Annotated in this window: 52 protein-coding genes and 1 pseudogene; 32 read left to right on the forward strand and 21 right to left on the reverse strand. The window is 69.8% G+C overall.

All coding sequences use genetic code 11. The features are described 5' to 3' along the window. Positions 1-1,346 precede the first annotated feature (1,346 nt). Both V3W47_RS16665 and ahbA read right to left on the reverse strand, forming a co-directional pair. On the reverse strand, positions 1,347-1,595 hold the full coding sequence (locus V3W47_RS16665; RefSeq protein WP_331826354.1) for a hypothetical protein: 249 nt from the start codon (positions 1,593-1,595) through the stop codon (positions 1,347-1,349). A 366-nt stretch (positions 1,596-1,961) separates the two neighbouring features. After that, positions 1,962-3,011 carry a siroheme decarboxylase subunit alpha gene (ahbA, locus tag V3W47_RS16670; RefSeq protein WP_331826355.1) on the reverse strand — a complete coding sequence of 350 codons (1,050 nt, stop codon included), beginning with the start codon at positions 3,009-3,011 and terminating at the stop codon, positions 1,962-1,964. Between the two features lie 142 nt (positions 3,012-3,153). On the opposite strand from ahbA, the gene V3W47_RS16675 reads away from it, so the two are divergent. Together V3W47_RS16675 and V3W47_RS16680 are read left to right on the forward strand one after the other, a co-directional pair. Further along, positions 3,154-3,447, forward strand: coding sequence for an Lrp/AsnC family transcriptional regulator (locus V3W47_RS16675; protein WP_331826356.1), 294 nt, complete (start codon positions 3,154-3,156; stop codon positions 3,445-3,447). A 445-nt stretch (positions 3,448-3,892) separates the two neighbouring features. Then, the gene (locus V3W47_RS16680; protein ID WP_331826357.1) at positions 3,893-4,174 is read left to right on the forward strand and encodes a hypothetical protein; all 282 of its coding nucleotides are present in this window, start codon (positions 3,893-3,895) and stop codon (positions 4,172-4,174) included. Between the two features lie 9 nt (positions 4,175-4,183). Here V3W47_RS16680 and V3W47_RS16685 read toward each other — a convergent pair whose 3' ends face one another. The 3 genes from V3W47_RS16685 to ddrC form a co-directional block, all read right to left on the reverse strand. Beyond that, entirely contained in the window at positions 4,184-5,275 is a 1,092-nt protein-coding gene (locus V3W47_RS16685; protein WP_331826400.1) for an LptF/LptG family permease, read from the reverse strand. Positions 5,276-5,286: 11 nt separating this feature from the next. Next, the gene (locus tag V3W47_RS16690; protein ID WP_331826358.1) at positions 5,287-6,342 is read right to left on the reverse strand and encodes an LptF/LptG family permease; all 1,056 of its coding nucleotides are present in this window, start codon (positions 6,340-6,342) and stop codon (positions 5,287-5,289) included. 134 nt (positions 6,343-6,476) lie between these two features. After that, complete coding sequence (ddrC, locus tag V3W47_RS16695; protein WP_331826359.1) at positions 6,477-7,175, reverse strand: DNA damage response protein DdrC; 699 nt, start codon at positions 7,173-7,175, stop codon at positions 6,477-6,479. Positions 7,176-7,394: 219 nt separating this feature from the next. Between ddrC and V3W47_RS16700 the strand changes: the two genes are divergently transcribed. Beyond that, positions 7,395-7,601, forward strand: coding sequence for a DUF8622 domain-containing protein (locus tag V3W47_RS16700; RefSeq protein WP_331826360.1), 207 nt, complete (start codon positions 7,395-7,397; stop codon positions 7,599-7,601). Between the two features lie 7 nt (positions 7,602-7,608). Further along, entirely contained in the window at positions 7,609-8,250 is a 642-nt protein-coding gene (locus V3W47_RS16705; protein ID WP_331826361.1) for a uracil-DNA glycosylase, read from the forward strand. A 17-nt stretch (positions 8,251-8,267) separates the two neighbouring features. Here V3W47_RS16705 and tkt read toward each other — a convergent pair whose 3' ends face one another. After that, positions 8,268-10,253 (reverse strand): transketolase, encoded by a 1,986-nt coding sequence (tkt, locus tag V3W47_RS16710; protein ID WP_331826362.1) that lies wholly within the window; start codon positions 10,251-10,253, stop codon positions 8,268-8,270. A gap of 385 nt (positions 10,254-10,638) precedes the next feature. Here tkt and V3W47_RS16715 point away from each other — a divergent pair, with 385 nt between their 5' ends. Both V3W47_RS16715 and V3W47_RS16720 read left to right on the forward strand, forming a co-directional pair. Beyond that, a complete protein-coding gene (locus V3W47_RS16715; RefSeq protein ID WP_331826363.1) occupies positions 10,639-11,565 on the forward strand; it encodes a GNAT family N-acetyltransferase in 927 nt (308 codons plus the stop codon). Between the two features lie 93 nt (positions 11,566-11,658). Continuing rightward, positions 11,659-11,859 carry a hypothetical protein gene (locus V3W47_RS16720; RefSeq protein ID WP_331826364.1) on the forward strand — a complete coding sequence of 67 codons (201 nt, stop codon included), beginning with the start codon at positions 11,659-11,661 and terminating at the stop codon, positions 11,857-11,859. A gap of 52 nt (positions 11,860-11,911) precedes the next feature. Here the strand turns inward: V3W47_RS16720 and V3W47_RS16725 are convergent, their stop codons facing one another. The 6 genes from V3W47_RS16725 to V3W47_RS16750 are packed head-to-tail and all read right to left on the reverse strand — an operon-like array spanning position 11,912 to position 16,502. Next, the gene (locus V3W47_RS16725) at positions 11,912-12,364 is read right to left on the reverse strand and encodes a hypothetical protein (protein ID WP_331826365.1); all 453 of its coding nucleotides are present in this window, start codon (positions 12,362-12,364) and stop codon (positions 11,912-11,914) included. Then, on the reverse strand, positions 12,352-13,542 hold the full coding sequence (locus V3W47_RS16730; protein ID WP_331826366.1) for a DUF1501 domain-containing protein: 1,191 nt from the start codon (positions 13,540-13,542) through the stop codon (positions 12,352-12,354). Before V3W47_RS16730 ends, V3W47_RS16725 begins: the two co-directional genes overlap by 13 nt. 25 nt (positions 13,543-13,567) lie before the next feature. Further along, the gene (locus V3W47_RS16735) at positions 13,568-14,833 is read right to left on the reverse strand and encodes a DUF1800 domain-containing protein (protein ID WP_331826367.1); all 1,266 of its coding nucleotides are present in this window, start codon (positions 14,831-14,833) and stop codon (positions 13,568-13,570) included. A 34-nt stretch (positions 14,834-14,867) separates the two neighbouring features. Beyond that, positions 14,868-15,647: a transcriptional regulator gene (locus V3W47_RS16740; RefSeq protein ID WP_331826368.1), complete on the reverse strand. Its 780-nt coding sequence runs from the start codon at positions 15,645-15,647 to the stop codon at positions 14,868-14,870. Then, the gene (locus V3W47_RS16745; protein WP_331826369.1) at positions 15,644-15,913 is read right to left on the reverse strand and encodes a hypothetical protein; all 270 of its coding nucleotides are present in this window, start codon (positions 15,911-15,913) and stop codon (positions 15,644-15,646) included. Before V3W47_RS16745 ends, V3W47_RS16740 begins: the two co-directional genes overlap by 4 nt. Before the next feature lie 16 nt (positions 15,914-15,929). Then, positions 15,930-16,502, reverse strand: a complete 573-nt coding sequence (locus tag V3W47_RS16750; protein WP_331826370.1) for an RNA polymerase sigma factor — start codon at positions 16,500-16,502, stop codon at positions 15,930-15,932. 353 nt (positions 16,503-16,855) lie between these two features. Here V3W47_RS16750 and V3W47_RS16755 point away from each other — a divergent pair, with 353 nt between their 5' ends. The 11 genes from V3W47_RS16755 to cobT all read left to right on the forward strand — a co-directional run bounded on the left by V3W47_RS16755 (position 16,856) and on the right by cobT (position 26,626). Next, positions 16,856-17,527 carry a metal-dependent transcriptional regulator gene (locus V3W47_RS16755; protein WP_331826371.1) on the forward strand — a complete coding sequence of 224 codons (672 nt, stop codon included), beginning with the start codon at positions 16,856-16,858 and terminating at the stop codon, positions 17,525-17,527. 99 nt (positions 17,528-17,626) lie between these two features. Next, positions 17,627-18,367 (forward strand): adenosylcobinamide-GDP ribazoletransferase, encoded by a 741-nt coding sequence (locus tag V3W47_RS16760; RefSeq protein WP_331826372.1) that lies wholly within the window; start codon positions 17,627-17,629, stop codon positions 18,365-18,367. Then, entirely contained in the window at positions 18,367-18,951 is a 585-nt protein-coding gene (locus V3W47_RS16765; protein WP_331826373.1) for a histidine phosphatase family protein, read from the forward strand. Before V3W47_RS16760 ends, V3W47_RS16765 begins: the two co-directional genes overlap by 1 nt. Positions 18,952-19,308: 357 nt before the next feature. Next, positions 19,309-20,184 (forward strand): ABC transporter substrate-binding protein, encoded by an 876-nt coding sequence (locus tag V3W47_RS16770; RefSeq protein ID WP_331826374.1) that lies wholly within the window; start codon positions 19,309-19,311, stop codon positions 20,182-20,184. Beyond that, positions 20,181-20,810 carry a cob(I)yrinic acid a,c-diamide adenosyltransferase gene (gene cobO / locus V3W47_RS16775; RefSeq protein WP_331826375.1) on the forward strand — a complete coding sequence of 210 codons (630 nt, stop codon included), beginning with the start codon at positions 20,181-20,183 and terminating at the stop codon, positions 20,808-20,810. The genes V3W47_RS16770 and cobO overlap by 4 nt, the downstream gene beginning before the upstream one ends. A gap of 55 nt (positions 20,811-20,865) precedes the next feature. Continuing rightward, positions 20,866-21,771, forward strand: coding sequence for an adenosylcobinamide-phosphate synthase CbiB (gene cbiB / locus V3W47_RS16780; protein ID WP_331826376.1), 906 nt, complete (start codon positions 20,866-20,868; stop codon positions 21,769-21,771). Next, on the forward strand, positions 21,768-22,793 hold the full coding sequence (locus tag V3W47_RS16785) for a pyridoxal phosphate-dependent aminotransferase (RefSeq protein ID WP_331826377.1): 1,026 nt from the start codon (positions 21,768-21,770) through the stop codon (positions 22,791-22,793). Before cbiB ends, V3W47_RS16785 begins: the two co-directional genes overlap by 4 nt. After that, complete coding sequence (locus V3W47_RS16790; protein ID WP_331826378.1) at positions 22,786-23,568, forward strand: SDR family oxidoreductase; 783 nt, start codon at positions 22,786-22,788, stop codon at positions 23,566-23,568. The genes V3W47_RS16785 and V3W47_RS16790 overlap by 8 nt, the downstream gene beginning before the upstream one ends. A 7-nt stretch (positions 23,569-23,575) precedes the next feature. Further along, the gene (locus tag V3W47_RS16795) at positions 23,576-24,985 is read left to right on the forward strand and encodes a cobyric acid synthase (protein WP_331826401.1); all 1,410 of its coding nucleotides are present in this window, start codon (positions 23,576-23,578) and stop codon (positions 24,983-24,985) included. Further along, positions 24,982-25,509, forward strand: a complete 528-nt coding sequence (gene cobU / locus V3W47_RS16800) for a bifunctional adenosylcobinamide kinase/adenosylcobinamide-phosphate guanylyltransferase (protein ID WP_331826379.1) — start codon at positions 24,982-24,984, stop codon at positions 25,507-25,509. The genes V3W47_RS16795 and cobU overlap by 4 nt, the downstream gene beginning before the upstream one ends. Before the next feature lie 34 nt (positions 25,510-25,543). Continuing rightward, positions 25,544-26,626 carry a nicotinate-nucleotide--dimethylbenzimidazole phosphoribosyltransferase gene (gene cobT / locus V3W47_RS16805; RefSeq protein ID WP_331826380.1) on the forward strand — a complete coding sequence of 361 codons (1,083 nt, stop codon included), beginning with the start codon at positions 25,544-25,546 and terminating at the stop codon, positions 26,624-26,626. A 49-nt stretch (positions 26,627-26,675) separates the two neighbouring features. On the opposite strand, the gene V3W47_RS16810 is transcribed toward cobT, so the two are convergent. Continuing rightward, complete coding sequence (locus V3W47_RS16810; protein WP_331826381.1) at positions 26,676-28,982, reverse strand: EAL domain-containing protein; 2,307 nt, start codon at positions 28,980-28,982, stop codon at positions 26,676-26,678. Between the two features lie 123 nt (positions 28,983-29,105). On the opposite strand from V3W47_RS16810, the gene V3W47_RS16815 reads away from it, so the two are divergent. Both V3W47_RS16815 and V3W47_RS16820 read left to right on the forward strand, forming a co-directional pair. Next, positions 29,106-29,345 carry a hypothetical protein gene (locus V3W47_RS16815; protein WP_331826382.1) on the forward strand — a complete coding sequence of 80 codons (240 nt, stop codon included), beginning with the start codon at positions 29,106-29,108 and terminating at the stop codon, positions 29,343-29,345. Then, positions 29,338-29,982, forward strand: coding sequence for a phosphoribosylanthranilate isomerase (locus tag V3W47_RS16820; RefSeq protein ID WP_331826383.1), 645 nt, complete (start codon positions 29,338-29,340; stop codon positions 29,980-29,982). The genes V3W47_RS16815 and V3W47_RS16820 overlap by 8 nt, the downstream gene beginning before the upstream one ends. 200 nt (positions 29,983-30,182) lie before the next feature. Here the strand turns inward: V3W47_RS16820 and V3W47_RS16825 are convergent, their stop codons facing one another. Next, positions 30,183-31,070 (reverse strand): metalloenzyme domain protein, encoded by an 888-nt coding sequence (locus tag V3W47_RS16825; RefSeq protein ID WP_442877239.1) that lies wholly within the window; start codon positions 31,068-31,070, stop codon positions 30,183-30,185. Further along, entirely contained in the window at positions 31,046-31,336 is a 291-nt protein-coding gene (locus V3W47_RS16830) for a hypothetical protein (RefSeq protein ID WP_331826384.1), read from the reverse strand. The genes V3W47_RS16825 and V3W47_RS16830 overlap by 25 nt, the downstream gene beginning before the upstream one ends. Positions 31,337-31,395: 59 nt before the next feature. Here V3W47_RS16830 and V3W47_RS16835 point away from each other — a divergent pair, with 59 nt between their 5' ends. The 8 genes and pseudogenes from V3W47_RS16835 to V3W47_RS16870 all read left to right on the forward strand — a co-directional run bounded on the left by V3W47_RS16835 (position 31,396) and on the right by V3W47_RS16870 (position 38,718). Then, positions 31,396-32,316 carry a carbon-nitrogen hydrolase family protein gene (locus V3W47_RS16835; RefSeq protein WP_331826385.1) on the forward strand — a complete coding sequence of 307 codons (921 nt, stop codon included), beginning with the start codon at positions 31,396-31,398 and terminating at the stop codon, positions 32,314-32,316. Further along, positions 32,309-32,887 (forward strand): GNAT family N-acetyltransferase, encoded by a 579-nt coding sequence (locus V3W47_RS16840; RefSeq protein WP_331826386.1) that lies wholly within the window; start codon positions 32,309-32,311, stop codon positions 32,885-32,887. Before V3W47_RS16835 ends, V3W47_RS16840 begins: the two co-directional genes overlap by 8 nt. A gap of 70 nt (positions 32,888-32,957) precedes the next feature. Next, positions 32,958-33,995: a S66 family peptidase gene (locus V3W47_RS16845; RefSeq protein WP_331826387.1), complete on the forward strand. Its 1,038-nt coding sequence runs from the start codon at positions 32,958-32,960 to the stop codon at positions 33,993-33,995. 76 nt (positions 33,996-34,071) lie between these two features. After that, complete coding sequence (locus tag V3W47_RS16850) at positions 34,072-34,824, forward strand: metallophosphoesterase family protein (protein WP_331826388.1); 753 nt, start codon at positions 34,072-34,074, stop codon at positions 34,822-34,824. 82 nt (positions 34,825-34,906) lie between these two features. Then, entirely contained in the window at positions 34,907-35,842 is a 936-nt protein-coding gene (locus V3W47_RS16855; RefSeq protein WP_331826389.1) for a DNA polymerase III delta subunit-related protein, read from the forward strand. 76 nt (positions 35,843-35,918) lie between these two features. Further along, a complete protein-coding gene (locus V3W47_RS16860; RefSeq protein ID WP_331826390.1) occupies positions 35,919-36,563 on the forward strand; it encodes an MBL fold metallo-hydrolase in 645 nt (214 codons plus the stop codon). Positions 36,564-36,635: 72 nt separating this feature from the next. Continuing rightward, positions 36,636-37,823: pseudogene (locus V3W47_RS16865) on the forward strand (low temperature requirement protein A). A 220-nt stretch (positions 37,824-38,043) separates the two neighbouring features. Then, positions 38,044-38,718 (forward strand): DUF2270 domain-containing protein, encoded by a 675-nt coding sequence (locus tag V3W47_RS16870; RefSeq protein WP_331826403.1) that lies wholly within the window; start codon positions 38,044-38,046, stop codon positions 38,716-38,718. Positions 38,719-38,767: 49 nt separating this feature from the next. On the opposite strand, the gene V3W47_RS16875 is transcribed toward V3W47_RS16870, so the two are convergent. Genes V3W47_RS16875 through V3W47_RS16885 form a run of 3 tightly spaced genes read right to left on the reverse strand, consistent with a single transcriptional unit; the run spans position 38,768 to position 40,822 of the window. Beyond that, entirely contained in the window at positions 38,768-39,544 is a 777-nt protein-coding gene (locus V3W47_RS16875; protein ID WP_331826391.1) for a CDP-alcohol phosphatidyltransferase family protein, read from the reverse strand. Between the two features lie 16 nt (positions 39,545-39,560). Beyond that, positions 39,561-39,932, reverse strand: coding sequence for a hypothetical protein (locus V3W47_RS16880; protein ID WP_331826392.1), 372 nt, complete (start codon positions 39,930-39,932; stop codon positions 39,561-39,563). Next, positions 39,929-40,822 carry a hypothetical protein gene (locus V3W47_RS16885; protein WP_331826393.1) on the reverse strand — a complete coding sequence of 298 codons (894 nt, stop codon included), beginning with the start codon at positions 40,820-40,822 and terminating at the stop codon, positions 39,929-39,931. The genes V3W47_RS16880 and V3W47_RS16885 overlap by 4 nt, the downstream gene beginning before the upstream one ends. A gap of 82 nt (positions 40,823-40,904) precedes the next feature. On the opposite strand from V3W47_RS16885, the gene V3W47_RS16890 reads away from it, so the two are divergent. Together V3W47_RS16890 and V3W47_RS16895 are read left to right on the forward strand one after the other, a co-directional pair. Continuing rightward, the gene (locus tag V3W47_RS16890; RefSeq protein WP_331826394.1) at positions 40,905-41,675 is read left to right on the forward strand and encodes an APH(3') family aminoglycoside O-phosphotransferase; all 771 of its coding nucleotides are present in this window, start codon (positions 40,905-40,907) and stop codon (positions 41,673-41,675) included. A gap of 71 nt (positions 41,676-41,746) precedes the next feature. Further along, entirely contained in the window at positions 41,747-43,984 is a 2,238-nt protein-coding gene (locus tag V3W47_RS16895; RefSeq protein ID WP_331826395.1) for an MMPL family transporter, read from the forward strand. 27 nt (positions 43,985-44,011) lie between these two features. Here the strand turns inward: V3W47_RS16895 and thrB are convergent, their stop codons facing one another. Both thrB and thrC read right to left on the reverse strand, forming a co-directional pair. Continuing rightward, the gene (thrB, locus tag V3W47_RS16900) at positions 44,012-44,923 is read right to left on the reverse strand and encodes a homoserine kinase (RefSeq protein ID WP_331826404.1); all 912 of its coding nucleotides are present in this window, start codon (positions 44,921-44,923) and stop codon (positions 44,012-44,014) included. 142 nt (positions 44,924-45,065) lie between these two features. After that, positions 45,066-46,103, reverse strand: coding sequence for a threonine synthase (gene thrC, locus V3W47_RS16905; protein ID WP_331826396.1), 1,038 nt, complete (start codon positions 46,101-46,103; stop codon positions 45,066-45,068). A gap of 291 nt (positions 46,104-46,394) precedes the next feature. Between thrC and V3W47_RS16910 the strand changes: the two genes are divergently transcribed. After that, a complete protein-coding gene (locus V3W47_RS16910; RefSeq protein ID WP_331826397.1) occupies positions 46,395-46,664 on the forward strand; it encodes a GlsB/YeaQ/YmgE family stress response membrane protein in 270 nt (89 codons plus the stop codon). Positions 46,665-46,875: 211 nt separating this feature from the next. Further along, entirely contained in the window at positions 46,876-47,091 is a 216-nt protein-coding gene (rpmB, locus tag V3W47_RS16915; protein ID WP_331826398.1) for a 50S ribosomal protein L28, read from the forward strand. Positions 47,092-47,213: 122 nt separating this feature from the next. Here the strand turns inward: rpmB and lspA are convergent, their stop codons facing one another. Then, on the reverse strand, positions 47,214-47,735 hold the full coding sequence (gene lspA / locus V3W47_RS16920) for a signal peptidase II (protein ID WP_442877240.1): 522 nt from the start codon (positions 47,733-47,735) through the stop codon (positions 47,214-47,216). Positions 47,736-47,833: 98 nt separating this feature from the next. Here lspA and V3W47_RS16925 point away from each other — a divergent pair, with 98 nt between their 5' ends. Continuing rightward, positions 47,834-48,301 carry an S-ribosylhomocysteine lyase gene (locus V3W47_RS16925; protein ID WP_331826399.1) on the forward strand — a complete coding sequence of 156 codons (468 nt, stop codon included), beginning with the start codon at positions 47,834-47,836 and terminating at the stop codon, positions 48,299-48,301. Positions 48,302-48,525 lie beyond the last annotated feature (224 nt).

The following is a 48,525-nucleotide window of genomic DNA, read 5'->3' on the forward strand; positions in this document are numbered from 1 at the left end:
GTCTGGAGCTGAGCCAGGACAGCCTGGTAGAGTCGAGGAGCGTCCCCGGCGGCATTTTCAGTTGTCACAAACAGAAAGTGTCCCCTACCGGGGACGCTTTCTCATACTTTCTGTCAGGCGGTCAGGGCGGCACCCTGACCCGCTGGACCTGTACACGGTCGATCCCAGCACGAAAGACACTCGGACCCTCTTTGGCTTCTTTCTGTACGTCGCCAAGCCTGTTCTTGCTGGGGCGACACGGCTAGAGCGGTCCAAGATTCGCCCGCCCTACCTGTCCTCGCTGTCGCCGGAAGTGCGTATCCGTCAGCATCTGGGAGCGCAGCAACACACAGACCTGATGAGCCGGATGCAACGTCTTGTCACTGGGAAACAGAACCTTCCTCGGTGCGTCGGGTGGATGACAGACACGCAGGGCAGAGTGAAAGGGAAGGCTGCCAAACCCTCCGGGCGGAGGTCTCGTCGGCGGTCCTCAACTAACTACGTGTCAGTGCATCATCCTGAAGCGGTACTTAGTTCACAGTCTGACCCGTCCTCCTACCCTACGGCTAAGGAGTTGGCTCGGGATCATTGGTTAGATCAGATGGATCAAGCCGATATGTCTAGCGACTAGGTGAATTCCTCCCAACGGTGCCCGGAGCGAAGCGACGGGCCGCGCCGAAGGCGCGTGGACGGTCAACAGATACTGTAGCTGATCGATCAATTGCGTCTATTATCGATACGGCAAGCTCATCTATAATCTTACACCTTGCTTTGTAACTAAACGTATTTTAGTATTGCACTTCTACTATGCTTGCCAGAGTTAAACTCATTTCACGTAGCTTTTACCCTTGTATACGTAAGGTACATTGGGACGCCATAACATGGTGAATGTCATAACCGCCCCAGGCTTCCTCTCATATAAATAGGCAAATGTTACTATTATAAATTCACTCGCCGTGTTGAAACGCCATATGTACACGTCATTATACATATGGTGACTGGTTAATTTACCTTTAGTCCACTCTGGACCCAACGCTTCTGCGGTTAGTTGGTATGCCTCGTTTACCTCTACATCTGTAAGACCACAACTTATGGCCTCATTTCTGTAATAGGGCGTTAAGTTGCTTGGACAAACACGCAATTCCCTCAAGCTAGAATTCCATAAGCGTGTGAACCAATCAGGATGAGGGCCAATCTTCGCCCCTGGCGTTTTGATATCGCTACACAGAGATATTTGAGCTTCGATGGCCTTGCTATAATGATTAAAACAGAAATTGCCGTATTGATTGACTGGTTTATCAAATAGCCTGGGAGAGCTAGGATCACCAACGAGAATTGTCTCCGTAGGTTTAGGCGCAACAAATTTCCTACCTCTTCTCTCTCTCCCTCAAAGGAACATAATAGTGTTGGTATACATAAGCTTGTGCACAATCATAGAAGGCAAGCGGGCGGTTGTAAGGCTCCTTCCAAGGCCCGTTTGCTTGTGCAGCGTAATCCATACACGCTCCATATGCTTTTGGAAAGCGTTGCTTCAAAATGTTTTCAAAAGTATAGTCAATGGACTGAGCTGTAGAGAACAACAAAATACCAGCCAGTGAAGCAACAGCATGTCGCATAGAGCCTCCTTGTGTGTCTGAACATCCAGAACTTAGCAGATGTGCGATTGGCTCGGCACCACTGGTGAATACAGGTTCACCCAGGTAGGCGTCAGGTCAGATTCGACCCGTTGCCCGTCCATTTTTCTCCAGAGAAAAACGAGGGAGAGTTTGCTCATAATCAGTCTACCCGGCGATTCCGCTACAACAAAAACCCTCTGTAAGCCACGAGAAGGGGCAGATAAGGTAGTGGTGCCTCCCCTCAGGGGCCACCCTACCCCTCCTCGGCCTTCTATGGGCCAATCAGAGCAAAACAGAGAGCATTCCTGCCCGCATCTTCGACGTACAGCCGCCTATGCTGATAGTAAAAGCGCCGTGACATAGCGATCAAGTGAGGTTGTGCCGTTCGGCCCAACTGTAGAACTCCGGCTTATAGAACTCCAGCCGAATCTTCTTGTATTCCTTCGTCGAGTACAGGATGGCGTGATCGATGCCGGGCGCGACCTCCCGCTCAATCGCCTCAATCTTGCCGAACGCCTCCTCCTTGCTGCGCCCGTGGACCATCGTGAAGATGGTGTAGGGCCACTCGGGGTAGGTGGGGCGCAGGTAGCAGTGGCTGACCGCCTTGAACTCGGCCATGCGGCGGCCCGTCTCGGCCACCTCGTCCCCTGGCACGGCCCACACGCCCATCGCGTTGAAGGTGAAGCCCGCCTTCTGGTGCCGGAAGACGGCGGAGACGCGGCGCAAGGCACCCGCCGCCTTCATCCTCGCGGCGTGCGCGGCGACCTCCTCGATGCTCAGGCTGAGGGCGGCGCAGGCGTCGGCATAGGGTTCCTCGGTCACGGGCAGGTCCTTCTGGAACTCCACGACGAAGGCGCGGTCGAGGTCCGTCACCTCGTACCCGATGTTGCGGTCGGCGTTCGTGTACTGCGGCGCGGCCTTCGCGTTCCAGTCCTCCTTGCCGCTCATGTCGAACTCCACCCCGATCTTGAACAGGTGCAGGGTCGGCATCAGCCGGGTCACACGGGCACCGCTGAGGTCGTGGAGCCGCTGGACATGCGCCTCAATGTCGCTTTCAGGCGGCACGGCGATGGTGTACCAGAGGTTGAAGCTGTGGTTGCGCTTGTAGTTGTGGCTCACGCCGGGATGCCCGTTCACGATCTCGGCCCCCGCGTCGAGCTGGTCCTCGTCGTACACGGCGGCGACGAGGCTGGACTTGTACCCCAGCGTCCGCGTGTCGAAGATGGCGCTCACCTGCCGCAGCACGCCCTCCGCCTTCACCTCACGCAAGATGTCCAGCGCCTCGGCTTCGGTCATGCCGACCTCTTCCGCGATCACGCGGTAGGGGCGCTGGACGATGGGAATGTCGCGTTGGATGCGGTTGAGGAGTTGCTCACGCGGCGAAACCTGCGTGGCGGCGGGAGCGGGAGCGGTCATGAGGGAAGGATACCGCCCGCTACGACGGCAGAACGTCCCCGAACGAGCGGTCAGGCGCGCGAAATCCGGTCCTCCGGCACACTCTGAAGGTTTGCCCAGGCGGGTTCCCTGGGGTGGAGGGAGCAGCACGCCACAATGAGGCATGGTCACTGCAATCGTGATGGTGCAGGCGGAGCGGCAGCGAATTCAGGAGACCGCCGAGGCGCTGGCGGGCGTGCCGAATGTGCGCGAGGTGTACTCGGTGACGGGCGAGTGGGACATCGTGGCGATCCTGCGCCTCGCCCGCTACGAGGACCTCGATGACGTGGTGACGGGGCACCTGCGGAAGGTGGCGGGCATCACCCGCACCCAGACGATGCTCGCCTTCCGCACCTACAGCGAGGCCTTGCTCGATCAGGGTTTCGGGGTGGGGCTGGACGAGGGGACGGGGGGGTAGGGTGTCCACCAACCAGTCTTCCTCGGTACCCCATCGAGGGCGGTAGAGTGAACCCAACGTGTTGGCCTGCATCTTCCGCGAAGGGAGCAAGAAGTGGCGAACAGATTGACGAACCGACCCGGAGACGTGTCCCCTGAACTGACAAGCGTGCTTCCCCAACTCCAGAATTTAGGGCTACGGGGTGTAGACGTGACGGTGGGTCCCGATGGTGGCTGGCTTCTGGAATGTCGGATTGATCCAAAAATTGAGGACGAGTACGAACCTAAGCGGGATATTGGAACGGTCCTGATGCGTGCCGCCCGCGCCGCCGGGAGTTGGGTGGACGACATCACCTTCCGCACGGCAGATGCCCGGTAAGGCCCAGCACGAGGCATAGGCCCAGCACAACAGGCGCATCCTCGACAGCCTCCCCGAGGATGCGCTCGACTGGCGAATCACCTTGATGATGTACACCACCCTCCACGGCATCCGGGCACACATCAGCGACGTTCGCCCCGGCTACCGGGGCACGGACTTCAACTACGAGAGCCTCCCCCGCATCCTCCAGCGCGATATTCCGAACCCGTTGGACGAAATGGCGGCTGCCTTCGTCCTCCTCAAGCGGATTTGCCACGCCGCGCGTTACGAGTGCAAGGATCAGCGGTGGTTGGAGCGGAAGTTCCCGGAGGCACAGGCGGCTTACGAGGACATTCTGAGGGAACTCCGGGCCGTGAACGTTCTCCTTTGACCCGCTCTCCTACCGCCGCGCCGCCCGCCACAGCAGCAGCCCGCCCGCCAGCACCGCGATCAGGTCGGGCGCGTAGGCGGCGACCGTGGGCGGCAGCGCCCCGTTCTCACCCATCACCCGGAAGACGCTCCATGTGGCGTAGTACGCGAAAGAGAGAAGCAGCGCCCACACCAGTCCCAGATTCAGCCCGCTGCGGAAGGTGTAGACGGCGAGGCTGACCGCGAAAAAGGCCAGCGCCAGCGCGGCGAGCGGTTCGGCGAAGCGGCGGTGCAGGGCGGTGAAGTCGGCGGGCGAGCGGACGCTTTGCTGGCGGTAGGTGTTCGTGCGCTCGATGAGTTGTGAGAGGGGAAGGTAGATCGGCCTCAGCGCCCCGTTCCCTCCCTCGAAGCTCGCCTGAACGTCCTGCACGGGGAGGGTGCCGCTGACGAAGGTGAGCACCGTGACGGGCCGGGCGTCCTGAAAGGTGACGCGCCGCCCGTCCTGAAGCTCCAGTACGTTGCTGCCGGGGCGCAGCCGCCCACGCCGCGCCGTGATGACCTCACGCGGGGGCGCTCCCGCCTGCATCGTCACGATCCGCAGGTCGCGCAGCTCGCCGCCCGGCAGCGCCCGCCCCACGCTGATCGCCCGCCCCAGCGCGTCGCGGAGGACGAGGCCGTTCTCCCCCAGCCCCAGGACGCGCGGGTTGTCGAGGACGATCTCGCGCTGGACGGCCTGCACACGCACCTTCGCGCGGGTGACGAGGAGTTCGCTGAGGGCAAAGGACAGCACCGTGACCCCCACTGCGAGGAGCAGCACGGGCCGGAACAGCCGCGACGCGGGCACCCCGCTCGCCAGCGCCGCCTTGATCTCCGAGTCGGCGGCGAGGCGCGACAGCCCGAGCAGGATGGCGAACATCAGGGCGATGGGGAGCGCGGTGGCGACCGCCTCCGGCACGTTGAGGGCCACGAGCCGCGCGACGAGCAGGGGGTTGGCCCCCTTGGCGAGCAGCGGCGCGATGGCCTCCTCCAGCAGCGTCAGCAGCACGAGCACGATCACGCTGGCGAGCGCCCCCACGAGCGGCGGCAGAATCTCGGCGAGGACGTACCGCTCGAAGCGTTTCAGGGACGGGGGCCTCACCGCAACCTCCACGCGAGCAGCCCCGCGAAGAGCAGGAAGACGAGGTTGGGCAGCCACGCCGCGAGCACGGGCTGGACGGCCCCCGCCCGCGCGAGTTGCGGCACGGTCGTCCACAGCACGTAGAACGCCACGAGGAAGACGAGCACCGCCGCGAAGGCCGCCGCCCTGTTCCGCAGGAACAGCCCCAGCGCCCCCGCCGCGAGCGCGAACACGACCGGCGTCACGGGATCGGCGAGGCGGGCGGCGAGCTGGAAGGTGTAGTCCCGCCGCTGCTCGGGCGTCAGCCGACCCGAGGCCAGCCGCTTATGGAGTTCCGGCGTGCTGACCTTGTTCGCGGGCGGTGGGGGTGGGGCCAGCGTGTCCCCCTGCGGGAAGCTCAGCGGTCCCTTCGCCTGCCGGGGATCCTCGCCGGGTCGGGTGATCCAGGCGTTCTGGAGGGTCCAGGTGCCCTTCCCGGTGTCCCAGGTGCCCGTCTGCGCCGTGACCGTCTCCGCGCCGCGCTGAACGAGCACGCCGTCGAGCTGGGCGACCGTCCCGCCCTCCGGGTTGCGGACCCGGCCCGCGTAGAAGAGCGCCCCCGGCGGCGCGTAAGTGTAGTTGTCCTGAGTGGGGGGCGGCGGCACGGTCCCGTAGATGCCGTACCACGCGCGGTCCCAGCGTTCCAGCCCGGCGGGCACCACGTACCCGGCGTTCACGTAGGCGACCGCGCCCACGAGGACGAACGGCAGCGCGAGCGGCCACACCAGCGCCAGGGGCCGCACGCCCGCCGCGAACATCGCCTTGAGTTCACTGTCGCTCTGAAGCCGCCCGAAGGCGAGCAGCACCGCCAGAGGCACCGCCAGCACGAGCGCCCGGTTGAGGATGGTGGGCGCATAGGCTCCTACTGCGGTCAGGACCTCCCCGAGGGTCGCGTCGTGTACCAGCAGCAGCCCCGCGACCGTACTCAGGATGTCCGCGAGTTGCAGGATTAAAAAGAGCGCCAGCCCCGCCGCGTACCACCGCAGGACCTCGCGCAGCACCGAGCGGATCAGGAGGGCGGGCACGCGCGGCATTGTAGAGCAGGGGTCGGCACGGATTCGTCACTTGTGGAAGCCTCCAACTCCCAGCTTTCAGCCGTCAGCAGAATAAAAGGGAGAGGCCCCACCGACCACGCGGCGGAGCCTCTCGAACTCGGGAAGGGGAAGCCTCAGCCCGTCTGCGAAGGAAGCGGGTTGTCCCACAGGTGGCGCTCGCGGCGGGCGACGTGTTCGTGGAGCCGGAGGATGGCCTCGTTGCCCTGCGCGCCGCGCTCGGCGATGGCGCGGGCGGTGGCGGTGTCGAGGTAGGCGAGGCGCAGGAGTTCTTCACTCCGCAGGCCGTCGCGGGTCTGCTTGACGCCGCGCTCCCGGCGGATGGTGGCCGAGTCGGTGCCGAGTACGGAGCGGTTGCTGATGGAACCGAGCTGGCCGTACACGCGCCCCTCGCCGCCGTGCCGGGCGACGGTGCTCATCAGGGTGCGGCGGGCGTCGGTGCTCTCCAGCCGGGCGGCCAGCCAGCGCCGCGCCTCGGGGTCGGCGTTGCGCTCGGCGATCTGGGCGGCGAGGCGCACGTCTCCCGTCAGCGCGCGGGCGAGCAGGGTCTGCGCCCGCTTGCGCCAGCGCCGCGCCTCGGGCGTGCCCAGCGTGAAGGAAAGCTGCGCGAACTCGGTGGCGCTGAGGGTCGCCTCCGGCCCCACCCCGAAGTCACGCTCGGGGCTGCTCAGATCATGGTCGTCGGCAAAAGCCGTCCAGTTGTCGGGCATGGGAACGCCCAGGGTGGTGAGGGCGGTCGCGGCGTGCAGCAGTCCGTCCGCGCTGGCGGGCAGGCGCTGCGTGCCGAATTCCAGGGTCACGGGGGCCGTCTTCATGCGTACATCTTAACATAAATTATGCTAATAGCATAATAATTTGCGGCTACGCGGCACTGCTGGACGCCTTATAAACCCCGACTCAGACGTAGGTTCTCGGCAACCCGGTCCCACAAGGTACGGTTAAGTCCGGCGTCCTCCACCGCCCGCGCCGGAAGGCTATGAAGACCGAAAGCCGAGGCTCACGGCCCCAGGGAGCGTGCCGCCTACACTCCCCCCATGCCCACCCCGCCCCACCGCCAGCGAGAGAAGGCGTGCGCCCGCTGCGGCCAGCCCTCGCCCGTCATGTACCGCGTGGTCCGCCGCGAGGACGAGGGCTGGGTCTTCCTGTGCCCGCCCTGCCGCCGCACCGAGGCCGAGGACAACCCCGAGTACCGCTACGGCGGCACCTGGAAGGCCGTCAAGGGTCGCGGCGGGTCGGCGTAGGTCGGGCGTGCAGACCCGGAGCCTAGGTCTTCCCGACGTGCGGGGGGCACGCGCGGCCCAGCGCCTCGCCCCCCACGTCGCGCCGCTCAATCTGTGGGTGGAGGCGCAGGCCGCCGCCTCGGGCCGCTGGTTTCCCGCCCTCGACCCGCATGACGGCGGCGTGGGGGCGCGGGTTCTCCTGCTGCTCGAATCACCCGGCCCGGTGGTGAGCCGCACGGGCTTCGTCTCGATGGACAACCCGGACGGGACGGCGGAGAACCTGCGCTGCCTGTTGCATCTCTCCGGCCTGCGGCGGGGGGACGTGGCCGTGTGGAACGCGGTGCCGTGGCAGATGAGCGAGAACGGCGTCGTGACGCCCCGGCCTGCCCAATACGCCGAGGCCGCGCCGCTGACCCGGCACCTGCTCTCGCTCATGCCGGAGCTGCGTGCTGTGGTCCTCGTCGGTCGGCACGCACAGGCGGCCTGGCCGGAGGTGGGGTCGGGTCTGCCCACCCTCGCCTGCCCGCACCCCAGCCCGCAGAACTTCAACGCGCGGTGGCGGTCGGCGGGAGTGGCTTTAGGTGCCCTCGTGAGCGCCCGTGAGCTGTTGCGGGATGAGAAAAGCGCCCACCCTCACACGGGGTTGGACGCTCCTCCTGCTGACGGCTGAGGGCTGATCGCTGACCGCTACAGCACTTCCTTCACCACCCGTACCACGTTCTCCACGGAGAACCCGAACTTCTCGAACAGCACCGCAGCGGGGGCGGAGGCCCCGAACGTCTCCATCCCGACCACCGCGCCGTCATGGCCCACCCACTCGTACCACGGCTGCTTGCTCGCGGCCTCGATGGCGACGCGCCGCACGCCGGGTGTGAGCACGGAGTCGCGGTAGCTCCTGTCCTGCTCGCGGAAGAGTTCCATGCACGGCATCGACACCACGCGGGCGGCGATGCCCTCCCCGCTCAGCGCCTCGGCGGTATCCATTGCGAGGCTGACCTCCGAGCCGGAGGCGACGAGGATGACCTGTGCCCCCTCCACATCACGGACGACGTAAGCGCCCTTCCTCACGCCCTCGACGTTGCGGGGCATAACGGGCAAATCCTGGCGGGAGAGCGCGAGCGCGGTGGGGCCGGTGCCGTGCTCCAGCGCGAGGAGCCACGCGGCGGCGGTCTCGTTCGCGTCGGCGGGGCGGATGACGCGGGCGTTCGGCACGGCGCGCAGCATGGCGAGCTGCTCGATGGGCTGGTGGGTGGGGCCGTCCTCGCCGAGGCCGATGGAGTCGTGGGTCAGCACGTAGGTCACGGGCTGCATCTGGATCGCCGAGAGCCGGAAGGCGGGCTTGAGGTAGTCCGCGAAGACGAGGAAGGTGCCCACCAGCGGGCGCGGACCGCCGTACAGCGCGAGACCGTTTCCGGCGGCGGCCATGCCGAACTCGCGCACCCCGAAGTAAACGTTGCGGCCCGCATAGTTCTCGGCACCGAAGGTCCCGCCGTCCTTGATCGTCGTCTTCGTGCTGCCGCTCAGGTCCGCGCTGCCGCCCATCAGACCGGGCACCACCCGCGCCAGCGCGTTGATGACCTCCCCGCTCGCGTTGCGCGTGGCGACGCCCTTCCCGCCCGGCTCGAAGGTGGGGAGGGCACTCTCCAGATTCCCCGGCAGCTCCCGCTTGAGGAGGGCCATCACCTCGGCGGCGAGGTCGGGATACTGGGTGGCGTAGGCGTCGAACATCGCCTGCCACTCGGCCTCCAGCTTCGCTCCCCGTTCGGTCGCGTCCATGTGGGCGCGCACCTCGTCCGGCACGGTGAAGGGCGGGTAGTCCCAGCCCAGCGCGGCCTTCGTCGAGGCCACACCGTCGGCCCCCAGCGGCTCGCCGTGCGCCTTGCTCGTGCCCGCGCGGGGGCTGCCGAAGCCGATGGTCGTCCGCACTTGAATCAGGGAGGGTCGCCCCGTATCGGCCTTCGCCTCGCGGATGGCCGCCTCGATCTCGTCCAGATTGTTGCCGTCGGCCACGCGCAGCACCTGCCAGCCGTAGGCACGGTAGCGGGCCGCCACGTCGTCGGACTCGGCCTGGGAAGTCGCCGTGTCGAGCTGAACCTCGTTGTCGTCGTGCAGCCAGATCAGCCTGCCGAGCCGCAGGTGCCCGGCGAGCGCCGCCGACTCGTGGTTGATGCCCTCCTGAAGGTCGCCGTCGCCGAGGATGGAGTAAACGTCGTTGTCGAAGACGGCGAAGCCCTCGCGGTTGTAGCGGGCGGCGAGGTGCGCCTCCGCCATCGCCATGCCGACCGACATCGCCGCGCCCTGCCCGAGCGGCCCCGTCGTCGCGTCCAGCCCCTTCGTGTGGAAGAACTCCGGGTGGCCGGGCGTCTTGCTGCCCCACTGCCGGAAGCGCTTGAGGTCGTCCAGCGGCATGTCATAGCCCGTGAGGTGCAGCAGCGAGTAGATCAGCATGGAGGCGTGACCCGCCGACAGCACGAAGCGGTCGCGGCCCGCCCAATCCGGGTTCTTCGGGTTGAAGCGCAGGAAGCGCTGCCACACCACGTAGCCCATCGGGGCCGCCCCCAGCGGTGCGCCGGGGTGCCCGCTGTTCGCCTGCTGCACGGCGTCGATGGCGAGCGTGCGGATGGTGTTCACGCTGAGCTGCTCCACACTCTGCTGTTGTTGGGTAGCCGTCATGGGGCCAGTGTAAGGGGCCATACCATAGGGCCAACCCGGTCTGTCTTCACCCTGTGGTCAGACAGGACAGGCCAGAAAAGGCAGGTGCCCCCACCAACACAGGCAAGGGCACGGTCTGAAGCGGGATTGGGGGCGCTCGGCTCCCTCCGGTCCGGGGAACAGGCACACCACGGCACCTCCATTCCGGTGAGGACAGAATACGGTTGGGGCGTAATCCTGTCAAGTCAATACGTGAATGTGACCTGAGTATGAGTCGGGATGTATGGAGGGCGGGGGTGACGGGTACGGGGTTGGGCTTGCGAAGGAGGGACGCATATGCACTCGCAAGCCATTTGGCGTAGATCGGGGATTCGCCCCCGGCTCCTGCGACGAGCACCATAACCGCGTGAGCCTTCCTGACCCGACGCCGACAGAGGCGACGCTTTCGGTACGCCCCTTCCAGAATGCCGACGCGCCCGCCGTCGCGCGGCTTGTCACCGCCGGAATGCGGGGGCATTGGACGTATACGGTGGAGCAGTTCAGGGAGAGTGCCGACCCTGGCCGTGTGCGGCTCGTCGCTGTAAATGGGGATGAGGTGGTCGCCACCCTCCACCTTTCCCCGTTCGGTTCCGCCGCCTCCGACGCGCTGAGGCCCGATCTGGCGGGAGACCCGACCACCTTCACGGCCCTGTACCTCGCCGCCCTGGCCCGGCTCCCGAACGGCTTCTCCCGGCTCCTCGGCGTGACGCGCGAGGACTGGCCGGAGACGATGGGCTTCTTCCACGCGGCAGGCTCTCGCAACGCCTGGCAGTCGTGGGGCGCGCACCTCGACCTCACGCGCTTTGACCCGGCCCCCTTCGCCGCGCTGGAAGAACGCCTCTTCCTCGCCGGGTACGAGGTGGAGCGGCTGGGGGAGAACGCGCCGGAAGGGGATTGGGCCGCCCTGCACGCCCTCCACACGCTCGGCATCGAGAACGCGCCGCGCCACCCGACGACCACACCCGACCCGCTCACCCTGGCTGAGCTGCGGGAGATGGTCGTGCGTGAGGAGGTCGCCTTCGTGGTCCGCCTCCGGGGCGAGATCGTCGCCAGCACCCGCCTGACGCCACAGGGCCGGGAGGTGGAGATCGAACATACTGTCACCGCCCGCGACCACCGGGGCCGGGGTCTCGCCACCGTTCTGGGGGCGCACGCGCTGGGATGGGCGAGCGAGGAGGGGTATGCACGCGCAAGCACGGGCGGTGCCGTCCTCAACCTCCCCATGCTGCGGGTCAACTCCCGGCTGGGCTACGTCCCCGAGGCGATGTGGGTGACGTGGGAGCGGCGGCTGTGAGCGGCACGGCCCCTCCCGTATCCGGCCTCACACTTTCTTCGATATGCGACTTTTTTTAAGGAAATCTTCATCGGGGAGGAGCAGGCTTGGGGCATGTCACCGCTGACCTTCGAGGAACTCGTTGCCTACTTCGCGCACTCCCAACCTGCCGGGCAGCCCTACCGTGAGATCGATTTCGTCCGGCTGATCGAGGACCTGGGGCTGGAGAACGCGAACGAGCTGCGCCAGGAAATTGTCGCCCAACTCGCGGACGGGCACCGCCTGCAAGTCATCCAGGCCGTCCTCGCGGCCTGAGCCAGCCTCCCCTGAAATGACAGGCCCCGCTTCGGCGGGGTCTTTTGTGTCCTCAGCGTGTCCTCGGCGCGTACTGTTCCAATCCTCCCGCCGCCTCGAACTCGGCCTGAAGCACGTCCAATCCCTGCTCCGGCCTGCTCGCGGCATCTCCCGGATTCGTCCGCGCGTGGAACTCCAGCGCGTCGGGGTAGGCGTCGCCGTCGGCGTCGGCTCTCGCTTCCAGCACCCGGTACAACACCTCCCCGAACCTCGCGCCCGGCTCGGCCCGGAAGCCCGCGCGCAGGCTCTCCCCGAAGGGGTTCCAGCCGGGGCCGCCCTGCGCGCTGAGATGGCACGTCACGCATGGCACGACCCGGCCCGAGAGCTGCCACAGCGGGTCGCCTTTGTCATGCCCGACCTGCTGCGCGGTGAGGAGGCGGTACTTCGGCAGGGCCAGGACAGCGGGAGCGGAGAGCAGCACCAGCCCGGTGAGCGCCGCGCCCAGCCAGAGGCTCAGGCGATCCATCCCGGCCCCGCGAAGTCTCCACCCAGGATGTCCCGCGCGTTCAGCCCCAGCCAGGTCGTCAGCGCCCCCGCGTAGACCCCCCGGAAGTCCTGCTTGTAACGGATGTCGCCGTCCTCCAGGTCCTCCAGGTCCGGACTGTCGCCGTGGACCCCGCCCCTCACTCCCTGGCCGAGGGCGAACATCACGCTGCCCTGGCCGTGGTCGGTGCCCGCGCTGGCGTTCTCGGCCACCCGGCGTCCGAACTCCGAAAAGCCCATCACGATCACCCGGTCAGCCAGGCCCTGCGTTTCCAGGTCGGTCTGGAAGGCGGCGAGGCCCGAGGCGAGGGTTCCAAGCAACTCGTCCTGATCGGCCCGTTGCCCGGCGTGGGTGTCGAAGCCGTTCAGGGAGACGTACAGCACCCGCTGTCCGGTTCCGGCGGCGATCAATCGGGCGGCGTCCTGAAGATTGGTTCCGAAACGGCCCTCCGGGTACTTCGCGCCGGGGCGGTACTTCGCCGCGTTCGCCTGCACCTTCTGTGTGTTCGCCACCATCTGCCGGGTCGCGCGGCCCAGGTAGTCGGCCTCGCCCTGACGGGGGAGGTTGAGCAGCCGCTCGAAGGCCCCGTCCAGCCCCGCCGGGAGCTTGACCTGAAAGCTGTCCACGCTGCCGATGGAGGGCAGGCTGAACTCGGAGGCCCGCAGCGCCTGCGGGGTGGTGCCCCCGATGTTCGACGCGCAGAAGGGGTCGCCGATCTTCTCGGCCACCCGCCCGATCCAGCCCTCGGCCCGCGCCTGCGTGGGGTCGGCGGTGTGCCAGATCGCCATGCTGGCGAAGTGGGAGCGGTGGGGGTTGGGGTAGCCCACGTTCTCCATCCAGGCGAGGTGCCCGCTGTCCCAGAGCGGCATCAGGGGCTTGAGGGCCGGGTGCATCCCCAGGTCGGGGGTGAGGGTCAGCACGTCCTTTTTAGGGATGGCGATGTTGGGGCGGGCCGCATAATACGCGCCGTTGGAGGACGGCACCAGGGTATTCAGGCCGTCGTTGCCCCCGGTGAGCTGGATCACCACCAGGGTCTTGCCCCCAGAGGCGGGCTGGGCCGCCGCCTGTGCCGCCGCACGGGCGAGAAAGCCGGGCATCCCGCTCGTGGCGGCGATGGCCAGGGTGGAGTACTTGAGAAAGTCGCGTCGGTCCACGGTCATGGTCACCTCTCGGGTCACTTGGGACTCAGGCCAGCCCGAATTCGGGGCTGATCAGGGTCAGGTACAGGCGCTGCCTGGGGTTCAGGCCGTCCGTCACTCCGGCCAGCGGCGAGCGCTCGGTGCCCAGCAACGCGAGGTCGGAGGGGTGCGTCTCCAGCCCCGGCGCGCCCTGACCCAGCGTCAGCGAGGCGGCCACCTGCATCCGCAGCAGCAGGGCCGTGTCGCCCACCCACTCGCGGCCCCCGTCCCAGCCCTTCACGCTGTCGGGCTGAAGCAGAAACTGACCCATCCGCCCGGCGGTCTGCGCGAGGTTCAGGACCTGTTTGACCTCCAGCCGGGGCTGCCCCAGCGTACGCAGCGCCCCCACGATGAAGGCGACCGGACTGCGGATGATCGCCCCGCGCCGGGCATAGAAGTGGTCGCTGGCGAGAAGTTCCTCCAGCACGGCCTGGATATTCCCCTTCGTGCGGCGGAAGGTCTCGGCGCTGGTCGCCACCGCCGCCTCGTCGGGCGTATCGGCCACGAAGGCGCGGTGCAACTTGCGGGCGACGAACGTGGCCGTGGCGGGATGGGTGGCTGCGATCCGCACGACGTCCTCGCCGCTGAGGTTCCCGCTCTGGCCCAGGTAGGTCTTGCGGCCCCCATCGTGCTGGCCCGAGACGAAGAAGAACTCGGAGTCCTCCAGAAACCTCCGGTTGCCGCGCCCACCCCGGAAGGTCCAGCCGGTCAGGGCGCGGGCACCCTCCTGCACGTCCTTCTCGGTGTAGGAGCCGACGCCGGTGGTGAACAGTTCCAGCAGCTCGCGGCTGAAGTTCTCGTTGGGCTTCCCCTTGCGGTTCCGGTCGGCGTCGAGGTAGCGCAGCATCGCGGGCGACTGCGCCACCTCCAACGCGAAGCGGGCAAAGTCCGTCGTGGCCGCGTGGCGGCGCAGCAGGTTCAGGTAGTCCGCGAGCACGGGCACGTTCCGCACCTTGTCGGTGCCGACCACGAAATGGTTGCTCCAGGTGAGGGCGAGCACCTCACGCAGGGGGTGAGGACTGTACAGCAGTTCATACAGCCACGCCGCCCGCGTGAGCTGGACGCCCGCGAAGGGGGTGGCCGCCTCGGCGGGGTCGAAGGGGTTGCCAGGTGCGAGCTGTTGATCGAGGGCCAGCCGCTCGCGGGCCACCTCGCGGGCGTCACGGCCTGCCAGGGCGCGAATCTGGGCGTCCGTCGCGCCGAACGCGGTTCGTCTCAGCAGGTGTGCGGCGTCCTCCAGGGTGAGGCGTCGGGAGAGGGGGTTCAGGGACATGGAACCTCCGGGAAGGGGGAGGGGCAGATCATGGTCACTTCTTGGAGTCCTTCCCGGCCAGGAAAGTTCCCAGCTCCCCCGCCTTCACCTCCTGGATGCCTGCCAGGGCCTGGCGGAGGGGCGTGTCGGGGAGGTTTCCCACCAGCCACACGAAGTCCGGCCCCACCCGGCGCGAGGCCACACCGGGCGCGGTGCGGACGTTCCGGGGGGCGATGACCAGCGCCAGGACGTTGATTCCGTCACTGAGCGTGACTTCCGCGCCACCCGCCTCCCGCGCTGCCACCGCCGTGGGTGTGAATCCGGGCGGGAAGCGCAGGCCGGGCAGCGCCGCGAGGACAGCCTGACGCAGGCCGGCGGGCATCGTCGGCACCGGTCTCGGACGGCGGGCCGGTTGCGCATTCACCCGCGTGAAGGCGGCGCGGCGGGCGAGGGTCCCATCCGGCATCCGTTCCTCGAAGGCGAGCGGCACGTTCCACGCCCGGTCCACCCAAATGCTCCAGTGGGCCGCCTGCCCGACGTTGGGCGTCAGGTCGAAGCGGGTCACGTCGCGGCCTGCCAGCGGGGGAGCGTCCGCCCGCGTGACCGTGAAGTGACGGCGGATGAGCGCCGGGCGGAAGGGCACCACCGGGAGGCGGTCAGCGCGTCGGGCCGACTCGGCGGCCACCGCACGCGGCGGGAAGAGCACGCTCACCTCGGCCTCCCCCTTCGCCGCCAGCGTCCGCGCCCGCCACAGGGCGGAGGAGAGGTCGTCGATGGCGTCGGCGTGGGCACCGCTCAGACTCAACAAGGCCAGCAGGGCGAGGAACCGTCTCACCAGCCCTCCCCGAGCGTACCCGCATAAGCGTCGTAGGCGGCGCTGGACGGCAGCGGCGGCACGGGCCGCAGCACGAACGCGCCCGTCAGCACGGCGGCGGCGGCGAGGAGAGCGGGCCAGCGGAGCGTCCGGGCACGGCGGGGAGGTAGAGGCTCTGCCGCCAGCGTCCCCCGGTGCCACGCCAGGAACCGCTCCGCCGCCCCCGCGTCCTCCGCCGTCTCCTTCCGTGCCCGTGCGAACAGCGCGTCAAGCTCCCTGTCGTTCATCCCCTCAACCTCCCCTTCACGGCGTTACTCCTATTCCCGCCAACAACCCGCGCAACGCCGCCCGTCCCCGGTGGATACGGCTCTTGACCGTGCCCACCTCCACGCCCATCACCTCGGCAATCTCGGCGTAGTCCAGCCCCGACAGTTCCCGCAGGCTCACGGCCTCGCGCTGGTCGGGCGGAAGCTGGCCCATCGCCCACGCGAGGCGGTCCCGTAGGTCGGCCTGCTCCCCGGCACGGACCGGGCTGTGGGGGGCGGCGGGTTCCGGCGTGTCCTCCAGCGCCACCGCCTGACGTGCTGCCAGCGCCCGGTGGCAGGCGTTGAGGGTAATGCGGTGCAGCCACGTGGAGAACTGCGCCTCGCCGCGAAAGCCGCCCAGATTCCGGTACATGCTGATCAGGACCTCCTGCACCACGTCGTCGGCGGCCCCCGGCCCCACCATTCCGGACGCGAGGCGGTGGACGCGCGGGGCGTGCCGCCGCACCAGCGCCTCGAACGCCGCTTCCCGCTGCGGACCGGGGTGCGCGGCCAGCCGGGCGAGGTGCGCGTCGCTCGGCTCGTGGGAGGAGTGGGGGGGAGCGTGGGTCAAAGCCGCCTCAAGCGTAGGAGTCGGGGGAGGGCGGAAAAGTTCCACGGGCGGGCGAGAGCGGGTGATGTCCATGAGCCGCTTCGAGAGGTCGGCGTCGGCAGGTCGGCAGGGCTTTTCTCCCTCTCCCCCCGTGGGTGACTCGGAGAGCTGCGAAGCAGAGGGCCGGGGTGAGGGGGCGTGTGACCCGCTCCATCGTCAGGGAGGGGCCTTGACCTTCCTCCCGTTCTTGGAGGCCGGGCCAGTCCACCCCCACCCGGCCTCCCCCCTCAAGGGGGAGGGGCAAACACACGGGGTCGTTTCTCCGTCCCCCCATCCTCACGCCCACAACGGAGGCTCCCCTCTACACTGGACCCATGCCCGCCCACCCTCTCTCCCCCTCCGCCGAGGATTACCTCAAGCACCTGTATCTCCTCGGACAGCGGGGGCGGGTGAATACGCAGGCGCTCGCGGACGCGTTGGGCGTGGTGCCCGCGAGCGCCACGGGAATGCTCCGCAAGCTCAGCGAGCAGGGCCTCGTGTCGCACGCGCCGTACCAGGGGGCGGAGCTGACGGGCGAGGGGCAGCGGGTGGCGCTGGAGGTGTTGCGCCATCACCGCCTGCTGGAGCTGTTCCTCCACCGGGCGCTGGGCGTGCCGCTGGACGAGGTTCACGAGGAGGCCGAGCGGCTGGAACACGCCCTGTCCGAGCGGCTGGAGGCCCGCATCGCCGCGTGGCTCGGCGACCCCACCCACGACCCGCACGGTGACCCCATCCCCACGGTCACGGGCGAGTTGCCCGAGCGGGCCGAACGCCGCCTGACGCAGCTCGCGCCCGGTGAGACAGCGAGGATCGCCCGCGTGCCCGACGGCGACCCGGCGGGGCTGCGTGCCCTCGTGACGGCGGGCCTGACCCCCGGCGCTCCCGTCCGGGTGGAGCGGGTGGACGCCGCGCTGGGGACGCTGACCGTCCTGTTGCCGAACGCCGCACACCTCACCCTCGCGCTCGGGGTGGCCGGGCAGGTGCAGGTTCACGCGGGGGAGGGGTAGGGAAGAGAGTCGCCAGTCGCCAGCTTCCAGTCGCCAGGAAAAGACCCGGAGCGTCGGCTGGTCGCTCCCGTCCTTCCACTCGCCAGCCTTGAGCCATCCATGACCGACTCCCGCCCCCTCTGGCTCCGTCACCTGCACGCCGCCCACCTCGCGCTGACCTTCCTGACGACGCTGCCGCTGCCGCACGTGCGGGAGGTGCGGGAGGGGGACTTCGCGCGGGCGAGCGCTTACTACCCGCTGGCGGGGTACGCGGTGGGTGGGGTGGTGGCCCTCGTGCTGTGGCTGCCGCTGCCCCTGCCGGAGGGGGTGCGGGCGGCGCTCGCGGTAGGGGCGTGGCTGGCGGTGACGGGGATGCTCCACTTCGACGGGCTGGTGGATAGCGCGGACGCCCTCTTCGCCATGAAAAGCCCGGAGCGGCGGCTGGAGATTCTGCGGGACGTGCATGTGGGTGCCTTCGGGCTGGCGACCGGAGTTCTCGCGCTGCTGACGCTGTGGAGCCTGCTGTCCGCTCCCCTTCCCGTGTTCGCCCCCGTCGTCGCGGCGGTGGTGGCGCGGACGGTGCTGCTCGCGCCCATGAACCTGTACCCGGCGGCGCGGCAGGAGTCGCTGGGGGCGCGGTCGCGGGAGGGGCGGTGGGGAGTGGCGCTGCTCCTCACCGTGCCCGCGCTGTTGCTTCCCGGTGCGTGGGTCGCCGTCCTCGCCGCGTTCGCCGCCGCGCTCCTCGTCGCCCGCTTCGCCGCCTCGCGGCTGGGTGGGGGGCTGAGCGGGGACGTGTACGGATTGATCGTGGTGACGGCGGAACTCGTGGCGCTGGGGGCGTTCGCGTGGGGCCGTGCCTGATGAATGGGGCTGAGGCCGTGCTGACCCTCCACCTCGTTCGGCACGCCCCGACCCTCCCCAACGCCGAGCGCCGTTACCCGAGGGGGGACGAGGACGCGCCGCTGTCCGTGGAGGGACAGACCCTCGCCCGCCGCCTGCGCTTGCCCACCGATGCTCAACCTTTCACTTCCCCCAGCCGCCGCGCCCGCGAGACCGCCGCGCTCGCCGGATTCAGGCACGCCGTTCCCACCCCGGCCCTCACGGAGGCCCGCTTCGGCGTGATGGCGGGCCACACCTGGGCGGAACTGGAGGCGGAGTTTGGAGACGCCCCACGCGGCTGGATCGACGCCCTCGCCGACCCCACCTCCGACCACGGGCCGCCGGGAGGGGAGACAGGCCGCGCCTTCCACGCCCGTCTTCAGGGCTGGTTGGAGGTCCTACCCGCCCAGGGTGAGATCGTCGCCTTCACGCACGCCGGGCCGCTCCACGCCGCGCTGCGCCTCGCGGTCGGCCTGCGCGCCGTCGCCACGCCGCCGGGCACGGTCGCCACGTTGCGGCGGGCGGGCGGGAACTGGTGGCTGGTGGGGCTGACCACTGACCGCTGACCGCTGACCGCTGACCGCTGACCGCTGACCGCAGAAATGTTCCCCTCCCGCCTCGCCCGCCCTGCCCGCCTCTGCTACCCTGCCCGCACCTGGGGATGGGGAAGTCCGGTGTGAGTCCGGCGCTGTCGCGCAACGGTATGCAGGCCCTGGCCCTGTAAGCCCGAATGCCACCCAGGGACGCCGCCACCGCCCGAGCAGGGCTGTGGGGCACCTCTCGCCGTCAGAGGGCCAGTTCGTGAGTTCGTGCATTCCCGGCTCAATACCGCGCCGTGATGCCCACTCCGGCCCCGGCTGGAGCGGGCTTCTGTCGTGCGCCCCTTCAGCTCGCCCCCCGCCACGCACGCCGGAGCCTCGCCTATGCGCCACCTCATCCCCCTCGTCGCCCTCGGTGCCCTGCTGCCGGGCGGTGCCCTCGCCGCAACCTATCCCCTCACCGTCACCGACGACCTGGGCCGAGCCGTCACCCTGGGCCGCGAGCCGAGGCGCATCGTCTCCATGCTGCCGAGCCACACCGAAACGCTCGCCGCCATCGGCGCGGGAACTCGCCTCGTGGCCGTGGATACCTTCAGCAATTATCCGGGGGCGGTGGTGGACCGCGTGCCGAAGGTGGGCAGCGCCTTTCAGCCCGACATCGAGGCCATCGTGGCGCTGAAGCCCGACCTCGTGCTGGCCGATGAATCGAGTGGATCGCGGCTGACGGAGCGGCTGGTGGCGGCGGGCCTCACCGTGTACGGCGGCAGCGCGCAGACGTACAACGAGGTCTTCGAGAAGATCGGCGTCCTCGGGCGGCTGACGAACCGGGAGACGGCGGCGCTCAACCTCATCACGCGGATGCGCGGCGAGCTGAACGCGCTCCAGGCGAGTGTGGCCCGGCTCCCGAAGGTGAGCACGTACTACGAGGTGGACCCCGCGCCGTACTCGGTCGGCCCCAACTCCTTCATCGGCACGCTCATCACGAAGGCGGGCGGGCGCACCATCATCCCCGCGCGGCTGGGCGACTTCCCGAAGATCGACCCCGAACTCATCGTGCAGGCAGACCCCCAGGCGGTGATCGGCGTGGCCCCGGCGGACGCGCGGACCCGGCCCGGCTGGGCGAACCTGCGGGCGGTGCGGTCGGGTCGCGTCTACACCCCAAGCGCCGAGGAGCGCGACGCCCTCTCGCGCCCCGGCCCCCGCCTGCCCGTCGCCCTGCGCGCCCTCATCCGCTGGCTGCACCCGGAGGCCCTGAAATGACCGACCCCGAATCCACCGACTCAGCCACCGCCACCCGCCGCGAGGCCGCCATGCGCGAACTCGCCGAGGCGCGCGACACCTACCAGAAACGCGAGGACCTGACCCGTGGACGCCGGGGCCTCCTGATCGTGAACACGGGCAAGGGCAAGGGCAAGACGACCGCCGCGCTCGGCCTGATGCTGCGGGCACACGGGCGCGGGCTGCGCGTGCGGATGTTCCAGTTCCTCAAGCACGAGGGGGCACGCTTCGGCGAACACCGCGCCCTCGACGCGCTGGGCCTCCCCCACGAGGGCCTCGGCGACGGCTTCACCTGGCGCTCGCGCGATCTGGAGAACTCTGCCGCGCTGGCCGAACACGGCTGGGAGCGGGCGAAGGAGGCCATCCTCTCCGGCGAATACGACCTGATCGTCCTCGACGAGTTCACCTACCCCCTCAAGTTCGGCTGGGTCGCGTGGCCCGACGTGGAGGCGACGCTCAAGGCCCGTGACCCCAACCTCCACATCGTCGTCACCGGGCGCGACGCCCTGCCCGAACTCGTCGCCCTGGCCGACACCGTGAGCGAGATTCAGCCCGTCAAGCACGCCTACAACGCGGGAATCGGGGCGCAGGCGGGCATCGAACATTGACGGGAAAGACGTGGGGGGACAGGGGGTGGAGGGGAGGCGGGAGGCGGTGCGCGGTGTGCGGAGGTCGCTTCTCCTTGCCCTCGCGCTGGACGCGCTGGGAGAGCCGCCCGCGCGGCTGCATCCGGTGATCTGGATGGGGAACTATCTCAAGGGGGCGCGTCTGCGTTGGCGAGCCTCCGCTCCTGCCGCTCAATTCTTTGAGGGGGGCGCGGGGTGGGTGCTCGGGGCAGGGGTGGCGGCGGGAGTCGGGTGGCTCACGAACCGTTTTCCGGGCGGGTGGGTCACGCGCGGCGTCCTCCTCAAGCCCCTCCTCGCGCGGCGGGCGCTGTTCGCGGCGGTGGGGGAGGTCCATGCGGCCCTCGCGTCGGGCGATCTCCCGGAGGCGCGGCGGCTCCTCGCGTGGCACCTCGTCAGCCGGGAGACGGGCGAACTGAGCGCGGCGGAGGTGGCGGGCGCGTGCATCGAGAGTCTGGCCGAGAACCTGAGCGATAGCGTGGTGGCACCGCTGCTGATGTTCCGGGCGGGCGGGCTGCCCCTCGCGGCCCTGTACCGTTACGCGAACACGGCGGACGCGATGTGGGGCTACCGCACCCCCGACCTCGAACACGCGGGCAAGGTGGCCGCCCGCACCGACGACCTCCTCAACCTCGCCCCCGCCCGGCTCACGGCGCTGTGTGCGGTGGTGGCGGTCCTCCCATCCGGGTTGGACGCTCCCGGAGCGTGGCGCGTCTGGCGGCGGGACGCGCGAACCACCCCCAGCCCGAACGCCGGGCACCCCATGTCGGCCTTCGCGGGGGCGCTCGGCGTGCGGCTGGATAAGCGGGGCGTGTACGTCCTGAACGCTGATGGACGCACCCCGGACACCTCAGACCTGCCCCGCGCCCTGCGCCTCGCCCGCTGGACGCTCGCCCTCGCCGTCCTCGTGCTGCTGCTTCCCCTGCCCCGGAGGCCCCGGAAGTGACGGACCGCCTGCCCCCCCTCCTGCCCCGCGTACCGCACGGCGGGCCGACCTCACACACCTTCACGGGGCTGGACTTCAGCGTGAACGCGAATCCCCACGGGCCGAATCCGGTGCTCGTGCGGGCCATCCGGGACGCCGACCACGCCCACTACCCCGACCCGACCTATGCCGGGGTCCGCGCCTGCCTTGCCGACTGGCACGGGCTGAGCGCGGAGGAGGTCGCCCTCTCTGTCGGTGCCTCCGACCTGCTGCACCGCCTCGCCCGCGCGTTCCTGCCGCCGGGGGGCACGCTGCTCAGCGTTCACGCTCCTTTCGGCGAACTCGCCCGCGCCGCCGCCCTGTCCCGTGCCAAAGTACGAGTCACTCCGCCTGAGCAGGTCGTCTCCGAGATCAGGCCCGGCGTCGCCCTCGTCTACGTCGGCCATCCGCACAATCCCACCGGGCACGTACACACAATGGGGGAGTTGAAGACTCTCGCAGATGCCTGCCTCACCGCCGGGGCGCTCCTGATCGTGGACGAGGCGTATGCGCCCTTCACGAACGCGCCCACGCCGCCGCGTCATCCCGCCGTCGTGCGCGTCCTGTCGCCCGGCAAGGCGCATGGATTGGTCGGCGCACGGCCCGCCTCCGCGCTCGCCTCGCCGGAGGTCGTGGCCCGGCTCGACAACCTCGCGCCCGCGTGGCACCTGCCCGCCTCCACCGCCGCCGTCCTCGGGGCGCTGCCGGAGGGTGGAGCATTTCTCGCCCGGACGCTGCCGCTCGTGGCTGACGGTGCGCGTGAGCTGGCCTCCGCCCTCGCTCAGTTCGGCCCGGTCGAGCATCACGGCACCCCCTACCTCACCCTGCGCGTGGGGGACGCCTCCCATGTTACGTCAGCCCTGTTGGAGCGCGGCCTGCGCGTCCGCGACTGCGCGAGTTACGGCCTGCCCGACCATATCCGCGTGTCCACCCGGCTGCCGGGGGAGAATAGGCGGCTGGTGGAGACGCTTCGGGCCGTGTTGGATGGAGACGTGTATGAATGACTGTCTCGTTCTGGTCACGGGCGGCACCGGCCACCTGGGGCGTCTGCTGGTTCAGGCTTTGCTGGGAGAGGGTGCCCGTGTGCGCGTGCTGACCCGCCGGGTGCCCTCCTCCCCACAGGCGGGCGTGGAGTACGCGGTCGGAAATTATACGGACGGAACCGGACTCGCGGAGGCGCTGGCCGGGATAAGCCGGGTCATCCACACCGCCCACGTCCTCGGTGATCCGCTGGCCGACGCGCGGGGAACCCTGCATCTGCTGGAGGCGGCCCGCGCCGCCCACCGACCCCACTTCACCTTCGTCTCCATCGTGAGGGCGCGTCAGGCCCGCGCCTTCGGGTACTACGCGGGCAAGGTGCGCGGGGAGGAACTGGTGGAGGCGAGCGGCCTCCCCGCCCTCGTCTTCCGGGCGGCGCAGTTTCATCATTTCGTGGACGAATTGCTGGTTGGAGTGGACCGCCTGCCCTGGCTCCCCGTGCCGGACGGAGAACTGCAACCCGTTGCCGTGGAGGAGGTCGCCCACGAACTCGCGTGGCGGGCGCTGGCCGGTCAGCGGGGCACGTTCGACCTCGCCGGTCCAGAGGTGCGCCGTGTCTCCGACCTCGCGCGGGCGTGGCTGGCGGCGCGTGGGGAGGGAAAGCGGGTGCTGCCCGTCCGCCTTCCCCTCCCTCTCCCGGTCCTGCGGGCGATGCAGCAAGGCCGCTTCATTGAGCCAGGGGCAACACGTGGAGTCATCACCTGGGAGGACTTTCTGAGGGAGAAGGCTGCGCGTGGCTAACGCCATCATGGTGCAGGGCTGCACGAGCAACGCGGGCAAGAGTTACCTGACCGCCGCCCTCTGCCGCGCCCTGGCCGACGAGGGCTACCGGGTCGCCCCCTTCAAGGCGCAGAACATGAGCAACAACGCGGGCGTCACCCCCGCCGGGCTGGAGATGGGCCGCGCCCAACTCGTGCAGGCACGGGCGGCGCGCGTCACCCCCGACGTGCGGATGAACCCGGTCCTCCTCAAGCCCGAGGCCGATACCCGCTCTCAGGTCGTGTTGCTGGGTCGGGCAAGCCCGGAACTTACCGCGTTGGGCTGGCGCGAGCGTAAGGCACACCTGTGGCCCCACGTGCGAGAAGCCCTCCACAGCCTCCTCTCCGAGTTCGACGTGGTGGTCATCGAGGGGGCGGGCAGCCCCGCCGAGGTCAACCTCCGGTCCAGCGACATCGTGAATATGCGGGTGGCGCTCGAAGCCCAGGCGGGTGTGCTCCTCGCCTGCGACATTGACCGGGGCGGGGCCTTCGCCCACCTCCTCGGCACGTGGCATTGCCTGACGCCGGAGGAACGCGCCCTGCTACGCGGCTTCGTCCTCAACCGCTTCCGGGGCGATCCGGGGTTGCTCGCGCCCGCGCCGCAGTGGCTGGAGGAACAGACGGGCGTGCCGACGGTCGGCGTCGTGCCCATGCTCGACATTCCGCTGCCGGAGGAGGACGGGGTGGCGTTGGACGGTCCGCAGGCCACGGTGGACGGCGGCTTCGTCGCCATCGCCCGCCTGCCGCGTGTCTCCAATCTGGACGAGTTCGCCCCGCTGGGGCTGCTTGCCCGCTGGGTGTCCGCGCCCGCTGAACTGGAAGGGGCACGGGCCGTCATCCTGCCCGGCAGCAAGAGCACCGCCGCCGACCTCGCGTGGTTGCGCGCGTCCGGGCTGGCGGGGGCCATCACCCGCGCCGCGCTCGCCGGAATTCCCGTGTTCGGCGTGTGCGGCGGCCTCCAGATGCTCGGCCAGAGGGTCGGAGACCCGCACGGCATCGAGGCCCAGACTTCAGGCACGGGAGAGGTGCCCGGCCTCGGCCTCCTCGACCTCTCGACAGAACTTGCTCCCGATAAGACGACCTTGCTGACTACCTTCACCGACGCGGAGACGGGCCTGCATCTCAGCGGCTACGAGATTCACCACGGGCGCACGGTCGCCGGGCCGAACGTGGACGAACTCGCTCCGGGGCTGCTGTGGCGGCGGGGCAACGTGCGCGGCACGTACCTTCACGGCCTGCTCGAAAACCCGGCCTATCTCGAGCGCTTCCTGGGGTGGGCGGGCCTGACACCGCCGACCGCCCTCGACAGCCTCGACGCCCGGTTGGACGCCATCGCCGCGCGGGTGAGGGCGAGCCTCGACTGGCCCCTCATCCAGCGGCTCGCCGGGGGTGGCGCGTGATCGTCTTCGTCACGGGTGGGGCACGCAGCGGCAAGAGCACCTTCGCCGAGCGCCGCGCCGCCGCGTCCGGCCTGCCCGTGACCTACCTCGCCACCGCCCAGGCCTTCGACGCGGAGATGACGGAACGCATCACGCGCCACCAGGGGGACCGTCCGGCGGGCTGGGTCACGGTGGAGGAACCCCTCGACGCCCCCGCCGCCCTTCTCGCCGCCGCCACCCCCACCGTCCTCCTCGACTGCCTGAGCCTGTGGGTCAGCAACCTGATGCTCGCCGACGAACCCGACGACGCCCTCCTCGCCCGCGCCGACGCGCTCCTGACTGCTGCCCGCGCCCGACCCGGCCTGACCATCCTCGTCACCAACGAGGTCGGCCTCGGCATCGTCCCCGACAACGCGCTCGCCCGCCGTTACCGTGACCTGCTCGGCTGGGTCAACCAACGCGCCGCCGCCACAAGTGACGAGGCGTGGTTGCTGGTGAGCGGTTTACCCGTACAACTCAAGCCCGCTCCCTTCCCTGACTCCTAACCCCTCAACCCTAACCCCCTCCGAAGGAGCCTCCATGTCCCTCCCCCCCGCCCTCGCCCCCCTCGTCGCCGCCGTCCAACCCGCCGACCCCGCCGCGATGGAGGCGGCCCGCGCCCGGCAATCCCAGCTCACCAAGCCTGCCGGGGCGCTGGGCGATTTAGAGGACCTGGCGGTGCGGCTGGCCGGCGTGTTCGGGACCGAGAAGCCCCACCCGCGCGGCGTGGCAGTGATCGTCGCGGCGGGGGACCACGGGGTTGCGACGGGAGGTGTCAGCGCCTACCCACCGGAGGTCACGCCCGCGATGGTGGCGAACTTCCTCGCCGACACGCCCGCCGGACCGGGCGGGGCCGCCGTGAACGCCATCGCCCGGACGGTGGGGGCGCGCGTGTACGTGATGGACGCGGGCGTGAACGCCGACCTGCCGGGGCACCCCGCCCTCGTGCGCGCGGCGGTGCGGCGGGGCACCCGCGACCTGCGGCGTGAGTCGGCCATGACGCGGGAGGAGACGACGGCCCTCATCCTCGCGGGCGCGGCCCTCGCCCGGCGAGCCATTGAGGAGGGTGCCGACCTGATCGTTCCCGGCGAGATGGGCATCGGCAACACCACGCCCGCCGCCGCCGTGACGGCCCGCCTCCTCGGCATGGACCCGGCGGCGGTGACGGGCCGGGGGACGGGCGTGGACGACGCGACGCTGGAACGCAAGGTGGCGGCGGTGCGGGAGGCGCTGGCGCGGGAGGGGAGCGACCCCGCCGACCCCCTCGGCGTGCTGGCCGACCTCGGCGGCTACGAGATCGCGGCGATGCTCGGCGTGATGCTTCAGGCGGCGGCGCTCCGGCGGGCCGTCATCCTCGACGGTTTCGTGGAGGGCGCGGCGGCCCTCGTCGGGGTGGCGCTCGCCCCCCACCTGCGCGACTTCCTCTTCCCGGCGGGCGAGTGCGCGGAGGTCGGGCACGGCCCCCAACTCGCCTCTCTGGGGCTGAGGCCCATGTTCAACCTCGGCCTCCGGCTGGGCGAGGGCACGGGTGGGGTCCTCGCCGCGCCCCTGCTCCTCGCCACCGCCGCCACCCTGCGCGAGATGCGGACCTTCGCGGAGGCGGGGGTGCCGGGGGGGAGCTGAAGGCAGAGGGCGAACGGCGGCGAGGGGAGTTTCTCCCCCTTCCAACTTCTTACGTCCCCTCCCTCACCGTCAGCACCAGCCCCTCCTCCGACCCCTGCCCCTCGCGCCGGAGGAAGGCGAGGACGGTCTCCGGCGCGAGGGGGCGCGAGAGGAGGTAGCCCTGGCCGTAATCGCAACGCAGGGTACGGAGCTGTTCGAGCTGGGCGGGGGACTCGATGCCCTCGGCGACGACGCGTAGGCCGAGGTTTTTCGCCATCGCCACGATGGTGCGGACGAGTTCGGCGCTCTCGGTGCTCTCCAGCATCCGGTCGATGAAGGAGCGGTCGATCTTGAGGGTGTCCACCGGGTAGGACTGGAGGTAGCCCAGCGAGGAGTAGCCCGTGCCGAAGTCGTCGATGTGCAGTTGGACGCCGAGCCGCCGGATGTTGATGAGCGTGTCGGCGATGCCCTGCGAGTGCCGCAGCAACACGCTCTCGGTGATCTCCAGCTTGAGGGCCTGCGGGTCGAAGCCCGTCTCCTCCAGAATCCGGGTGACGCAGGTATAGACGTCGGGGGCCGCGAAGTGCCGCCCCGAGAAATTGACGCTGAGGGTGAGGGGGGGATGGCCCGGCACCTCGCGCTGCCACGCCAGTACCTGCGTGCAGGCCTCGCGCAGCACCCAGCGGTCGAGGTCGAGGATCAGGCCCGTCTCCTCGGCCACCCCGATGAATTCGGCGGGCGAGAGCAGGCCGAGGGTGGGGTGTGCCCAGCGGATCAGGGCCTCGAAGCCCACCGTGCGCCCGCTGTCCACCCCCACGATGGGCTGGTAGAACACCCGCAGCTCGCCGCGCGCCACGGCCTTTCGCAGGTCGCGCTCCAGTTGCATCAGGCTTGCGGCGCGCTCGCGCATCTCCACCGTGAAGGTCTGGTAGCCCGCCCGGCCCTGCGCTTTGGCGCGGTACATGGCGATGTCCGCGTCGCGCAGCACCGCCGCCGCCGACTCGTAGTCGCGGTGCCCCGCCACGATGCCGATGCTCACCGAGGCCGTCAGCTCGTGGCCCGCCACCTCCAGGGGCTGCCGCAGCGCCTCACCGATGCGCTCGGCCACCCGCCGGGCGTCCTCCGGGTCGGCCAGCGGTTCGAGCAGCACCGTGAACTCGTCGCCGCCCAACCGCGCCACGGTGTCGGTGGGACGCACCTCGGCCTGAAGCCGCCGGGCGAGCGCCACGAGCAGCGCGTCCCCGACCGGGTGCCCCAGCGAGTCGTTGACCGTCTTGAAGCGGTCGGAGTCGAGGAACAGCACCGCGAAGCCCGGCCCGTGCGGCGCGCGGGCGCGCGTCAGCGCCTGCTCCAGCCGGTCGGCGAACAGCGCCCGGTTGGGCAGCCCGGTCAGCGCGTCGTGGAGGGCGTCGTGTTGCAGGCGGCGGCTCGTCTCCTCCAGCTCGGCGGTGCGCTCCCGGACGCGCGCCTCCAGCTCGTCGTTGAGCCGCTCCAGCTCCTCCTGCGCCCGCCGCCGCTCGGTCACGTCCATGCCGTAGCCGATCATCAGTTCGAGGTCCCCCGTCCCCGCGAAGACCGGGCTGAAGGAGCGCAGGTGGTGAATTCCCTGGCCGCCGGGCCGGGGGAAGTGTTCCTCCCACGACACCGGCCCGCGCCGCCGCACCGCCTCCGCAAACTGCGCTCGGCGGTTTTCCACGATGGCGGGCGGGAAGTTCCGCTCGGCGCAGTAGTCGTCGTCGGTCTTCCCGATGATTCCGGCGCGAATCTCCTCGTTCACGATGGCGGCGGGATTGCAAAACAGGTAGCGGCGGTCGCGGTCGAACACGACGAGCGGCGCGGGCACGGCGTTCAGGATGGTGGCGAGGGAGCGGTGCCGGGCGAGCAGCGCCCCTAGCTCGTGGTGGTGACGGGTGATGTCGGTGCTGGCGAACACGCACCCCCGAATCTCGCCGCCGCCGTCCCGCAGCGGGTACAGGCGCGCGAGGATGAACCGCGCAGAGCCGTCCGGCAGGCAGGTTTCCACCTCCACCTCCCCGAACACCTCCCCCTGAAGCACGCGCCGGAAGAGTCCGGTCAGCCGCGCCCGCTCCCGTTCCAGGCACAGCCGCACGCAGGGGTGTCCTATCATCCCGGCCCCGAAGGTGGAGACAAAGGTCCGGTTCCCCTGCAGGATGCGGCCCTCCCGGTCGGTCGTGAAGATGAGGTTGGGGGAGTGCTCGACGATCTGCCGTTGCCACCCGAGATCGTCCTCAGCTCCGCGCGACGGGTCGCTGTCAGAACGCAGGCCCGCCAGAAACGCGCCCCACTCCGCTGCCGTGGGCGGGGCATCGGCGCTCAGACCTAGTCGTTCGAGGAGGTGGTGGACTTCCGGCAGCACGGGGGGCACTCTAAGGACCCACCTCTTACAACGTGCTTGCAATTCAGAAATGAGACGGACAAGCTGGGCCTTAAGGGAAGTCGGGCACGCCGGGGGAGGGCCAGTCCGCGCCAGAATACCCCCATGAGCGACCGCGAACTCAACTTCGCCCGGAGCATCCTCGGCGACCGCCCCTTCCGCGACGTGCCCGACGGGGAGATTCTGGAGGCCGCCGAGCGTCTCCTGAGCGGCTGGATGGCGGGCGAAACCCGGCTGGAGCGCCCAAAGCTCTACGACCACTACGCCCTCCTGCTCGTCTCCCTCATCCGCCGCAACCGCGAGCTGGAGGCCCGCCTGGCCGCGCTGGAGGCCGGGAATGCCTGATCCCCCCACCCCCCACCCACCCCTCACCCCCCGAATCAAGGTCTGCGGCACCACCTCCGTCCGTGACGCCGTGCTCGCCGCCGAGGCGGGGGCCGATGCACTCGGCTTCATCTTCGCCCCGGTCAGCAGGCGGCGCGTCTCGCCCACGGTGGCGCGCGAGGCCGGGCTGAGCGCCGGGCCGGTCGTGGCGCGGGTGGGCGTCTTTCTGGGGCAGGGGCTGGACGAGGTGCTGCGAACCGCCGAGGCCGCGCGCCTCAGCGCCGTGCAACTCCACGGCCCGCTTCCCGATCTTTACGTGCGCGAGGTCGCCCGCTATTATCCCGTGCTGCGCGTCCTGCGCCCCGCCGACCTGACGACGGGAACGGACGCCAGCCCACGGGACCTCCCCCCCGGCGTCACCCCTATGCTGGACGCCCCGGAACCGGGTGGGGGAGTGCCGCTGGACTGGGCGGCTCTCGCGCCCATCTTCCCGCGCGGTGCATGGCTCGCCGGGGGACTGGGGCCGGAGAACGTCGCCCAGGCGATCACGGTGCTGCGTCCCGCTGCGGTGGATGCCGTCAGCCGCCTGGAGGCCAGCCCCGGCGTCAAGGACCCCGAGCGTGTGCGCGCCTTCGTGCGGGCCGCGAAGGAAGCCTGATCGGGGAAGTTATCCACAGTGAAACGGGGGCCTGTGGATAATTTCCTGGAACAGTTCCACTCCGGGTTGAACGCCTTGAAACATTGTCCGATACGGCCTTTCTCGGTTCTGCCGAGTGAAGGTCAGTCCTCCCACCCATATGCTTGTCCACAGGGCCTGTGGATAACTTTGTGGATAACTTTCGCGTTCGGCAGGGACGATCAACCCCCGCCGTTCTCACCCCCCAGGCCGAACCATCCGGCGATCATTCGCCCACCGCTCACGATGTCGGGAGGATGGACGGCTCCCAGTTCCACACCCGACCCGGCGAGGGGGACGCGGGCGAGGGTGTGGGCCTTGACCCCCAGGTTCTCCAGATTGCCGTGGTCGCTCGTGAGGACGACCCGCGCGCCCGCCCCCAGCAGCCCGGCGAGGAGGGCGTCCACCCGCGCGAGGTAGGCCTGCCCGGCCCGCCGCACGTCCGGGGAAACGGGGGTGCGGCCCTGATGCCCCAGGAAATCCCCAAACCACAGGTCGCAGGCGAGGAGGTCGTACCGGTCTGCCGCCCGCGCGAGGCGTTCGCCCAGGCGGGTCAACCCGTCCGGCGGCAGCATCTCCGGCCAGGGGTCCGCGTAGTTGAGGCCGAGCGTCGCAGGCACGGGCGGCACGTCGGGCGGGTTGAGGGGCGTGCCCGCCGCCACGAACGCGAAGGGGAAGCAGCCGGACCGGGGCCGCCTGGCCTGCGCCGCGAAGTAGCCGGGCGGATAGTGGTTCGCCAGCGCCGCCCGCCCCCCCGCCCGCACGAGCCTCACCGGCAGCGCCTCCTCCCGCAGCAGGCGTTGGAGCGTCGGCCCCGGATGCGGCCCGAAATGTTCGCCCATCACGCGCACCGCGTCCCGACCCGTCAGCCAGCACGCCTGCCCGGTGCCGGACTGCGGGAGGCCCGGCACGCCGAGCGTGGCGTCCAGCGCGTGCCCCGCCTCCACGAGCGGACGCAAGGCGGGGAGGGCTTGATCCCACACCGAGTCGGGCGGCGCGTCGTCCGGGTGGCCCACACCGTCCAGGGCAAGCCAGACGAGTCCGGTCAGGCCCGCTCCTGTGGGGTCCACTCCTCGTCCGGCAGCCGCGCCGTCGCCTCCTCGTAAGCCTCTGGGAAGCGGGCGTGGAAGTCCGACTCGGCCAGCACCTCGTCGCCGCGCAGCCACCGGAAGCGGAAGCCGTCGCCGATGTGGAGGGTGCCCTCCAACCCAGAGTCTTGCAGACGCCGCGCCCTCTCCTGCCCGCCCTCGTCCAGCCGCTCCAGCCAGTGTTGTTCCAGATCGGCCTGACGCTCGATCTCGCCGTCCGTCAGGTCCTCGAAGCCTCCGGGTGACATGGCCCAGGCTACCCCGTCCGGGTCGGAGGTGGGCCTCACCGCGCGAGTAGACTTCCCACATGAGTGTTCTGCGTGTGGCGGCGGCGGCGTACCCGGTGGACTTCCACGCGGATTGGGCGGCCTACGAGGCGAAGGTGACGGCCTGGGTCGCGGACGCGGCGGGGCGGGGGGGGCGGCTGCTCGTCTTTCCCGAGTACGCCGCGCTGGAACTCATCAGCCTCCTGCCGCCCGACCTCCACCACGACCTGAACGGGATGCGGCCCGCCCTGCAAGCCTTCCTGCCGGAGTTCGTGGCGCTGCACTCGCAGCTCTCCCGGCAACACGGGGTTACGATCATCGCTGGGAGCTACCCCGTTGCCCAGGGGGAGGGCTTCGTCAACCGTGCCCTCGTCTTCGGCCCGGACGGCTCGCACCACCATCAGGACAAGCTGATGATGACCCGCTTCGAGGCGGAGGAGTGGTTCATTGACCCCGGCGCGGGCGTGCGCGTCTTCGAGCTGCCCCTGGAGGGCGGAGAGGCCCTGCGCTTCGGCGTCGCCATCTGCTACGACAGCGAATTCCCGGCGCTGGCGCGCGTGCTGGCCGAGGGCGGGGCGGAACTCCTCGTCGTGCCGTCCTTCACGTCGGCCCGGTCGGGCTTCACGCGGGTGCGGGTGGGGAGCATGGCCCGCGCCCTCGAAAACCAGATGTACGCCGTCCACGCCCCCCTGATCGCCGACGCGAACTGGACCTATGCCGTGGAGCAGGCCAGCGGGAGGGCCGCCGTGTACGCTCCCGCCGACCTCGACCTGCCGGAAGACGGAATTGCGGCGGAGGGGGAGTGGAACACGCCGGGCTGGCTCGTCACCGATCTCGACCTCGGCCTCACCCGCCGCGTGCGCGAGAACGGCCACGTCCTGAACTGGCGCGACCGCCACGCCGCGCAGGAGCGCCCCACCGCCGCCGAGGTCGTCCCCCTCGCCGCCCCCACCCGTGTCTGAGCCGCCGACCGTCCGAGTCCTCACCGCCGAAGATGCGCCCGCCTACCGGGAAGCCCGGCTGCTCGCGTTGCAGAGCGATCCACAGGCGTTCATCACGACCGCCGAGGAGTTCGCGGCACGTACGCTGGAGGACGTGGCCGCGCGTCTCTCGCCCACGCCAACGTCCTGCACCTTCGGGGCGTTCCTGAACGGTGAACTCGTCGGCCTGCTCACCGTCGCCCGAGAGACCCGACCGGCACTTGCCCACCGCGCCAACATCTACGGCGTGTCGGTGAGGGTGGAGGCGCGTGGTCAGGGGTGCGGGGACACCCTCTTGCAGGCGGGGTTAGCCCAGGCCCGGATGTGGCCGGGCGTCACTTCCATCCATCTGGCCGTGACGGAGACCCAAACCGCCGCCCGACGCCTGTACGAGCGCCACGGCTTCCGGGTGTGGGGTACTCAGCCCGACGCCGTGCGAGTGGGAGAGCGGGTGCTGACGGAGCACTGGCTGTGGCTGGGGTTGTTCAGCTCCTCCCCCCTCCCAGCCTCCCCCACGAGGGGGGCGAACGAAGCGACCGAGCCGCGCCCCTGACCGCCTCATCCCTTCCAGCCTAAGCCTCACGGCCCATGCCCGCCTCCCACCCGTCCCCTAGCCTGAGCGCGTGACCCAATCTCCCCACTTCATCCGCCCTCCTCGCCTCCACTCTGGCTCCCGTGTGGCGGCCCTGAGCCTGAGCAGCGGCTTCGTCACCGAGGTCATGGGGAGGTATCGCGCCGGGGTGCGTCAGGTCGCCGAGACCTTCGGGTGGGAAATCGTGCCCGCCCCGAACGCCCTGCGCGGCCCGGAATTCCTGTACAGCAACCCGCAGGCCCGCGCCGACGACCTTCACTGGGCGCTGCAAAACCCGGACATTCACGCAATGGTCGGCATCATCGGTGGGGACGACTCCGTGCGGCTGCTGCCCTTCCTGGACCTGAACCTCATCCGCTCTCACCCCAAAGCCCTCCTCGGCTTCAGCGACGCCACGATCACCCTGACACAATTCCTGCGGGCGGGCGTGATGGCCTACCACGGCCCCGCCCTCCTCACCGACCTCGCGGAGAACGGCGGGATGCACCCCTTCGTCGTGGACGGCGTGCGGCGGGCGCTGGTGGACGAGCCGCGCCCCTTCGAACTCTCGCCCGCGCCCGAGTGGACCGCAGGCGGACCCGATTGGGCCGATGAGAGCTTGCAGGAGGTCCGCCGCCCCTTCCAACCCGGCGACGGCTGGGTGTGGCTGCAAGGGGAAATGCCCGCCGAGGGGCACCTGATGGGCGGTTGCCTGGAAGTGCTCGACATGCTCAATGGGACGCCCGGCTGGCCCTCGCCCGACCTGTGGCGCGGCGCGGTGCTGGCATTGGAGACCTCGGAGGACGTGCCCCCGCCCGCGCAGGTGGGCTACTGGCTGCGGAACTACGCGGCACAGGGCATCCTCGCCGGGGCCGCCGGGCTGATGCTTGCCCGTCCGCGCGGCTACACGCCGGAGATGAGGGAGGACCTGTACGGCTGGGTGCGCCGTGTGCTGGCGGAAGCTGGACGCACGGACCTCCCCGTGGTGGCGAACGTGGACTTCGGGCACACCAGCCCGCAACTCACATTGCCCCTCGGCGCTCTGGCGCGGTTGGACCCGGCGGCGGGACGGGTGACGGTCACGCCCTGAGCTTTCCCCGTGCCTCTGCTCACGCTTCGGGGGAACTGACCGCGATTCATCCCCACTGGCCCGCTATGATGGCGCGGTGCGGCTCCTGCTGCTGTCCGACATCCACGCGAATCAGGCCGCCCTGGAGGCGGTCCTCCATGACGCCGCCGCCCGCCGCTACGACCGCATCGTTCACCTCGGCGACGCCGTGGGCTACGGTCCCCACCCCGCCGAGGTGCTGCGGACCCTGCGCGACCTGAACGTGGTGGGCGTAACGGGCAACCACGACGCGATGCTCCTCGACTACGCGGACGGGCGGCGGACGGCGCGGGAGAGCGTGGTGTCCATCGCCCTGCGCTGGCAGCTCGAGCGCCTGTCTTCCGACGACCTCGCCCTCGTGCGGGGCTGGCCCGATGGCGTGGACGACCCGGAGGTGGGTGCCCGCTACCGCCACGGCTCGCCCGCCAGCCGCGACGAGTACATCGACTCGGTGACGGCGGCGCGCGAGGCCTTCGCCGGGTGGGAGGGCCGCCTCGCCTTCGTGGGACACACGCACATCCCCGGCGTGTACGCCACCCTCAACGCCCCGGTGGGCGAGTGGATCAAGTTCCAGGGCTTCCCGGAGGGCGGCAGCTACCTCGTCCCGCCCGGTGCCCGCGTCATCCTCAACCCCGGCAGCGTCGGCCAGCCCCGCGACGGCAACCCGCGCGCGAGCTACGGCGTGTTCGACACGGGGCGCGGGGCTTTCGAGGTCTTCCGCGTCGCCTACGACGTGGAACGCACCCAGGAGGCGGCGCTGGAGGCGGGTCTGCCGCAGGTGCTCGCGGCGCGGCTGGCGATTGGGAAATGAGGGGGGGACGGTGCGCGGTACGCGGGACGTGGGAAAGGATTGATCCTCCCGCGCACCGCGTCTTGCGTCCTGCCTCCCCCCCATGACCCTTCCCCCCGCCGCCCTCCTCCACGGCCCGCTCCTCGAACAGACGGGCGTTTTTGGCGGCAATGCCCTCCTTCTCACCGGCCCGGCCCGCGTGGGCAAGCGGGAGGTGGCGCGGGCGGTCGCGGCGCAGCACAACTGCTCGGGTACGCGCGGGATGTACGGCGAGGCGTGCGGGGCGTGTCCGTCGTGCCGGGCCTTCGCGGCGGGGGCACACCCCGACCTCCTGCTCGTGGAGCCGCGCACGACGACGGCGACGGGCAAGGCGGCGCGGCGGCGGCTCATCCCCATCGGCGCGATCCTGGCGGGGCGGGACTCCGGGCGCGAGTACGAGACGCACGTGTTCGAGTTTCTGGAGGTGCGGCCCACCTTCCGGCGACGGGTGGTCATCGTGGACGGGGCCGAGCACCTGGGGCCGGAGGCGGCGAACGCCCTGCTCAAGCTCGTGGAGGAGCCGCCGCACGGGGCGCTGTTCGTCTTCCTCGCCGAGGACGTGCGGGCCGTCATCCCGACCATCGTGAGCCGGAGCGCCCGCTTGAGCGTCACGCCCGCCCCAGACCGGGCCATCGAGCGCGGTCTCACCCTGAACGGCGAGGCCCCGGACCCCGAACTCGTCGCCTTCGCCGCCGGACGCGCCGGGGTGCTGGCCGACCGGGAGGCAGTGCGCGCGGCCCTCGCGGACGCTGCCGAGTTCACGGACGCCCTCGGCGTGGGGATGTTCTCTGCGCTCGAAGCCGCCGGGCGGCTGGAGAAACGCTGGGACGCGGCGTGGCACCCGGAGGCGCTCCGCTTCGTCTGGCGCACCCAGTCTGCCCACGCGCGGGCACGGGCGGACACGGCGTTGGAGGCGTTGCAGTCGGCGCTGGAGGCCTACGCGAACCCCGCCCTGAGCTTTCAGGTCTTCGCGCTGGCACTGCGGGAGGCGCTGGGGTGATGGGGTACTCATCTCACCACTCCTTGACGTAGGAGGGGTGTTTGCCCCGACCCCCTTCCGCCCTACACTCCTCCCCATGACGAGGGCGAGGGAACACGGCACGGCGCGGGTCTGGACACTCCCGACCGGGCCGCTTCAGGAGAACGCGGTGCTGGTGGCGGGAAAAGATGGTGAGGGCTTCCTCTTCGACCCCGGCGACGAGGCGGGGCGGGTGCTGGCAATGGTGCGGGGTGCGGGCGTGACGGTGCGGGGCATCCTGCTCACGCACGCGCACTTCGACCACATCGGGGCGGTACAGCCCGTGAGGGAGGCGCTGGGCGTGCCCGTGTGGCTCCACCCCGCCGACCTGCCGCTCTACCGGATGGGGCGGGCGTCGGCGGCGCGGTGGAATCTGCCCTTCGTCCAACCGGAAGCCCCCGACCACGAGATCAAGCAAGGGCAGGTCTTCACGGCGGGCGACCTCACTCTGGCGGCGCGGGAGTTGCCGGGGCACGCGCCGGGGCACGTCGTCTTCGTCGGGGACGGCTTCGTGGTGGCGGGCGACACGCTGTTTCAAGGTGGAATTGGACGGACGGACCTGCCGGGCGGGAACCATCCCCAACTCCTCGCGGGCATTGCGCGGGAACTGCTCTCGCTGCCGGACGAGACTGCCGTGTACTCCGGCCACGGTCCCGCCACGACCATTGGGGCCGAGCGCCGCACGAACCCCTTCCTGCGCTGAGGGGCGCTCTCCCGGCGGCCCTCCCCATTCGGCCAGGAGGACACGCGACCAGCGGGTGCGTTAAGGTCGTGTATGTTCCGCAACTCCCGCTTGTGGTGGCATCCCCCACGGCTGCATGCTCCCGGTGAGGAGGCCCGGCGTGTCACCTGGCTGGAGTTGTTCTACGACCTCGTGTTCGTGGTGGTCATCGCGCGGCTGGCGCACCACCTCGCCGACCACCCGGACGCGCGAAGCTTCGGGGAGTTTCTGCTCCTGTTCGTGCCCGTGTGGTGGGTGTGGCTCAGCGTCGCGTACTACAACGAGCGGTTCGAGACCTACGACCTGAGCTTCCGGGTCCTCACCTTCCTCCAGATGCTCGCCGTGGCGGCGATGGCCGCGACCGCCGAGTACGGGCTGGGGAAGACGGCGATGGGCTTCGCGCTCGCCTACGCCTACGCCCGGGCGCTCATCACCTTTATGTGGTGGCGGGCGGGCAGGCACAACCCCAGTGTGCGGCCCGTCACCGACGTGTATGTACGCTCTTTCAGCGTGAGCGTGGTGCTCTGAACGGTCGCCGCCTTCCTGGGCGGGCCGCTCGCGCTCGTTCTCAAGGGGGCGGGGCTGCTCATTGACCTCGTGACGCCGCTGCTCACCCTGAAAGATCAGCCGCGCGTCTTTCCCGCCGCCGCCCGCAAGATGCCCGAACGCTTCGGGCTGTTCGTCATCATCGTGCTGGGCGAGAGCCTCGTGGGGGTGGTGAACGGGCTGGCGGACGCGGAGCGCCTCACGGGCGTCACGCTGCTGCGCTTCGTGCTGGGGCTGCTGCTGGGCTTCGGGATGTGGTGGATCTACTTCGATTACATCGGACGCCGCGAACCCGACTCGCATAACCGCTGGCGCTTCATCTCGTGGGCGTACCTGCATCTGCGGCTCGTGATCGGCATCACCCTCGTCGGCGCGATGGTGCAGCACGCCGTCGCCGTGGAGGGACCCGCCGAGGCGGGTGTGCGCTGGCTTCTCGCCGGGGGGGTGGCCCTGTTCTACCTCGCCTGTATGGGCCTGGAGTTCACCCTGGAACCGGAGAAGCCCCAACTGTTCACCCCCCGTCAGCTCGTCCCGGTCCGGCTCCTGACGGTGGCGGTGGCCCTCGCCCTGCCTCTCTTCCTGGGCACGCTCTCCGGGCTGGTGCTGGGCCTGATCGCGCTCCACGCCCTCCACGCCGGGCTGGGGCTGCGGGCATGGTTCGGCAGCGCGAACGCGGGGCGGACGGATATGCATTAGGGATGGGGGGAGGTAGGGGGTGGGGGTGAGGGGTCAGGAAAACCTGCAAGCGGCGTGGGAAGGAGGGACGTGTGAGGGCTGGTGACTGGGAGCTGGCCGCTGGCTGCCCCTCACTTCCCGGCGGGGGGAGGGGGTGTCCCGCCCCCATCTCCGGCCCCGGTGCCCTTTACCCTGTGCGTATGATTGCCCCGTGCCCTCCGTTCGCCTCCCGGTTCCGCCCATGCCCGGCCTAGGACGCGGTTCTGGGGCGGTGCTGGACGGCTCGCTGACGGAGCTGAGCTACAGCACCAACAGCGCCAACGCCCTGATCCACCTCTACCGCGCGGAGGTCGGCAAGATGACCGCCTACCGTCAGCGGCTGGACACGACGACGAACTGGGCGGTCGTCACCACGGCGGGTCTCGCGTCCTTCGCCCTCGGCGACCCCAACAACAGCCACGCGACCTTCCTGTTCGCCATGTTCCTCAATTACTTCTTCCTGCGGCTGGAGGCGCGGAGATTTCGCACCTTCGAGATCGCCCACCACCGGGTCCGCATCATGGAGCGTTTCTTCTACCCGGCGATGCTCGGCGACTCCGTGGACGCCGGGTGGCACCAGCTCCTCCTCGCCGAACTGGGCAAGCCCCGCAGCCCGATGGGCCGGGCCGACGCGCTGGGCTGGCGGCTCAACCGCAACTACCTGTGGATTTACGCGGCGGTCCTCTTCGCGTGGCTCGCCAAGCTGGACCTCAGCCAGCCGAAGGGTTGGATTCCCACCTTCCCCGAGGGGCTGGCCCTCGCCGACATCGGCAACTTCCCCGGCTGGCTCGTCTTCCTGGGGGTGGTGGTCTTCTACATCCACCTGATCACCCTGGCGGTGCGGGCGGCGCGGACGTATCCGTTGGAGGAGGGCTGAGGGGTGAGGGGGAAGTCGTGAGGGGAGAGGCACTTCGCCCATTCACCACTCACCACTTCCCACTGACCCGCCCCTCCCTCCACACCTGCACGCCCACCAGCACCGCCGCCTGGGCGGGGAGGCTCCACAGGTACACACCCGGCCTCCCGGCGAGCAGGCACACGCCGAGGGCGAGAAGCTGGGTGCTCAGGCCGAGGTTGGCGGCGACGGCGTTGATCTCGCGGGGCGTGTAGGCGAGGCGGCCCTCGGGGGTCGGCTCGCCGGGTGTGACCGCGCGCAGCCGCCGCTCGAACAGCGCCCCCAGCACGCGCTCCTGCGGGGTGAAGTAGAGGGCGTACGTCAGCCGCAACGCCGCGAGGACGCGCGGATCGTCCCCGGCCTGGGCGGGCGGGTCGCGGAAGACCTCGCCCCGCGCCCCCCGGTGGTCGCGCTCCCACAGGTAGTCCACGCTCAGGATCAGGCTCAGGAGGACGGTGAGCGGCACGCCCCAGCGCCCGGCGAGGCCCGTGAGGACGGCGGCGTTCACGAGGAGGTCGCCCTCGGTGTCCAACAGGCGGCCCGTCTCGGTCGTCTGCCCGGTCGCGCGGGCGAGCTGGCCGTCGAGGTTGTCGAGGAGCGTCTTGACCTGAAGGAGCACGGCGGGCGTGACCCGGTGCCCGCGCCGCAGCAAGACGCCGCACGCCACCCCGAGCGCCATGTGGGTGAGGACGACGTGCAGCGGATTGATCCCCAGCCGTGCGAGGGGAGGCACCAGCCGCGCGGCGAGGGGACGGAACAGGCCGTCGCTGGCCCATTCGCGGGCGGGGCGGGCCTTCGCGTGAGTCACGGGGTCGAGCCGCCCCTCAGCGCCGCCCACCCCCATGCGGCGGCCCCTTGCGGACGCCCGCGAAGCGGTTGCGCTCCTTGCGGCGTTGGGCGCTGGTGGCAGCGACCTTGCCTCCCTTGCCCGTCCGCGGTCCCGTGGCGGCCACCCGCCTCGGCACGAAGGTGTCCACGTTCAGAAAACGCGCGAGCGGGATATACAGCGCGAGCACGAAGATCAGGGTGCCCCACCACGTATCGAGGTACGGCCCCAGCCCCACCGCGCGCAGCAGGGCGGAGAGGACTGTCGCCAGCACGGTGAAGAGCAGCACCCGCAGGAACAGCCGCCCCAGCTTGCGGCGCGTGAAGCCCGGTTCGGGGTCGGGGGTGGTCAGCCAGCGCCAGAAGTTCATACGTCCCCCCCGTCCGCGCCCGTCGCCGCCCGCGCCGAGGCCCCCAGCGTCACCCGGTCGCGGAAGGCGGCGAGTTCGGGCCACTCGGTCTGCCCGCCGTCCACATCCACCACGAGGGCGGGTTTGTGCGTGCGTTCCGCCAATCGGTTCAGCGCCGTCCGGTGCGCCCCGTCCCGCGCGGGGGAGGCGAAGAGGACGCCCCGCACCGCGCTCTTGCCCTCCAGCAGATTCAATGCGCCGAACAGCTCACGTTCCCCCGCCGGGGCCGCCCGCCGCTCCAGCCGCTCCCCCCGCGCCGTCACCTGCGAGGCGGGCAGATCGGTGGAGAGGACGGGGTGCAGGCCCAGTTCCTCCAACGCCGCCCTCAGCCCCCCGCTCAGGTCCGGGTCGCCCAGCAGGGAGCGCGGGCCAATCACGGCGACCGTCGCCCGCGAGGCGCGGCTCAGGGGGGGCATCTCCTCCCGTCCCCCCCCGGCAAGCGGCTTGACCCGCTCCAGCGCCAGGCGCACCCGGCCCGGATTGCGCGTGAACCGCTGCCCCAGGTCCTGTGCCATCGCCACCATCTCATTCCCGCCCTCGGGCAGCGCGATCAGTTGCGGCAGACCGCTGATGCGCCGGGGCAGCAGTTCCGTCAGCGCCTCGCCCCACGCGTCGTTCGCCACCGGGGCCGTCTGCGGCACGAGTACGGCGTCCACCCGCCCGAGTTCCAGAATGCGTCCCAGCGCGAGTTGCACCTGCACCGGCTCGTCCGGCAGGCTGTCCCGCCCGAGCGCGAGCGCCTCCCCGGCGGGCAGGGCGGGCAAGGCCATCTCCACCCCGAGTTCCTTGAGGAACGCCGCCCAGTAGCGCCCGTGCCGCGTGCCCAGCGAGTTCAGCAGACCGACCTTCATCGGGGGCAGTCTACAGGGGGAAGGGGAGAGGAATGAGGGTTGAAGGATGAGTGATGAGGGGCGCTTCGCTATCCTGCCGCCCATGCCCCTCACCCTGCCCGACGCCCTGCGGCGTGTCCTCCCCGCCGCCCGCTGGGAGGCCGTCTCCGGCGGGGAGAGCGGTGCGGGCGTGTGGCGCAGCCAGAAATATGTGGTGAAGGTACAAGCGCGCGGCAGCTTCCCGGTCAGCACCCTGCTTCAGGAGCGCGAGCGCCTACGCTGGCTCGCGGGCCGGGTGCCCGTTCCAGCGGTCGTCGGCTACGAGACGACCGGGGAGCATGAATACCTCGCCACGACGCGCCTGCCCGGCCTCCCCATGAGCGACCCCGACGCCCTGCTCCACCCCGAGCGGGTCGTGAGTCTCCTCGCCCGCGCCCTGCGCGAACTCCACGCCCTGCCCGTGCGCGAGTGCCCCTTCAACATGACCCTGCCCGTCGTGCTGCGCCTCGCCCGTGAGCAGGTCTTGGCGGGTGGGGTGGACGAGGCCGACTTCGACGACGAGCGCCGGGGCTGGAGCGCCGCCGACGTGTGGAACGAACTCGTCCGCACGCGCCCGGAGTCCGAAGACCTCGTGGTGACGCATGGGGACGCCTGCCTGCCCAACCTGATCGTCAACGGGGAGTACGTCGAAGGCTTCATCGACGTGGGCCGCGCCGGAATCGCCGACCGCCACGCCGACCTCGCCCTGACGCACCGCAGCCTGATTCGCAACTTGAACGAGGAATATGCCGAACGGTTCCTGGACACCTACGGGCGCGCGTTCGTGGACGAGCGGAAGCTGGCGTATTACAGGTTGCTGGACGAATTGTTCTGAGGGCTGCTCCTTCCTCCTCCGGCTGAGTGCCCGGACATGTGCCGCCCGTCCCCCATGCTCTACTGCTCCCCGTGCGCTTCCTGTCGCGGTTCGTGGCCCGTCACCCCTGGCCGGTGGTGGCCGTCTGGGTGCTGCTGGCGGCGCTGAGTGCCTATCCCGCCTCCCTCGCCCCGCGCGCCCTCAGCGCCAACCCCGGCAGCCTGGCGGACGCCGAGAGTACCCGCGTCACCACCCTCCTGCGAGAACGCTTCGGGGAGACGGATACGAACACGGCCCTCCTCGTCACCCGCATTCAGCCGCCCTTGACCACGCCGGAGGGCCGGGCGATCCATGACCGCTTCATTGAGGGATTAGCGGAGGTGCCCGGCGTCACCCGCGTCCTGCCGGGCGGGGCGCAGGGGGCGGTGCCCACCGTAAGCGCGGACGGCACTCTGGCCCTGACCGTCGCCCAGATTCCGCTGCTGGAGGGGGCGACCGAAACCCTCGCCCGCGTGCGCGCCTACGCCGAGGAGGCCGAGCGGGAGGCTGGCGTAGGCCGACTGGGCGTGCGCGTGACGGGCGGGCAGGCCATCGCGGACGATTTCACCGAGTTCGCGGAGGGCGACACCAAACGCAGCGAGTTCGCCGCCCTGCCGCTGACGGGGTTGGTGCTCCTGCTCGTCTTCGGGGCGCTCGTCGCCGCCGGATTGCCGCTCGCCGTCGGTGTTCTCAGCATCACGGTGGCGATGGCAGGCGTCTATGGCCTGACGCGCGTGATGGAGGTTTCTTCTTTTGCCCAGAGCGTGATCACGATGCTGGGGCTGGGGGCGGGCATCGACTACGCCCTCCTGATGGTCAACCGCTTCCGCGAGGAGCTGGCGCGCGACGGCGACTCACGGGCGGCGGCGGCCCGCACCGTCCTCACGGCGGGGCGCAGCGTCCTGTTCAGCGGGCTGACCGTCGCCATCGCTATGGCCGCCCTCATCCTCCCGCCCATCGCCTTCGTGCGCTCGATGGGACTGGGAGGCGTTCTCGCCGTCCTCCTCACCGTCCTTGCCAGCGTGACGGTCCTGCCCGCCCTCCTCGCCCTGCTGGGGGAGAGGGTGAACAGTCCGCGTGTGCTGCGGTTCACCTGGAGCCAGAACGCGGCGGCCTCGGTCGCGTGGACCGCCTTCGCCCGGCGCGTGACGGCCCGGCCCTGGCTCGCGGTGGTCCTCAGCACTCTCTTCCTGCTCGTCCTCGCCGTGCCTGCCCGCGACATGCGGACCGGATACGCGGGCGCGTGGGGCCTGACCCCCGGTGTGGAGAGCCGTGACGCGCTGGTGGACGTGCGCGACCTCGGCGCGGGTGGACTGCTCAGCCAGTTCGAGGTCATTCTCGATTTGGAGGGGCGGCGCTACGGCCCGGAGGACCGCGCCCGCTTTCAGGAACTCGTGACGAAGCTTCGCGCCCTGCCCGGCGTCCGAACGGTCGTCAGCCCCTTCCTCACGCCCGCCGACCTCGCCGGAGATCAGGTGGCGGGTACGGGAACGGATGCCCTCGCCGCCCTGAGCCTCCTGGGCCGCCGTTCCTTCAGCGCCGACCGGACGCTCCTGCGCGTCACCGTCGTTCCCGAAACATACTTGCGCGCCGACCAGATCGACCCGTTCGAGACCCGATTGCGGTCCACACTCACGGCGGGCGGCTTCCCCTTTCTGCTCGGAGGTGCGCCCATCGGTGAGCGGGAGTTCAGCCGGGCGATCACGGACGCCTTTCCCGCCGCCGTCCTCACCGTCTTCGCGGCGACCTTCCTCCTCCTGATGGTTGCCTTCCGCAGCCTGCTCGTGCCCCTCAAGAGCATCGTCATGAACGCCCTGACGGTCGTGGCGGCGTGCGGCGTCGTCACCCTCGTCGTGCAAGGGGGCTTTCTCGCCGCGCCGCTCGGCATTCCAAGTGACGTGGGCGTGCTGGACTCCAGCCTGCCGCTCCTCCTCTTCGCCGTCCTCTTCGGCCTGAGCATGGACTACGAGATTTTCCTGCTCTCCCGCGTGCAGGAGGAGGTCCTGCGCGGTCACTCCAACGACGAGGCGGTGGTCCTCGCCGTGGGCCGGACCGCGCGCATCATCACCTCGGCGGCGGTCATCATGTTCATCGTCTTCTGCGCCTTCATCGTCGGGCGCGTCGTCGCCAACAAGAGTATCGGCCTCGGGCTGGCCGTCGCCGTCGCGCTGGACGCCACCCTCGTGCGCCTCGTCCTCGTGCCCGCCTTCCTTAAACTCGCCGGGAAGTGGAACTGGTGGCTGCCGGGGTGGCTGGACCGACTGTTGCCGAAGGTGCGAATTGAGCATTGAGGGGAGAGAGGTCGGCTCAACGTCCTTTCAACACGTCCTCTCGATGACTGTCCCTCCCGTGTCAATCGGGAAATCCTCCACCCGCCCCGTCAACCCGTTCTTCCTCATAACGCCGTGGAGATAGGTGTGGAGTTTGCCCGTCTCCTCCCGCGTGTCGTGGAAGCAGAGGACCGTCGGCCCGGCACCGCTGAGGGCCGCGCCTAGAGCGCCGTACTTGTGCGCCTCTTCCAGAATGTCGCTCAGGCCGGGGACCAGCGGCGCACGCCAAATCTGGTGGATGTAGTCCTGCATAGCGTGTCTCAACAGGTCAAGGCGGCCCTGCGAGAGGGCGGCGGCGAGCAGCGCGGCGTGCGAAAGGGCATGGACGGCATCGGCGCGGCTGTATTCCTTCGGCAGCACGGCGCGGGCCTTGCTCGTGGACAGCTCGAAGTCGGGGATGAGGACCGTTACGCCCAGATGTGCGGGCGGCTCCAGCCGGACGTAGTGCGTGCCCAGCTTGTCCAGTGTGGCGACCACGATACCGCCGAAAAGGGCCGGGGCCACGTTGTCGGGGTGCCCCTCCTCCCGCGCGGCCACGTCCAGCACGGCCTCATCGTCGAGGGGATGCCCCAGCAGCTCATTCCCCGCCACGATTCCGGCGACGAGGGCGGCGGCGCTGCTTCCCAGCCCACGCGCCAGCGGCACCTCCGTCTCGATCTCCACCCGCGCGGGTGGTAATTCCCGCTTCACTCTCTTCGCCGCGAGGAGCATCGCCCGGTACACGTAGTTGCTCTCGTCGGCGGGCGTTCCCTCCAGCTCTGCCCCGAGCGGCACCACCTGGGTCACGTCCTGCCCTGTTATCCGCAGCGTGGTGAAGAGAGGCACGCTCAGCCCGAGGCTGTCGAAGCCCGGCCCGAGGTTTGCGCTGGAGGCGGGCGCGCGGACGGTGAAGGTGGTCACGGGCACGCCTCCGGGGGGCAGAGGGCGGACGGTGTGACGGTCGAGGGGTCAAGGCGTCGAGGCGTCGAGATGTGGAAAGGCGGTCCCTCGACCTCTCGACCTCCCGACCTCCCGACTCCCCTCACCCACGGCCCACCTCCCGTCACAGAATGCTCTCCAGCACCCGCTCCATGTTCGCCTCCACGCCCTTCGGGGCCTCGACCGCACGCATGGCGGCGTTGGGGTCCTTCAGGCCGTTGCCCGTCAGCACGGCGACGACCGTTTGACCGGGGGCGAGCTTCCCGGCGGCGTGCATCTTCAGCAGGCCCGCGACGGGGGTGGCGCTCGCCGGTTCGCAGAACACGCCCTCCCGCGCGACGAGGTTGTAGGCGTGCATGATCTCGTCGTCGGAGGCCATGTCGAAGAGGCCGCCGCTCTCGCGCACCGCCGCCCGCGCGAGGTCCGCACTCGCCGGATTGCCGATGCGAATGGCCGTGGCGATGGTCTGCGGCTCGTCCACGATGGCATTGCGGACGAAGGGCGCGGCCCCCTCCGCCTGAAAGCCCCACATCTTCGGCAGGTTCTCGCTCCTCCCCGCCACGTAGTATTCCCGGAAGCCCATCCAGTACGCGCTGATGTTCCCCGCATTTCCCACCGGAATGGCGAGAATGTCGGGCGCGCGGCCCAGCACGTCCACGACCTCGAAGGCCCCCGTCTTCTGCCCTTGAAGGCGGTATGGATTCACCGAGTTCACGAGGGCGATGGGATGCTCGTCGCTGATCTGCCGCACGAGTTTCAGGGCCACGTCGAAGTTCCCGTTGATCGCCACGATACGCGCCCCGTAGGCCATCGCCTGCGCCAGCTTGCCCAACGCGATGTTCCCGTCGGGGATCAGGACGATGCACTTCAACCCCGAGCGCGCGGCGTAGGCGGCGGCGGCGGCGCTCGTGTTGCCCGTGCTCGCGCAGATGATGGTGTCCGCGCCGTCCTCGACCGCTTTGGCGACCGCCATCACCATGCCCCGGTCCTTGAAGCTGCCCGTCGGGTTTAGGCCCTCGTACTTGAGGTACAGCTCCACGCCGAGGTGGGCGCTGAGCTTCGGCGCGGGGATCAGCGGGGTGTTCCCCTCTTCGAGGCTGAGGGCGGGCGTCTTGTCTGTGACGGGCAGGTATGGTCGGTAGCGTTCGATGAGTCCGGGCATGGGCGCTCCTTCGTGCCGCTCGGGGCGGCGTAGCCCGCCCATGCTAGCGGGGTCGGTCGCGTAAGGCTCCCAGGGGTCAAGACAGGGCGCGCCCATCAGCCCCGCGTCAGAGATGAGCCGCCTTCCGCCCCTTTCGCACCTCATCCTTAAATGGGATTGGGGGGACCTGCACCCCGTCTTGGGTCCCCCTTGAGAAGGTACGATGGCACACACTAGGCGGGGGGCGCGGGTCTCATTGTGCCATCACAACGAGAGGGCTTCGTTGAAACTCACCGTCCTGGAGGTCAAATCATGGGATTCATCATCACCATCCTGGTAGGGGCGCTCTGCGGCTGGCTCGCGAGCCTGATCATGAAGACCGACGCCCAGCAGGGGGCCGTCGCCAACATCCTGATCGGTATCGTCGGCGCACTCCTCGCGCAGTTCCTCTTCGGCAACCTTCTCAACATCGGCGGCGCGGCGGCGGCGGGTGGCGGCTTCAGCTTCTGGAGCATCATCTGGGGCGTGGTCGGCAGCATCATCCTCATCGCCGTCCTCAAGGCGCTCAAGGTCTTGCGCTAGCTCTAGCGTTCACCGAAAGGCCGGGCCTCCACGTGGGGTCCGGTTCTTCTTGGTCTGCCCTGGCCTCCTGTTTGTCGCGTCCCCCGCCCGTGTGCTACCTTTGGAAGGCTTGCCTGACCCCGCCCGGCGCGGCAGCCCGTTCCCGGTGTCCACCGTGCCGGACGAACGCCCCCGGCAGATTTCCGGGTCAGGCTCAAGAAGGAGTGCGAACATGTCCAGAGTGTGCGAAGTGTGCGGCAAGGGGCCGATTGTGGTCAACTCGGTCGTCCGCCGGGGTAAGGCCCGCGCGGCGGGCGGCGTCGGTCGCAAGACCACCGGCATCACCAAGCGGGTCCAGAAGCCCAACCTCCAGCCCCTCACCGTCACCCGTGCGGGCGTCTCCGTACGGATGCGCGTCTGCATGAAGTGCCGCAAGAGCCTGATCTAGGGCCTCAGAGACCCAGAGAGAAACGCCCCTGTCCCAAGCGGATGGGGGCGACTTCTTTTGAGCGTGATCCGGCTGAGTGTTTTCGCTGATTGCTGACGGCTGAGAGCTGACCGCTCTGTGCCCTACACCTTTCTCTCCCGCCCGCTCACGAAGCTGGCGACGAGCAGCAGCAACGTCCCCACCACCACGCACGAGTCGGCGATGTTGAAGATGGGGAAGTCGCCCGCGCCGAGCGCACGGGTGATGGCGCTCAGCGGCGGCGCGTGCAGCATGTCCGTTACCCTGCCCTGCCGCAACCCGTCGATGGTGTTCCCGATGGCCCCTGCGGCGATCATGCTCAGGACGACGGTGAGGAAGCGGTTCTGCGGGCGCACCATCACGTAGACGAGCAGCCCGACCCCCACCATTAGGCGCGCAATGGCGAGCGGCACGGCGGACCCCGAGAAGAGGCTCCACGCCGCCCCCGTGTTGAAGGTGAGCTGCCAGTCCAGTAGCCCCGGCAGAAAAGGAATGGGTGCCGCCCCGTATGTCAGGTTGGCGAGTGCCCACGCCTTAAGGGCCTGATCGGCAGCGACGAGGACGGCGGCGATGAGCAGCGGCACCCAGACGGGCAGGGCGCGCGTGTGGTCGAGCAGGGTCGGCACGCCGCGCAGTATATGGAGTGCCCGCGAACGGCGGAGGTCAACACCCCGCCACCTCCCCCGTCACTATTGTCTGCCCGTGAGCCGCCGACACTGGGGACATGGCGAACGTGGAATCCTTCGACCTCGATCACACCAGAGTTCACGCCCCCTACGTGCGGCTGGCGGGCGTGAAGACCACCCCGCGCGGCGACCGCATCAGCAAGTACGACCTGCGCCTGCTCCAGCCCAATCAGGCGGCCATCGACCCTGCCGCCCTCCACACCCTCGAACACCTCCTGGCGGGCTACCTGCGCGACCACCTGACGGACGTGGTGGACGTGTCCCCGATGGGCTGCCGCACCGGCATGTATATGGCCGTCATCGGCGAGCCGGACGAACAGGGTGTGCTACGCGCCTTCGAGGCTGCCTTGCGCGACACCGAGGCCCACGACCGCCCCATCCCCGGCGTGAGCGAATTGGAATGCGGCAACTACCGCGACCATGACCTGGAGGCCGCCCGCCGACACGCCCGCAACGCCATTGCCCAGGGTCTCAAGGTGCAGGAGACAGTCTTGCTCGAACGCTGAGGCGGCGCAGACTCAACCCCGGCCTCTCGCTGAGGAGCCGGGGTGCTGCATTCCTCAAGAGAGACGGCTTCAGGGGTGTTGACAAGATCGGGCGTGACCTGTATCTTTTCTGAGCCTCAGTTGAGGCGCGGAGCATGACAAGCGAAGAGGTGTGCGAGAAATAGCGTTGTTCACGCCCAGGTTCTGCGGAGCCTGGGTGTGTGAAGAGGAAGGGTCAAGATAGC

It is taken from the genome of Deinococcus sp. YIM 134068 (genome assembly GCF_036543075.1).
Classification (GTDB): domain Bacteria; phylum Deinococcota; class Deinococci; order Deinococcales; family Deinococcaceae; genus Deinococcus; species Deinococcus lichenicola.

Bases quoted from the DNA above. Each gene is read 5' to 3' on its own strand.
- V3W47_RS16665 (WP_331826354.1), bottom strand. From the start codon at position 1,595: ATGCGACATGCTGTTGCTTCACTGGCTGGTATTTTGTTGTTCTCTACA.
- ahbA (WP_331826355.1), bottom strand. From the start codon at position 3,011: ATGACCGCTCCCGCTCCCGCCGCCACGCAGGTTTCGCCGCGTGAGCAA.
- V3W47_RS16675 (WP_331826356.1), top strand. From the start codon at position 3,154: ATGGTCACTGCAATCGTGATGGTGCAGGCGGAGCGGCAGCGAATTCAG.
- V3W47_RS16680 (WP_331826357.1), top strand. From the start codon at position 3,893: ATGTACACCACCCTCCACGGCATCCGGGCACACATCAGCGACGTTCGC.
- V3W47_RS16690 (WP_331826358.1), bottom strand. From the start codon at position 6,342: ATGCCGCGCGTGCCCGCCCTCCTGATCCGCTCGGTGCTGCGCGAGGTC.
- ddrC (WP_331826359.1), bottom strand. From the start codon at position 7,175: ATGAAGACGGCCCCCGTGACCCTGGAATTCGGCACGCAGCGCCTGCCC.
- V3W47_RS16700 (WP_331826360.1), top strand. From the start codon at position 7,395: ATGCCCACCCCGCCCCACCGCCAGCGAGAGAAGGCGTGCGCCCGCTGC.
- tkt (WP_331826362.1), bottom strand. From the start codon at position 10,253: ATGACGGCTACCCAACAACAGCAGAGTGTGGAGCAGCTCAGCGTGAAC.
- V3W47_RS16720 (WP_331826364.1), top strand. From the start codon at position 11,659: ATGTCACCGCTGACCTTCGAGGAACTCGTTGCCTACTTCGCGCACTCC.
- V3W47_RS16725 (WP_331826365.1), bottom strand. From the start codon at position 12,364: ATGGATCGCCTGAGCCTCTGGCTGGGCGCGGCGCTCACCGGGCTGGTG.
- V3W47_RS16730 (WP_331826366.1), bottom strand. From the start codon at position 13,542: ATGACCGTGGACCGACGCGACTTTCTCAAGTACTCCACCCTGGCCATC.
- V3W47_RS16735 (WP_331826367.1), bottom strand. From the start codon at position 14,833: ATGTCCCTGAACCCCCTCTCCCGACGCCTCACCCTGGAGGACGCCGCA.
- V3W47_RS16745 (WP_331826369.1), bottom strand. From the start codon at position 15,913: ATGAACGACAGGGAGCTTGACGCGCTGTTCGCACGGGCACGGAAGGAG.
- V3W47_RS16755 (WP_331826371.1), top strand. From the start codon at position 16,856: ATGCCCGCCCACCCTCTCTCCCCCTCCGCCGAGGATTACCTCAAGCAC.
- V3W47_RS16760 (WP_331826372.1), top strand. From the start codon at position 17,627: ATGACCGACTCCCGCCCCCTCTGGCTCCGTCACCTGCACGCCGCCCAC.
- V3W47_RS16765 (WP_331826373.1), top strand. From the start codon at position 18,367: ATGAATGGGGCTGAGGCCGTGCTGACCCTCCACCTCGTTCGGCACGCC.
- V3W47_RS16770 (WP_331826374.1), top strand. From the start codon at position 19,309: ATGCGCCACCTCATCCCCCTCGTCGCCCTCGGTGCCCTGCTGCCGGGC.
- cobO (WP_331826375.1), top strand. From the start codon at position 20,181: ATGACCGACCCCGAATCCACCGACTCAGCCACCGCCACCCGCCGCGAG.
- V3W47_RS16790 (WP_331826378.1), top strand. From the start codon at position 22,786: ATGAATGACTGTCTCGTTCTGGTCACGGGCGGCACCGGCCACCTGGGG.
- V3W47_RS16795 (WP_331826401.1), top strand. From the start codon at position 23,576: ATGGTGCAGGGCTGCACGAGCAACGCGGGCAAGAGTTACCTGACCGCC.
- cobT (WP_331826380.1), top strand. From the start codon at position 25,544: ATGTCCCTCCCCCCCGCCCTCGCCCCCCTCGTCGCCGCCGTCCAACCC.
- V3W47_RS16815 (WP_331826382.1), top strand. From the start codon at position 29,106: ATGAGCGACCGCGAACTCAACTTCGCCCGGAGCATCCTCGGCGACCGC.
- V3W47_RS16820 (WP_331826383.1), top strand. From the start codon at position 29,338: ATGCCTGATCCCCCCACCCCCCACCCACCCCTCACCCCCCGAATCAAG.
- V3W47_RS16830 (WP_331826384.1), bottom strand. From the start codon at position 31,336: ATGTCACCCGGAGGCTTCGAGGACCTGACGGACGGCGAGATCGAGCGT.
- V3W47_RS16835 (WP_331826385.1), top strand. From the start codon at position 31,396: ATGAGTGTTCTGCGTGTGGCGGCGGCGGCGTACCCGGTGGACTTCCAC.
- V3W47_RS16855 (WP_331826389.1), top strand. From the start codon at position 34,907: ATGACCCTTCCCCCCGCCGCCCTCCTCCACGGCCCGCTCCTCGAACAG.
- V3W47_RS16860 (WP_331826390.1), top strand. From the start codon at position 35,919: ATGACGAGGGCGAGGGAACACGGCACGGCGCGGGTCTGGACACTCCCG.
- V3W47_RS16870 (WP_331826403.1), top strand. From the start codon at position 38,044: ATGCCCGGCCTAGGACGCGGTTCTGGGGCGGTGCTGGACGGCTCGCTG.
- V3W47_RS16880 (WP_331826392.1), bottom strand. From the start codon at position 39,932: ATGAACTTCTGGCGCTGGCTGACCACCCCCGACCCCGAACCGGGCTTC.
- V3W47_RS16885 (WP_331826393.1), bottom strand. From the start codon at position 40,822: ATGAAGGTCGGTCTGCTGAACTCGCTGGGCACGCGGCACGGGCGCTAC.
- V3W47_RS16890 (WP_331826394.1), top strand. From the start codon at position 40,905: ATGCCCCTCACCCTGCCCGACGCCCTGCGGCGTGTCCTCCCCGCCGCC.
- thrC (WP_331826396.1), bottom strand. From the start codon at position 46,103: ATGCCCGGACTCATCGAACGCTACCGACCATACCTGCCCGTCACAGAC.
- V3W47_RS16910 (WP_331826397.1), top strand. From the start codon at position 46,395: ATGGGATTCATCATCACCATCCTGGTAGGGGCGCTCTGCGGCTGGCTC.
- rpmB (WP_331826398.1), top strand. From the start codon at position 46,876: ATGTCCAGAGTGTGCGAAGTGTGCGGCAAGGGGCCGATTGTGGTCAAC.
- V3W47_RS16925 (WP_331826399.1), top strand. From the start codon at position 47,834: ATGGCGAACGTGGAATCCTTCGACCTCGATCACACCAGAGTTCACGCC.